General features: G+C 67.8%; 47 protein-coding genes. 21 read left to right on the top strand and 26 right to left on the bottom strand.

Annotated features, from left to right (window positions below; translation table 11 throughout):
• Positions 1-80: 80 nt before the first annotated feature.
• Entirely contained in the window at positions 81-269 is a 189-nt protein-coding gene (locus ACLBYD_RS15500; protein WP_006551681.1) for a hypothetical protein, read from the bottom strand.
• A gap of 59 nt (positions 270-328) precedes the next feature.
• Between ACLBYD_RS15500 and ACLBYD_RS15495 the strand changes: the two genes are divergently transcribed.
• A complete protein-coding gene (locus ACLBYD_RS15495; protein ID WP_447817134.1) occupies positions 329-2,608 on the top strand; it encodes a helicase-associated domain-containing protein in 2,280 nt (759 codons plus the stop codon).
• Here ACLBYD_RS15495 and ACLBYD_RS15490 read toward each other — a convergent pair.
• The 6 genes from ACLBYD_RS15490 to ACLBYD_RS15465 are packed head-to-tail and all read right to left on the bottom strand — an operon-like array spanning position 2,583 to position 8,500.
• Positions 2,583-2,870: a hypothetical protein gene (locus tag ACLBYD_RS15490; protein ID WP_447817133.1), complete on the bottom strand. Its 288-nt coding sequence runs from the start codon at positions 2,868-2,870 to the stop codon at positions 2,583-2,585. The genes ACLBYD_RS15495 and ACLBYD_RS15490 overlap by 26 nt on opposite strands.
• Positions 2,867-4,507 carry a GMC oxidoreductase gene (locus tag ACLBYD_RS15485; RefSeq protein WP_447817132.1) on the bottom strand — a complete coding sequence of 547 codons (1,641 nt, stop codon included), beginning with the start codon at positions 4,505-4,507 and terminating at the stop codon, positions 2,867-2,869. The genes ACLBYD_RS15490 and ACLBYD_RS15485 overlap by 4 nt, the downstream gene beginning before the upstream one ends.
• Positions 4,491-5,846 carry an LLM class flavin-dependent oxidoreductase gene (locus ACLBYD_RS15480; RefSeq protein ID WP_447817131.1) on the bottom strand — a complete coding sequence of 452 codons (1,356 nt, stop codon included), beginning with the start codon at positions 5,844-5,846 and terminating at the stop codon, positions 4,491-4,493. The genes ACLBYD_RS15485 and ACLBYD_RS15480 overlap by 17 nt, the downstream gene beginning before the upstream one ends.
• Before the next feature lie 28 nt (positions 5,847-5,874).
• Positions 5,875-6,600, bottom strand: coding sequence for an ABC transporter ATP-binding protein (locus ACLBYD_RS15475; protein WP_447817141.1), 726 nt, complete (start codon positions 6,598-6,600; stop codon positions 5,875-5,877).
• Positions 6,576-7,439, bottom strand: a complete 864-nt coding sequence (locus ACLBYD_RS15470; protein WP_447817130.1) for an ABC transporter permease — start codon at positions 7,437-7,439, stop codon at positions 6,576-6,578. Before ACLBYD_RS15470 ends, ACLBYD_RS15475 begins: the two co-directional genes overlap by 25 nt.
• The gene (locus ACLBYD_RS15465) at positions 7,436-8,500 is read right to left on the bottom strand and encodes an ABC transporter substrate-binding protein (protein ID WP_447817129.1); all 1,065 of its coding nucleotides are present in this window, start codon (positions 8,498-8,500) and stop codon (positions 7,436-7,438) included. Before ACLBYD_RS15465 ends, ACLBYD_RS15470 begins: the two co-directional genes overlap by 4 nt.
• A gap of 641 nt (positions 8,501-9,141) precedes the next feature.
• On the opposite strand from ACLBYD_RS15465, the gene ACLBYD_RS15460 reads away from it, so the two are divergent.
• From ACLBYD_RS15460 to ACLBYD_RS15450, 3 genes are all read left to right on the top strand, one after another.
• Entirely contained in the window at positions 9,142-9,309 is a 168-nt protein-coding gene (locus ACLBYD_RS15460) for a hypothetical protein (protein WP_019289942.1), read from the top strand.
• A gap of 22 nt (positions 9,310-9,331) precedes the next feature.
• Complete coding sequence (locus ACLBYD_RS15455) at positions 9,332-9,490, top strand: hypothetical protein (protein WP_016691299.1); 159 nt, start codon at positions 9,332-9,334, stop codon at positions 9,488-9,490.
• A gap of 132 nt (positions 9,491-9,622) precedes the next feature.
• Positions 9,623-11,281, top strand: coding sequence for a DNA repair helicase XPB (locus ACLBYD_RS15450; protein WP_019289944.1), 1,659 nt, complete (start codon positions 9,623-9,625; stop codon positions 11,279-11,281).
• A 40-nt stretch (positions 11,282-11,321) separates the two neighbouring features.
• Here ACLBYD_RS15450 and ACLBYD_RS15445 read toward each other — a convergent pair whose 3' ends face one another.
• From ACLBYD_RS15445 to ACLBYD_RS15435, 3 genes are read right to left on the bottom strand one after another with little or no spacing between them, the layout of a single operon-like run.
• On the bottom strand, positions 11,322-11,984 hold the full coding sequence (locus ACLBYD_RS15445) for a response regulator (protein WP_006551688.1): 663 nt from the start codon (positions 11,982-11,984) through the stop codon (positions 11,322-11,324).
• The gene (locus tag ACLBYD_RS15440) at positions 11,966-13,666 is read right to left on the bottom strand and encodes an ATP-binding protein (protein ID WP_447817128.1); all 1,701 of its coding nucleotides are present in this window, start codon (positions 13,664-13,666) and stop codon (positions 11,966-11,968) included. The genes ACLBYD_RS15445 and ACLBYD_RS15440 overlap by 19 nt, the downstream gene beginning before the upstream one ends.
• A 49-nt stretch (positions 13,667-13,715) precedes the next feature.
• The gene (locus ACLBYD_RS15435; protein WP_447817140.1) at positions 13,716-15,086 is read right to left on the bottom strand and encodes a CitMHS family transporter; all 1,371 of its coding nucleotides are present in this window, start codon (positions 15,084-15,086) and stop codon (positions 13,716-13,718) included.
• Positions 15,087-15,329: 243 nt separating this feature from the next.
• Between ACLBYD_RS15435 and ACLBYD_RS15430 the strand changes: the two genes are divergently transcribed.
• Both ACLBYD_RS15430 and ACLBYD_RS15425 read left to right on the top strand, forming a co-directional pair.
• On the top strand, positions 15,330-15,998 hold the full coding sequence (locus tag ACLBYD_RS15430) for a DUF3239 domain-containing protein (RefSeq protein WP_447817127.1): 669 nt from the start codon (positions 15,330-15,332) through the stop codon (positions 15,996-15,998).
• Between the two features lie 17 nt (positions 15,999-16,015).
• Positions 16,016-16,579 (top strand): GNAT family N-acetyltransferase, encoded by a 564-nt coding sequence (locus ACLBYD_RS15425; protein WP_447817126.1) that lies wholly within the window; start codon positions 16,016-16,018, stop codon positions 16,577-16,579.
• A 19-nt stretch (positions 16,580-16,598) separates the two neighbouring features.
• Here the strand turns inward: ACLBYD_RS15425 and ACLBYD_RS15420 are convergent, their stop codons facing one another.
• The 6 genes from ACLBYD_RS15420 to ACLBYD_RS15395 all read right to left on the bottom strand — a co-directional run bounded on the left by ACLBYD_RS15420 (position 16,599) and on the right by ACLBYD_RS15395 (position 23,648).
• Positions 16,599-17,585 carry an LLM class F420-dependent oxidoreductase gene (locus ACLBYD_RS15420; RefSeq protein ID WP_447817125.1) on the bottom strand — a complete coding sequence of 329 codons (987 nt, stop codon included), beginning with the start codon at positions 17,583-17,585 and terminating at the stop codon, positions 16,599-16,601.
• Positions 17,507-18,832 (bottom strand): MFS transporter, encoded by a 1,326-nt coding sequence (locus ACLBYD_RS15415; RefSeq protein ID WP_447817124.1) that lies wholly within the window; start codon positions 18,830-18,832, stop codon positions 17,507-17,509. The genes ACLBYD_RS15420 and ACLBYD_RS15415 overlap by 79 nt, the downstream gene beginning before the upstream one ends.
• Positions 18,833-18,869: 37 nt before the next feature.
• Positions 18,870-19,733 carry an ABC transporter permease gene (locus ACLBYD_RS15410; RefSeq protein WP_447817123.1) on the bottom strand — a complete coding sequence of 288 codons (864 nt, stop codon included), beginning with the start codon at positions 19,731-19,733 and terminating at the stop codon, positions 18,870-18,872.
• Positions 19,720-20,547, bottom strand: a complete 828-nt coding sequence (locus ACLBYD_RS15405) for an ABC transporter ATP-binding protein (protein WP_447817122.1) — start codon at positions 20,545-20,547, stop codon at positions 19,720-19,722. Before ACLBYD_RS15405 ends, ACLBYD_RS15410 begins: the two co-directional genes overlap by 14 nt.
• Positions 20,544-21,629 carry an ABC transporter substrate-binding protein gene (locus ACLBYD_RS15400; protein ID WP_447817139.1) on the bottom strand — a complete coding sequence of 362 codons (1,086 nt, stop codon included), beginning with the start codon at positions 21,627-21,629 and terminating at the stop codon, positions 20,544-20,546. Before ACLBYD_RS15400 ends, ACLBYD_RS15405 begins: the two co-directional genes overlap by 4 nt.
• A 639-nt stretch (positions 21,630-22,268) precedes the next feature.
• Positions 22,269-23,648, bottom strand: a complete 1,380-nt coding sequence (locus tag ACLBYD_RS15395) for an MBL fold metallo-hydrolase (RefSeq protein ID WP_447817121.1) — start codon at positions 23,646-23,648, stop codon at positions 22,269-22,271.
• A gap of 153 nt (positions 23,649-23,801) precedes the next feature.
• On the opposite strand from ACLBYD_RS15395, the gene ACLBYD_RS15390 reads away from it, so the two are divergent.
• From ACLBYD_RS15390 to ACLBYD_RS15375, 4 genes are read left to right on the top strand one after another with little or no spacing between them, the layout of a single operon-like run.
• Positions 23,802-24,434 (top strand): rhodanese-like domain-containing protein, encoded by a 633-nt coding sequence (locus tag ACLBYD_RS15390; RefSeq protein WP_447817120.1) that lies wholly within the window; start codon positions 23,802-23,804, stop codon positions 24,432-24,434.
• Positions 24,431-25,198 carry a sulfite exporter TauE/SafE family protein gene (locus ACLBYD_RS15385; protein ID WP_447817119.1) on the top strand — a complete coding sequence of 256 codons (768 nt, stop codon included), beginning with the start codon at positions 24,431-24,433 and terminating at the stop codon, positions 25,196-25,198. The genes ACLBYD_RS15390 and ACLBYD_RS15385 overlap by 4 nt, the downstream gene beginning before the upstream one ends.
• Before the next feature lie 58 nt (positions 25,199-25,256).
• Entirely contained in the window at positions 25,257-25,526 is a 270-nt protein-coding gene (locus ACLBYD_RS15380; RefSeq protein ID WP_024103066.1) for a metal-sensitive transcriptional regulator, read from the top strand.
• Between the two features lie 29 nt (positions 25,527-25,555).
• Positions 25,556-25,969, top strand: coding sequence for a DUF302 domain-containing protein (locus ACLBYD_RS15375; RefSeq protein ID WP_447817118.1), 414 nt, complete (start codon positions 25,556-25,558; stop codon positions 25,967-25,969).
• 60 nt (positions 25,970-26,029) lie between these two features.
• Here ACLBYD_RS15375 and ACLBYD_RS15370 read toward each other — a convergent pair whose 3' ends face one another.
• A complete protein-coding gene (locus ACLBYD_RS15370) occupies positions 26,030-27,256 on the bottom strand; it encodes an oxygenase MpaB family protein (protein ID WP_447817117.1) in 1,227 nt (408 codons plus the stop codon).
• Between the two features lie 289 nt (positions 27,257-27,545).
• On the opposite strand from ACLBYD_RS15370, the gene ACLBYD_RS15365 reads away from it, so the two are divergent.
• Positions 27,546-28,148: a TetR/AcrR family transcriptional regulator gene (locus ACLBYD_RS15365; protein WP_081314495.1), complete on the top strand. Its 603-nt coding sequence runs from the start codon at positions 27,546-27,548 to the stop codon at positions 28,146-28,148.
• Here the strand turns inward: ACLBYD_RS15365 and ACLBYD_RS15360 are convergent.
• Entirely contained in the window at positions 28,130-28,624 is a 495-nt protein-coding gene (locus ACLBYD_RS15360) for an NUDIX hydrolase (RefSeq protein WP_447817116.1), read from the bottom strand. The genes ACLBYD_RS15365 and ACLBYD_RS15360 overlap by 19 nt on opposite strands.
• The gene (locus ACLBYD_RS15355) at positions 28,624-29,265 is read right to left on the bottom strand and encodes a GyrI-like domain-containing protein (RefSeq protein WP_447817115.1); all 642 of its coding nucleotides are present in this window, start codon (positions 29,263-29,265) and stop codon (positions 28,624-28,626) included. Before ACLBYD_RS15355 ends, ACLBYD_RS15360 begins: the two co-directional genes overlap by 1 nt.
• A 102-nt stretch (positions 29,266-29,367) precedes the next feature.
• Here ACLBYD_RS15355 and ACLBYD_RS15350 point away from each other — a divergent pair, with 102 nt between their 5' ends.
• Entirely contained in the window at positions 29,368-30,294 is a 927-nt protein-coding gene (locus ACLBYD_RS15350) for a sigma-70 family RNA polymerase sigma factor (RefSeq protein ID WP_447817114.1), read from the top strand.
• 3 nt (positions 30,295-30,297) lie between these two features.
• Here the strand turns inward: ACLBYD_RS15350 and ACLBYD_RS15345 are convergent, their stop codons facing one another.
• Positions 30,298-30,882: a carboxymuconolactone decarboxylase family protein gene (locus tag ACLBYD_RS15345; RefSeq protein ID WP_447817113.1), complete on the bottom strand. Its 585-nt coding sequence runs from the start codon at positions 30,880-30,882 to the stop codon at positions 30,298-30,300.
• A 112-nt stretch (positions 30,883-30,994) separates the two neighbouring features.
• On the opposite strand from ACLBYD_RS15345, the gene ACLBYD_RS15340 reads away from it, so the two are divergent.
• The 3 genes from ACLBYD_RS15340 to thpD all read left to right on the top strand — a co-directional run bounded on the left by ACLBYD_RS15340 (position 30,995) and on the right by thpD (position 34,276).
• A complete protein-coding gene (locus tag ACLBYD_RS15340) occupies positions 30,995-32,188 on the top strand; it encodes a pyridoxal phosphate-dependent aminotransferase (RefSeq protein ID WP_447817112.1) in 1,194 nt (397 codons plus the stop codon).
• A complete protein-coding gene (locus tag ACLBYD_RS15335) occupies positions 32,189-33,193 on the top strand; it encodes an AraC family transcriptional regulator (RefSeq protein WP_447817111.1) in 1,005 nt (334 codons plus the stop codon).
• 192 nt (positions 33,194-33,385) lie between these two features.
• Complete coding sequence (gene thpD / locus ACLBYD_RS15330; protein WP_447817110.1) at positions 33,386-34,276, top strand: ectoine hydroxylase; 891 nt, start codon at positions 33,386-33,388, stop codon at positions 34,274-34,276.
• A 93-nt stretch (positions 34,277-34,369) separates the two neighbouring features.
• Here thpD and ACLBYD_RS15325 read toward each other — a convergent pair whose 3' ends face one another.
• The 3 genes from ACLBYD_RS15325 to ACLBYD_RS15315 all read right to left on the bottom strand — a co-directional run bounded on the left by ACLBYD_RS15325 (position 34,370) and on the right by ACLBYD_RS15315 (position 37,278).
• Positions 34,370-35,254, bottom strand: coding sequence for a glycosyltransferase (locus ACLBYD_RS15325; RefSeq protein ID WP_447817109.1), 885 nt, complete (start codon positions 35,252-35,254; stop codon positions 34,370-34,372).
• Between the two features lie 81 nt (positions 35,255-35,335).
• Complete coding sequence (locus ACLBYD_RS15320; RefSeq protein WP_447817108.1) at positions 35,336-36,433, bottom strand: 3-deoxy-7-phosphoheptulonate synthase; 1,098 nt, start codon at positions 36,431-36,433, stop codon at positions 35,336-35,338.
• A 233-nt stretch (positions 36,434-36,666) separates the two neighbouring features.
• Entirely contained in the window at positions 36,667-37,278 is a 612-nt protein-coding gene (locus ACLBYD_RS15315) for an acetate uptake transporter (protein ID WP_120281516.1), read from the bottom strand.
• A 161-nt stretch (positions 37,279-37,439) separates the two neighbouring features.
• Here ACLBYD_RS15315 and ACLBYD_RS15310 point away from each other — a divergent pair, with 161 nt between their 5' ends.
• Together ACLBYD_RS15310 and ACLBYD_RS15305 are read left to right on the top strand one after the other, a co-directional pair.
• Positions 37,440-37,844 carry an SRPBCC family protein gene (locus tag ACLBYD_RS15310; protein ID WP_447817107.1) on the top strand — a complete coding sequence of 135 codons (405 nt, stop codon included), beginning with the start codon at positions 37,440-37,442 and terminating at the stop codon, positions 37,842-37,844.
• A 23-nt stretch (positions 37,845-37,867) separates the two neighbouring features.
• Positions 37,868-38,329, top strand: coding sequence for a PPOX class F420-dependent oxidoreductase (locus ACLBYD_RS15305; RefSeq protein WP_447817106.1), 462 nt, complete (start codon positions 37,868-37,870; stop codon positions 38,327-38,329).
• Here the strand turns inward: ACLBYD_RS15305 and ACLBYD_RS15300 are convergent.
• Both ACLBYD_RS15300 and ACLBYD_RS15295 read right to left on the bottom strand, forming a co-directional pair.
• Positions 38,271-38,960, bottom strand: coding sequence for a GAF and ANTAR domain-containing protein (locus ACLBYD_RS15300; RefSeq protein ID WP_447817105.1), 690 nt, complete (start codon positions 38,958-38,960; stop codon positions 38,271-38,273). The two genes, ACLBYD_RS15305 and ACLBYD_RS15300, sit on opposite strands and share 59 nt — an antisense overlap.
• A 177-nt stretch (positions 38,961-39,137) precedes the next feature.
• The gene (locus ACLBYD_RS15295; protein ID WP_447817104.1) at positions 39,138-40,322 is read right to left on the bottom strand and encodes an acyl-CoA dehydrogenase family protein; all 1,185 of its coding nucleotides are present in this window, start codon (positions 40,320-40,322) and stop codon (positions 39,138-39,140) included.
• A gap of 125 nt (positions 40,323-40,447) precedes the next feature.
• Between ACLBYD_RS15295 and treS the strand changes: the two genes are divergently transcribed.
• Positions 40,448-42,271, top strand: a complete 1,824-nt coding sequence (gene treS, locus ACLBYD_RS15290; RefSeq protein ID WP_060651952.1) for a maltose alpha-D-glucosyltransferase — start codon at positions 40,448-40,450, stop codon at positions 42,269-42,271.
• A 56-nt stretch (positions 42,272-42,327) separates the two neighbouring features.
• Entirely contained in the window at positions 42,328-43,662 is a 1,335-nt protein-coding gene (locus ACLBYD_RS15285; RefSeq protein ID WP_447817138.1) for a maltokinase N-terminal cap-like domain-containing protein, read from the top strand.
• A gap of 64 nt (positions 43,663-43,726) precedes the next feature.
• Here ACLBYD_RS15285 and ACLBYD_RS15280 read toward each other — a convergent pair whose 3' ends face one another.
• Positions 43,727-46,156: an ATP-dependent Clp protease ATP-binding subunit gene (locus ACLBYD_RS15280; RefSeq protein ID WP_447817103.1), complete on the bottom strand. Its 2,430-nt coding sequence runs from the start codon at positions 46,154-46,156 to the stop codon at positions 43,727-43,729.
• A 150-nt stretch (positions 46,157-46,306) separates the two neighbouring features.
• Between ACLBYD_RS15280 and ACLBYD_RS15275 the strand changes: the two genes are divergently transcribed.
• Together ACLBYD_RS15275 and ACLBYD_RS15270 are read left to right on the top strand one after the other, a co-directional pair.
• Entirely contained in the window at positions 46,307-46,771 is a 465-nt protein-coding gene (locus tag ACLBYD_RS15275; RefSeq protein WP_006551726.1) for a MarR family winged helix-turn-helix transcriptional regulator, read from the top strand.
• Positions 46,768-47,173, top strand: a 406-nt coding sequence (locus ACLBYD_RS15270) for an organic hydroperoxide resistance protein (RefSeq protein WP_447817102.1), incomplete at its 3' end; no start/stop codon positions are given. The genes ACLBYD_RS15275 and ACLBYD_RS15270, both read left to right, overlap by 4 nt.

Genomic DNA, 47,173 nt, shown 5'->3' with positions numbered 1-47,173 from the left:
CCTCACACACGACGACGCCCGGCCCCCACGAAGGGACCGGGCGCCGTACGGAAGAGTCTGTTCGGTGATCCGCGATCGGATCAGCGGTTGATCACCGTCTTCGGATGCGTGTAGGGCAGGTCCTCGACCGGCAACGGGAACACGGTGTCCTCACCGTACGGGGAGAGCGGACCGGAACGCGTGGACGACAGTTCGGTGACAGCGTGCTCACCGTCGGCCAGCTCGGGCCATCCGTGGTCGACGTAATGCTTTTTCGAAGAGGTAGCCATGCGCTCATTTTGGCAGGTGAGTTCGGGGCCTGCTACCGCAGGTCTCTAATCTGGAGGGGATGTCCCCGACCACGCCCGCTCCCGACACTGCCTCGGACTCCCTCGCCCGCTGGCTGGCAGGTCGACGCGACACGGATCTGGCCGCCACGCTGCGCGCCCGTCCGGATCTCGTGGTGCCGCCACCGGCGAGCATGAACGTGCTCGCGAGCCGGGCTCAGCAACGCGCCTCGGTGTTCCGTGCGGCCGACGAACTCGACACCGCTGCCTTCGGGATCATCGAGGTGCTGGCCCGTCTCGGAGCGGTGGACACCCCCGTCTCCCGCGCCGCCGTGCTCGACGAGGTCTCCGGCCGCATCAGCGCGAGGAATCTCGACCGGATCCTGTCCATCCTGCGCTCGCTGCTGCTCGTGTGGGGGTCCACCGACGAACTGCGTCTCGTCGCTGCCGCCGTGGACGCCGTTCCGTGGCGCGTCGGACGCACCGGCGACGTCACCGGACCGTCCCGGCAGGAACTCGACGACCTCCTCGCGGCTCTTCCGCCCGAGCAGCGCAGCATCCTCGACACCCTGTCGCGTACGTCCCCGATCGGTCGGACCCGCGACGCCGCACCGGACACCCCCGCCGAGCGGCCCGTGCAGAAACTGCTCGCCGCCGGACTGCTCTTCCGCATCGACGACGAGACCGTCGAACTCCCCCACCGGGTGGGCCAGGCACTGCGCGACGACGCCCCCTTCGATCCGGCGGCGCTCGCTCCCCCGCGCGCACCGAAACCCACCCGATCGACCGCCGACGTCAATGCGACCGCCGCCGGCGCCGCCCTCGAACTGCTGCGGCACTGCGAGGACGTTCTCGACACCCTCGGTGCGCAACCCGCCCCCGTCCTCAAGGCCGGTGGGCTCGGTGTCCGCGAACTGCATCGCATCGGGAAGGCGGTCGGACTCGACGACGACGAGACGGCGCTCGTCGTCGAGGTCCTCGCGGGTGCCGGTCTGATCGCGCGGGGCCTCCCCGACCCGCCGACACCCGGGGACGACGATCACTGGGCCCCGACCACCGCCACCGATGCGTGGCTCGCGTCCTCCCCCGCCTACCGCTGGGCCGTGCTCGCCGGTGCCTGGCTCGATCTGCCGCGCCGGCCCTGGCTGATCGGCCGGCGCGACCAGAACGACAAGCCGGTCGCAGCGCTGTCCGACGAGGTGAAGTCCCCTACTGCCGCCCGCGACCGGCGGTTGCTGCTCGACGTCCTCTCCGACGTGCCGGCGGCGGGCACGGACGTCGCCGACCTGCGTGCCGCTGCGGCGTGGCGTCGTCCTCGCTGGGCGGGTCGCTTCGACACGACGAGCGTCGTGGAGACCGTGCGGGAGGCGACGACACTCGGTCTCGTCGCGCACGGCATGCTCGCGTCGCCGGGCAAGGCGCTGCTGCACGGCGGCGACGCCGAGGCCGAGATGGCAGCGGTGCTCCCCGAACCCGTCGACTACGTGCTCGTCCAGGCCGACCTCACGGTCGTCGCCCCCGGACCGCTCGTCCCCGAACTCGGCGAGCGGATCGCGCTCGTCGCCGACGTCGAATCGGCCGGTGCCGCGACCGTCTACCGGATCGGCGACAGCAGTATCCGGCGCGCGCTCGACGCCGGGCTCGGCGCGAGCGACCTGCACGGCCTGTTCGCGACGCATTCGCGCACCCCGGTGCCGCAGTCGCTCACCTACCTGATCGACGACGTCGCGCGTCGCCACGGACGCCTGCGGGCCGGTGTGGCGACGTCCTTCGTCCGCGCCGACGATCCGGCTCTGCTCACCGAGGTACTGTCCGCCCCGGTCGCCGCCACGCTCGCCCTGCGCGCGGTCGCCCCGACCGTCGCGATCTCGCAGGCGCCTCTCGCCGAGGTGCTCACCGAGCTGCGCGCCGCTGGTTTCGCTCCCGCCGGGGAGGACGCATCGGGAGCGATCGTGGATCTACGGCCCCGGGGTGCCCGCGTCGCGATGCCGCGTGCCCGGGCCCGCTATGCCGGGCCCACCGCGCCGAGCGACGAGCAGCTCGACACCCTCGTGCGCACGCTGCGCGCCGGCGACCGTGCGGAGTCCGCGACACCGACGGCCTCGGCACGGGGTGACGGCAGCCGATCCGGCGGCGCGGCGACGCTCGCGCTGCTGCAACTGGCCGTGCACGGCAAGCGCAGCGTCACCCTCGGCTACGTCGACGCCCAGGGTGTGGCGACGCGCCGCATCGTCGACCCGGTGTCGGTGGGCGGCGGGCAGGTGCAGGCCTTCGACCCGGCGACCGGCTCGGTGCGCAGCTTCGTGCTGCACCGTGTCACGTCGGTGGCCCTGGTCGACTGACGACGGGCACCTCGCGCAGGGTGCCGTCCGCGTCGGCGAGGAGGTTCACGGCATTTCCGTCGCCGGCGAACCGCTTGCCGTACCACCGGGGCATCCCAGCGAGCGCGATGGCGCGGGGCGCGTCGGCCCGCAGCGCGGTCGGGCCGACGAAGACGGTCCGATAGGCGCCGGCGACCGGAAGCGCGTCGGCATGCAGGGTCCGGAATCGTTGCTGCAGTCCGCGTATCGACCGCGGCAGCGCGCCGGTGTCCCGTGTCGTCATGAGTTCTCCTCGGCGGTGTGCGCGAATGTGGCTGTGCGGGAAGGGTGGTCGGAGGCACGACGCGCGGCGTAGCGTGCCACGAACCGTTCGGCCATCGCCGTGATGGTGAGCGACGGGTTGACTCCGACGTTGGCGGGGATCGCGGAACCGTCCACGACGTACAGACCCGGATGCCCGAACACCTGGTGATCGGTGTCGATCACGCCGTCCGCCGCGTCGGTGCCCATGGACGCACCGCCGAGGATGTGCGCGGTGATGGACTTGCCCCCGATGCTCTCGAGCAGCAGGTTGAGCGGTCGTCCGCCGATCGACTCGGCGAACGAGCGGGCGACGGCATTCGCCTGGGGCAGATAGCTCGGTGCCTGCAGCCCCTCTCCTGCCCGTGAACGCAGCACGCGCCGCCAGGGCCGCACCGGCGACCGGTCGAAGACCAGACGGATCTCGTTCTCCACGTCCTGCATCACCGTGAACACGCTGAGCCGCCGAATGAAGTTGCGCGCGAACACCGTCCGCAACTGCAGAACGGGGCGCGACGCCAGCGCCCGCAGCGCATCACGACGTCGCCGGCGGGGATCGGCACCGTCCACCAACGGCCCGAGCTGCAACCGCATGTGCCATCCCCCGACATAGCGGTTCTGCGTGACGTGGGTGCGCTCGTCCGGATAGAACTCGCTCGAGATCGTCGGTCCGCGAGTGAGGTCGACGTCGACGTCGTCGGCGAGCACGGCGGTGATCGCCTCGGAGTTGGTGCGCACGCCGACGCCGAGACGCTCCGAGACGTTCGGCAGTCCCCCGTTCTCCCGCGACCGGAACAACAGTTCCACGGTGCCGAGGACACCGGCGGCGAGGACGACCTCGCCGGCGCGCAGACGCTCCCCGTCGGCGAGTTCCACTTCGTACCCGCCGGCATCGAGAGCGGCGACGGACACCACGCGGCTGTCCGGGCGGATCTCGGCTCCGCGACGCTGCGCGAGCCACAGATAGTTGAGGTCGAGGGTGTTCTTGCTGCCGTACAGGCATCCGACGAGGCATCCGCCGCACATCACGCAGCCGGTACGCTCCGGCCCCTCGCCACCGAAGAAGGGATCGGGGACGGTGACACCCTCCTCGCCGAAATAGATCGCCATGGGTGTCGGACCGTAGGTCTCGCCCGCGCCGGCTCGTCGCGCGACGACCTCCAGGTGCTCGTCCATCGGCCCCTCGATCGGAGCGGTGGCGCGGCCGAGCACGCGGGCGGCCGTCCGGTAGTGCTCGGTCAGCTCCGCGCGCCATCCGCCCGGCACCGACGGCCAGGCGGGGTCGGTGAAGAAGGCGTCCTTCGGTTCGAGCAGTACACCTGCCCAGACGATGCTGCCGCCTCCCACACCGACTCCCCCGATGATCCCGACGTGGGAGAGGACGCGCTGGGAGAAGAAGCCGCGCAGCCCGATCTCGGGCATCCACAGGCAGCGACGGGGATCGCGGCGGGCAGCGGCGAAATCGTCCCGGGTGTGCCATCGGCCCTGTTCGAGCACGAGGACCTGCCGGCCCTGCTCGCTCAGGCGCAGAGCATAGAGGGCGACCCGTCCGGCGGCGCCGTCGACGTACAGACTGTAGGTTCGGTCCCCAGGGCGGTGAGGCTCAGGCCTGTGCCGCAAGCCCCACGAACGCCCTGCCGACGGTGAACTGGTTCTCCGGCCGTGGGAGCCCGTAGTGCCCACGCAGGGTGGATTCGGTGTACTCGGTGCGGAACAGACCGCGCTCCTGCAGGATCGGCACCACACCGTCGACGAACTTCTCGAGCCCCGACGGCAGCACGGCGGGCATGATGTTGAAGCCGTCGGCCGCGCCGGTGTGGAACCAGTGCTCGATCGTGTCGGCCACCTGCTCGGCCGTGCCCGCGAAGGTTCGATGGCCGCGACCGCCGCCGAGGCGTTCGATGAGCTGCCGCACCGTGAGGTTCTCCCGTCGCGCGAGCTGCACGATGAGCGTGTACCGGCTCTTGGCTCCCTCGATCTCGTCCTCGGACGGCAGGTTCTCCGGCAGCGGCTCGTCGAGCGGAAGCTGCTCCGGCCGCAACCCGAACCGTTCGGCGAGCTGGTGGCGCGCGTACTCGGGCGAGATCAGCCGGGCCAGTTCGGCGTCGAGTTCGCGTGCCTCCTTCTCCGTATCGCCGATGACGGGCACGATGCCCGGGAGGATCAGCACCTGCCGCAGGTCGCGGCCGACCTTGCCGACCCGATCCTTCACGTCGTCGTAGAACGCCTTGCCCTCCTCGAAGGTGGGCTGAGCGGTGAAGATCGCCTCGGCGTACAGCGCGGCGAAGTCCTTGCCGTTCTCCGACGAGCCCGCCTGCACGAGCAGCGGGTAGCCCTGCGGCGACCGCGGCACGTTGAGCGGCCCGGCCACCGAGAAGAACTCTCCCTCGTGTTCGAAGGTGTGGACCTTCGCGGAGTCGGCGTGGATCGCCGCCTCCTTGTCGGCGACGATCGCGTCGTCCTCCCAGCTGTCCCACAGCTTGGTCGACACCTCGACGAACTCGGCGGCCCGCGCGTAGCGGCTCTTGTGCGCCGGCACGCCGTCGAGACCGAAATTGCGAGCGGCGTCGTCACCGGCGGTAGTGACGATGTTCCAGCCGGCACGTCCCCCGCTGACGAAGTCCAGCGATGCGAATCGACGCGCGAGGTTGTAGGGCTCGTTGTAGGTCGTCGACGCGGTCCCGATGAGACCGATCCGCTCGGTGGCCGTCGCGATCGCGGTGAGGATGATCGTGGGTTCGAGCTTGCCGCTCGGACGCCGTTCGGGATTCGCGAACAGTACGGGGCTGTCGGCGAGGAACACCGAATCGAACCTGCCACGCTCGGCGGTGCGGGCGAGCGAGATGTAGTGCTGGATGTCGAGATTCGCGTTCGGGTCGCTCTCCGGCAGACGCCAGGCCGCTTCGTGATGGCCGACGGGCATGAGGAAGGCGTTGAGGTGCAATCGACGATCGGTCATGTCTTCTCCTGTCGTGAAAGGTCTTTCGTCACAGTTGCGTGATGACACCGAGGGCGGTGAGGAGGTCTTCACGGATGTCCCGGAAACCGGGATCCGTGATGGAACGGGGCTTGTCGAGATCCACGTGGCGGTCGACGGCGATGCGCCCTTCGTCCAGCACGACGATCCGGTCGGCGAGCACTATCGCCTCGTCGACGTCGTGAGTCACGAGCAGCACGGTGGGACGGTGCGCGCGGACGAGGTCGTCGAGCAGTCCGTGCATCCTGATGCGGGTCAGGGCGTCGAGCGCGCCGAACGGCTCGTCGGCGAGCAGCAACTGCGGCTCCCGCACCAGGGCTCGGGCCAGCGCGACACGCTGTTGCTCCCCACCCGAGAGTTCGAGCGGCCAGGCGTCCTCACGTCCGGCCAGGCCGACCTCGGCCAGCATCTCGGATCCCCGGCTCCTCCCCTGCCTGTCGAGTCCGAGCGTGACGTTGTCGAGCACGCGCTGCCAGGGCAGCAGGCGGGAGTCCTGGAAGGCGACGGAGACCTTCTCCGGTACCGCGAGTGCGCCACCGCGGATCTCCACGTCGTAGTCGAGACCGGCGAGCGCACGCAGCAGGGTGGACTTCCCGGACCCGCTCCTGCCGAGCAGGGCGACGAACTGCCCGTCGGGGATCTCGAGGTCGAGCCCGTCGAGCACGTTCCGGTCGCCGAAGCCGCGGATCAGGCCGCGGATGCGTACGGCGCTCATCCGCCCAGCGTCTTCCGCCAGGCGAGCACGCGACGCTCGAGCAACCGGAGGCCGGCGTCGGATGCCAGACCGAAGACGCCGTAGACGAGCAATCCGACGAGGATGACGTCCGGCTGACCGTAGTTCTGGGCGTTGAACATCATCTTGCCCAGGCCGCTCACGGCGTTGATGCTCTCGACCACGATCAGGGTGAGCCACGCACCGGTCACCGCCAGGCGCAGACCGAGGAAGAATCCGGGCAGCGCTCCTCGCAGCACCACCTTCCACACGAACTGTGCGCGAGTGAGAGCGAGGACCTCGGCGAGTTCGACGTAGCGCTGTTCGAGGGCCGTGAGAGCGTTGTGCGTCTGGATGTAGATGGTCACGACCGTCCCGAGTGCGATCACCGTGATCTTGAAGGTCTCGCCGATGCCGAGCCACAGGATCAGCAGCGGGATGAGACCCAGCGTCGGGATCGCACGCTTGAACTGCACGGGGCCGTCGATCAGGGCTTCACCGGTGCGGGTCAGACCGGATGCGAGCGCGAGCGCGGTGCCGATGACACATCCGATCACGAAGCCCAGCACGGCACGGCTCAACGATGCCAGGATGTGTTGTTGCAGAGTTCCTTCCGCGACGAGTTCGACCGCGCTGGTCACCACGGTCCAGGGAGCGGAGAGCTTGCGGTCGTCGATCCATCCGGCACCCGACCCGATCGCCCACACGGCGAGCAGCAGAACCACGCCGGTCATGCGCGAGAACGGGACGGCCTTGCGGAGACCGAGCCGCCGGAGCGGCCTGATCCCCTTCGTCGGTGCCTGATCGGTGGGGTCCGGTGGGCGGGCGCCGACCTCCACCGGCCGTGTCAGTGTGCTGGTCACGAATCCGACCCCTTCCGGTACTCCTGCGGAACCGACTCCGCGGCAATCGTTTCGAATCTGCGATCGAAGATCTGCTCGACGTCGAACTCGTCGAACCATCCGGCCTCGTCGAGCAATTCCGAGGTCTCCTGCGTCCATTCGATCGCGGAGTCCCAGTCGGTGGGATATGCCGGTTTCTGGCCGACGGTTTCGACGATCCGCCTGCCGTCCTCGTACGACACCCCCTCGCTCTCGACGTAGTACTTCCGGATCCACTCGTCCCGGTTCTCCCACGCCCAGACGTCGCCCTGTGCCCACAACGGGATGAACTCCTTGATCGCCGCGACCTTCGCGGGATCCTCGAGCACGGACACCGGAGCCCACAGAACACTCAGCGCGTCGACCTCGGGCGTGAACACCCCTCGCGCGCCCTCGGTTTCGTACTGGTTCAGGTACTTCGTGAGGGTCGGTTCCGCCAGCGGTGCGACGTCGACCTGTTTCGCCTGGAGCGCCGTGAGGAACTGCGTGCTCGGTAGTTCGACGAATTCCACCTCGTCGAGACCGATTCCGGCCGACTTCAGCGTCCGGAGCACGACGACACCCTGGGCCTGCCCCGGCGACAACGCGATCTTCCTGCCGCGCAGGTCGTCCAACGAATCGATGTCTGTACCGGGTGCCGTCGCGAGCGAGTACTGCGGCGAATCCTTCTCGCGTACGGCGACGATCCTGGCGTCGAGCCCGGTGGCACGGGCCTGGATGGGAGGAATCGCCGCATTGACCGCGAGGTCGACGGCGTCGCCGCGGAACGCCTGGATGACGTCGGGACCGGCCGAGACGTCGGGCCAGTCCGACACCGTGAACGGCAACTCGTCGATACGGCCGGTCGCTTCGAGCTGGATACGGGTGGGCTTGACGGCAATGCTCAACGACGTCCCCGGTGGAATCTCCTCGGGGAGTTCGGCGTCGGCGGACAATCCCCCGGTCGAACCGCCGGCGCACCCGGTGAGCACGACGCTCAGTGCGGCCGCGACGACGATCGGAGCGCGCGATCTTCGAGAGCGCACGAGTGAGGACACGATCATGAGAACTCCTTGCGAAGGTGAGGGGCGCGACGTCGCGCGAATACGCCGACGCGCGCCACCGGAAGACGAACGGGAACCCGAGCGCGGGCCCGACCTCGAGGACAGCAGTCCCGGGAACCGCAGTCCCGAGATCAGCGGTCGCGGTACGGAGAACAGTGACAGTGCGGACAGCCGCGGAACCGCGATCGGTGGACGACACGACACGCACGGTGTTCGCGACGCGAGGCACTGCGGCCTGCGATCACGGTCCGGCCCATCGCTCTCCCCCGTCCGCCCGGGCTGTGGACGTCCTCTGTCTGCACAGCATCGCCGGTGACGGTATCGGCCGCGCGGAACTTCCCGACAGGGATCGACGCACGGTGAAATCAACTCCGGACACCGGAATACGGAATATTTCAGCGCCGTGTTCGGATGGCGCACAGAATAATTCGAGCGACTGGCTTTTTTCGGGAAATGACGTATGGTGTGGTCCTGTCGAGTGGTTGTTCATCGAAGATGGAGTGACAATGGCCGACAAGGGCAAGAATCCGAAGAAGCCAGCGAAGTCCCTGAAGGAACGTCGCCAGGAGAAGCGGCAGAAGGCCGCCGAAGCCGGCGACTTCATTCGTAAGCGGAAGCGGAGCTGAATCCGGTTGCAGGCCATGGATCTCGAAATCGCAGCGCTCGAAGCGCTGTACGACAAGATAAGTGGATTGTCCGGTCGGGAAACGGGCACCGACGCACAGCGGCACGGATATCGCGCCGCATTGGCGCGTGCACGGGTGTTCGTTCTCGACGAGCGTGCCGGCGCGATGAAACAGCCGGCCTGAGAAAAGAGAAATCGGTACTGGAATGAAGCGGACGCTGCATGCCCTGGACAAGATCCAGGAACGACTCGAATCGGAACTGGATTCGAGACCTCCCGCCTCCGAGAAGGACGCCGGCTACCGGTCCGGTATCTCCGAGGCACTGGTGTGCGTGATGGAGGTGCGGCAGTCGCTCGCACGGTGAGTACGCCGTGAAACCGGTCGGCCGTGCGTTCCCGCCACGGGGGAACGCACGGCCGTACACCGTCGTGGTGGCGCGGTACGGCCCGAACCTGGAGAATGGGAAAGTTCTACTTTCCATCCACAGGAGGCACTCGTGGCCGACGGACCGCTCATCGTCCAGTCCGACAAGACCGTGCTCCTCGAGGTCGATCACGAACGGGCGAACGAGGCGCGGCAGGCGATCGCACCGTTCGCCGAGCTCGAACGCGCCCCCGAGCACATCCACACCTACCGGGTGACGCCGCTGGCATTGTGGAACGCCCGTGCCGCCGGTCACGACGCCGAGCAGGTCGTCGACGCGCTGGTCTCGCATTCCCGGTTCGCCGTCCCGCAGGCGCTGCTCGTCGACATCGTCGACACCATGAGCCGCTACGGGCGCCTCCAGCTGGTCAAGAACCCCGCCCACGGCCTGACCCTGGTCAGCCTCGACCGGGCGGTGCTCGCCGAGGTCCTGAGGAACAAGAAGATCGCCCCGATGCTCGGTGCGCGCATCGACGACGACACCGTGATCGTGCATCCGAGCGAGCGCGGACGCGTCAAGCAGATGCTGCTGAAGATCGGCTGGCCGGCCGAGGACCTCGCGGGGTACGTCGACGGCGAGGCCCATTCGATCTCGCTGGACTTCGAGACGAATCCCTGGCACCTGCGCGACTACCAGGAACTGGCCGCCGACTCGTTCTGGTCGGGCGGCTCGGGTGTCGTGGTGCTGCCGTGCGGTGCCGGTAAGACGATGGTCGGCGCGGCCGCGATGGCGAAGGCCGGCGCGACGACGCTCATCCTCGTGACGAACACGGTCGCCGGGCGCCAGTGGAAGCGCGAGCTGATCGCCCGCACCTCCCTCACCGAGGACGAGATCGGCGAGTACTCGGGTGAGAAGAAGGAGATCCGCCCGGTCACCATCGCCACCTACCAGGTGATCACCCGCAAGTCGAAGGGTGAATACCGCAATCTCGAGTTGTTCGACTCCCGCGACTGGGGGCTGATGATCTACGACGAGGTGCACCTGCTGCCGGCGCCGGTCTTCCGTATGACCGCCGACCTGCAGTCCCGCCGCCGCCTCGGTCTCACCGCGACCCTCGTGCGCGAGGACGGACGCGAAGGCGACGTCTTCTCGCTCATCGGCCCGAAGCGGTTCGACGCGCCGTGGAAGGACATCGAGGCCCAGGGCTGGATCGCGCCCGCCGACTGCGTGGAGGTCCGCGTGACCCTCACCGACGCCGAGCGCATGGCGTACGCGGTGGCCGAGCCCGAGGAACGGTACAAGCTGTGCTCGACCGCGCGCACCAAGATCCCGGTCGTGAAGTCGATCCTCGAGCAGCACCAGGACGCCCCGACACTGATCATCGGTGCCTACATCGATCAGCTCGACGAGCTCGGTGAAGCGCTCGACGCCCCGGTCATCAAGGGTTCGACGAAGACGAAGGAACGCGAGGCGCTGTTCGACCGGTTCCGGTCGGGCGAGTTGAAGGTGCTCGTGGTGTCGAAGGTCGCGAACTTCTCCATCGACCTGCCGGAGGCCTCGGTCGCGATCCAGGTGTCGGGCACCTTCGGTTCGCGTCAGGAGGAGGCCCAGCGTCTCGGGCGGTTGCTGCGTCCGAAGCACGACGGCGGGCAGGCCCACTTCTACTCCGTGGTCTCGCGCGACACCCTCGACGCCGAATACGCCGCGCATCGCCAGCGGTTCCTCGCCGAGCAGGGTTACGCGTACCGGATCACCGACGCCGACGACCTGCTCGGACCGCAGATCGGCTGACGCGGGGCGTCCCTGCGCGACGCGTCACAGGGACTCCGTGTCACTGCGGCCGGTATTCCTGTTCGGGGCGGCCGGTGGTGCCGTAGCGCAACTGCATCCGCAGGCGTTTCTTCGCGACGAGCGCCGCGAGATAGCGCTGTGCGGTCGCGCGCGACACCCCGATCGTCACGGCCACCTCCCCCGCCGACATCGGTTCCGGTGATTCCCGGAGCGCCTGCATCACGAGCTCTTCGGTCATCGAACGCGAGGGTGCCGGGCGGGCGGCCGGCAACACCGGCCGCAGTGCGGCCAGCGCCGTGTCGATCTCGGTCTGGGTGAGCTCCTCCCCCGCGACGACCCTGCGGTACTGCGCGTAGGCCGCCAGCCGGCGGGCCAGTTCGGTGCTCGCGAACGGCTTGACCAGATACACCAGTGCACCAGCGGTGAGTGCCGCGCGCACCGTCGTGCCCTCGCCGGCGGCACCGAGCACGAAACTGTCGCATTCGAGGCTCCGGATCAGGTCGATCCCGGAGCCGTCCGGTAGGTACACGTCCACGAGGGCGAGATCGACGGGACCGGCCCGAACGGCGTCCCGGGCCGCCGCGATGCTCCCGGCGACCGCGCAGACCTCGAATCCCGCCACACCCGAGACCACGGAGGCGTGGAGTTCGGCGACCCGGAAGTCGTCGTCGACGACGAGGACCTTCAGATCCGTTCCGCCCATCCCGTGTCCCTTTCGTCGAGCATCCCGGGCAGCGTCGCCAGGAAGACCGCACCCCCGGTCGGATTCTCCGGCGTGCGCTGCCCGCCACGGTCCGCCAGCACGACGTCGCCGCCGTGCAGCCGTGCGATGCGCCGTGCCAGCGCCAGCCCCATTCCGCGGCCACCGGGCACCGTCGGATCGCTGCGGGTCGTTGCGCCCTCGGCGAAGACGTCGGGCAGCGCGGGATCGACGCCGTCGCCGGTGTCCGCGACACTCACGTGCAGGTCGGCACCGTCCTCCATCAGTTCCACCTCGACCTCGGCCGGAGCGCGCCCGCTCGTGCGTGCCGCCTCGATCGCATTGTCGAGCAGGTTGCCGAGCACCGTGGTGACGTCGACGGGTGCCCGCACGGTGGCGTGCACCCACGTGTTCTCGCCGAGCACGAGCGTGACTCTCTGCTCGCGCGCATGCGCGGCCTTCGCGACGAGGAAGGCGTGCAGGTACGGGTCGGTGATCGCGTCGATGCCCTCGAGCTGCTCACCGAGCGGACCCGAACCGAGGATCTGTTCGATGTACTCGAGCGCCTGCTCCGCATGCCCCCGGCGGAGCAGTCCGTCGAGCAGGTGGAGCCGGTTCGCGAACTCGTGCCGCTGGGCCCGCAGTGCCGTACTCATCGCCTTGACCGCGTCGAGTTCGCGCGTGAGCGTCTCGATGTCGGTCCGGTCCCGCACCGACATCACCGTGCCGAGATCCCGGCCGTCACGCACCACACGCCGCGAGACGGCGACGACGACCCGGTCGCCGGTGGTCGCCGCGACCGGGATGCCGTCCGCGGAGCGCAGCACGTCGAGCAACCGCGGGGTCATTCCGAGGGTGTCGACACTGTGGCCGATTCCGTCGTCGAGGCCGACGTTGCGGCCGATCCGGTCGTCGAGATCGAGCAGGCGACGCGCCTCGGCGTTGACGACGGTGACGATGCCGCGGGCGTCGGTGCCGACGACCCCGTCGGAGATCCCGTGCAGCACGACCTCCTGTTCGCGGACCAGCTCGGTGAGCTGCTCGGGTTCGAGTCCCAGGGTGAGCCGCTTCCAGCGGTTGGCGAGCAGCAACGACCCGACAGCACCGCACACGAGTGCCGCGAGCGCGATCAGGACGGCATCGGCGAGGTCGCTGCGCAGGTCGGCGCGCACCCGGTCGGTGGCGATGCCGACGCTCACCTCCCCGACCACTCTGCCCGAGGCGGGATCGGTCACCGGCACCTTGGCCCGGACCGAATCGCCGAGCGTGCCCGACTCGCTGGTCACGACCTCCCGTCCGGCGAGTGCCTCGGTGGGGTCGGTGCTCACCCTCCGGCCGAGCTGCTCCGGATCGGGATGCGCGAGCCGGAGTCCCTGGTCGTCGGTGACCACGACGAACAACGCTCCGGTGGCGGTGCGGACGGCCTCGGCGGCCTGCTGCACCGCACCGGATGCGAGTTCCGGGTTGTCCGGGGAGACCACCCCGTCGTCGGCGGCCGAATAGCGTGCGACCTCGTCCCGCACGGTCGGGTCCGCGGACACCGACCGTGCGATCGCGAGCGCCCGCTGACCGTGCTCGTCGGTGACTCGGTCCTCGGTGGTGGTGGCGAACACCGTGAATCCGATGCCGAGTGCCACCGCCACCACCGCGGACTGGAGCAGAAGTACCTGGGTGCGAAGTTTCACGGCGTCGCTCCCGTTCGTCCCATCCGTCCAGTGTGGCCCGGGGCCGATCTCATCCGAACGGAATCTGCCCGAGTACCACCCCGACGACGAGCATCACGACCGACACCACTCCGGCGCGCCACAGCACCTTGCGGTGATGGTCGGCCAGTGGCACCCCGGCGAGGGTCACCAGCAGCAGGATCGCCGGGACCAGCGGGCTCTGCATGTGGACGGGCTGTCCGGTGATCGATGCGCGCGCCATCTCGACCGGTTCGATGCCGTACTGCGCTGCCGTCTCCGCCAGCACGGGGAGCACCCCGAAGTAGAAGGCGTCGTTGGTCATGAAGAAGGTCATCGGGATGCTGAGCAGGCCGGTGATGACGGCGAGGAACGGGCCGAGTGCGTCGGGGACGACGCCGGTGAGCCACAACGCCATCGATTCGACCATGCCGGTGCCTTGGAACACGCCGGTCAGGACGGCGGCGGCGAACACCATCGCGACGACCGACACGATGCTCGACGAATGGCGTGCGATCGCGGTGGACTGGTCGACGACGCGCGGGAAGTTCACGGCCAGCGCGATACCGGCGGCGATCATGAACAGCACGGGGATCGGCAGGATGTCGAGGCCGAGGACGACGAGCAGCGCCACCGTGAGGATCGCGTTGAAGGGCAGCAGACGCGGACGCAGGGTCGGACGGTCGGGGTCGAGTCCGGCAGCCAACCGACCGACCTCCCCGTCGGTCGTATCGGTGTCCTTTCCGACCGTCGTACCCACTCCGGACGGACCGGCGCCGAGCGGCATCAGGTCGGGCTTCCACGTGAGCTTTCCGAGGCGGCGACGTTCGACGAAGCCCAGGTGAGCAGCGAAGCCCAGCACGACCACGAGTCCGACGACGAGCGACGGGATCATCGGGACGAACACGTCGGACGGGGACAACCCGAGCGCGCTGGCTGCACGGACCGTCGGCCCGCCCCACGGGATGATGTTCATCGTGGCGTTCGCCAGGCCCGCGACGACGGTGAGGACGACGGGGCTGACCTTCAGTTTCAGGTAGAGCGGCAACAGTGCGGAGGTGGTGATGATGAACGTCGTGGACCCGTCCCCGTCGAGGGAGACGACCATCGCCAGCACAGCGGTTCCGATCACCAGTCGTGCCGGGTCGTCGCGCACGAGCCGCAGGATGAGCCGCACGAGGGGGTCGAACAGGCCGACGTCGATCATGATGCCGAAGAAGATGATCGCGAAGAACAGCAGCGCCGCTGTGGGGGCGAGACTTTCGACGCCGTCGACGATCATGTCGCCGATGTCGGTGCCGGCTCCGGCGATCAGGCCGAAGGCGACCGGGATCAGGATCAGGCCGACGACCGGGGTGGCCCGTTTCGACATGATCAGGTACATGAACGTGGCGACCATCAGGAAGCCGAGGACGACGAGCATGGCGGTGCCCACTTTCTGACGGGGTCGGGGCCGGTCCGGGCACACGTCGACCACGGGTCGCGGGCGCGACCGGAGGTTTGGTGTGGGGGTCCGGCTCGAAGCCGTGAGGGTTGTGTGATCTCTGCTACAGCAGAGTGTGTGGCCACGTCCCTCACCGAGTCACCGTTGCGCGCGAAAGCGCCGTTGTGCGCATTCTGCTCGAGCCCGTCGTGGTCGGCCGAAGGGCTCCAATAAGCTGGTGGCGTGCGCCGCTTCGACTTTCCTGTGGACCTGCCCCATGCCAAGGCCGTGAACCAGACCCTCGCGGATGTCCGTCGTCTGCGGTGGTCGGCAATATTCGTCGGCCTGGTGTGCGTCGCGGGTGCGGTGGGTCTGTTCCTGCTCGGCGAGGCCTGGGCGTACATCGTCGCCGCCGTGCTGGCGGTCGCGGCCGCGACGTCGGTGTGGGTGGCGCTGTGGGCGCCGCGCAAGGTGGGGAGCATCGAACAGCTCTACCGCGACAGCCCGCTCGTCCCGGCCGTCGTCGCCGCCAAGCGTGCCCGCGGGCTGACGCTACTCGCGCTGGTCGACATCGCCAAGCCCGAGACGTCCGGCCGGCACTTCGCTCTGGTCACCCGCAACGTGGAGGCGGTGCCGGGTCACCGGATCGCGATCGGTGAGCGGGTGCCGTGTGCCGCGGTCCTGTCCGACCGCACGACCCGCAACGACTCGGGGGTGTGGCAGATGGTCGGCCCCATGCCGATCGCCTGGGGTACCCGTGATCAGAAGGTCATCGCCGACGCGGTCGCGCAGATCCCCGAGGTGGAGTGGCGCTTGCTGAAGGACAAGCTGAAGATGGTGGACCAGGTCGACGCCACGGACGAGCGTCGCCTCGAACTGGCGAGCAAGGAACTGCCGCCCGAACTGCGGTGACACAGGACTGCGGTGACATGGAAGTACGCACGCTGACCGACGGCGCGGTGGTGCTCTCGCCACCGGGTCCGGCCGACGTCGACGCCATCGCCGAGGCGTGCCGGGATCCTCTGATCGCCCGGTGGACCACCGTGCCCTTCCCCTACACCCGGGCGGACGCGCTGCACTTCGTCGAGGAGGTCGTTCCGGCCGAGTGGGCGCAGGGATGGCCCGACTGGGCCGTGCGCACCGCCGCGGACGGAGTGCTGTGCGGCATGGTCGGATTCGTTCCGCGTGAGGGATCGGATCCGGAGATCGGGTACTGGATCGCACCGACGACGCGGCGCCACGGACTCGCGACCGCCGCGGTGCGACTGGCATGCGGTTTCGCTTTCGCCCCGGGCGGCATGAACGTCCCGCGGGTCGCGTGGCGTGCCTTCGTCGGTAATCGTGCCTCCGCGGCCGTCGCACGGCGGGTCGGGTTCCGGTACGAGGGCATCGCCCGCAACGGCCTGCTCCAGCGGGGCGTGCCGCGGGACGTGTGGGTCGCCGGACTGTCGGCCGACGACCCACCCGGACCCGTGACCGGCTGGCCCCTCTAGCTCTCAGGGGCCGTGTGCATCACGCGAGGTGCGGGAGCACTTCCTTCTCGAGCAGTTCCAGCCCCGAGGTGTCGTAGGCGGCCTCGGGAACGTAGAAGATCGCGTACTCGAGCCCCTGCTTCTTCAGCGCGGTGAGGTTCTCGACGATCTGCTCGGGGGTGCCGACGGCGGGCATCCCCCGGAAGGCGTCGAGCGCCCCGTCGGCCTTCTCCGCTCCGACGATCGGTTCGAGACGGGCCCGCAGTGCCTCGAGCCGGTCCTGCACCTCGGCTTCGGTGCGGCCGATCGCCACGTTGTAGTTGGCCGATCGCACGATGGCGTCGAAGTCGGTGCCGACCTCGGCGCAGTGCTCGCGCAGGATCTCCGACTTGCGCGCGAACCCTTCGGGTGTGCCGTCGAAGTTGGTGTACTGCGCGTACTTCGCGGCGATCTTCAAGGTCACCTTCTCGCCGCCGCCGGCGATCCACAGCGGAATACCGCCGTCCTGCAGCGGAAGCGGACGGACGATGGCTCCGTCGACGGTGTAATGCCTACCTGAGAACGTCGCGGAACCCGTGGTCCACGCCTGTCGGAAGATCTGCACGCCCTCGTCGAGCCGGCGCAGCCGCTCACCCGGCGACGGAAATCCGTAACCGTATGCGCGCCATTCGTGTTCGTACCATCCGCCGCCGATCCCCATCTCGATGCGCCCACCGGAGATGATGTCGGCGGTGGCCGCGACCTTCGCGAGATAGGCGGGGTTGCGGTAGGCCATGGCGGTACACATCTGGCCGATGCGCACACGCTCGGTGACGGCGGCGAAGGCCGACACGAGGCTCCATGCCTCGTGGGTGGCCTCGTCGGTGGGCGCAGGGACGGTGTGGAAGTGGTCGTACACCCAGATCGATTCCCACGGTCCGCGATCGGCGCGGAGCGCGAGATCGCGCATCACCTGCCACTGATCGGAGGGGTCGATGCCGACGAGGTCCAGTCGCCAACCTTGGGGGACGAACAATCCGAAACGCATACGTGTCCTAGGGTCGAAGTGACGTTGTGCAGTGCCGGTTCGGCCGGCGCCACCTGTTCCAGTGTGCGCCGCGGCCATGGCGAGTATCGCGGAACGAAGCGGAACATGCAGGCCGCTCCGAGCAGAGCCAGACCGCCCACGGTCAGGGCACCGGCGGCCAGGGACAGGGTGGCCACGGCGCCGACGGCGAGCGGACCGACGAACATGCCGGTGTCGTGGGTGAGCCGCCAGGCCGCCAGGAACTCCGCGCGGGTCGCAGGTGGTGCCGTGTCGGCGCCGAGCGTCATGATCACTCCGTTGCCCAGACCGTTACCGATGCCGAGCACCACCGCGACCGCCGCGAGCGACGCCAGGTCGTCGGCGACCGGCAGGATCAGGAACGCCACCCCGATCACGAGCAGCGACGGCACCGCGACGGCCCGTCGCCCGTACCGGTCCATCAGTTGCCCGGCCGGATACGAACAGAGCAGGTCGACGGCACCGCCGATCCCGAAGACGATCGAGACGGTGGCCGCGTCGAGTCCGATATGACTCGCCCACAGCGGCAGCACCGCTTCGCGCGACGCCCTGGCCGCACCCATCAGCAGCGACCCGACGCCGAGTGTGCCGAGCAGTCGACGGTGCCGTCGCAGGATCGTGCCGAGCGAGGTGTGCGTGCGCTCACCGGTTCCGGCGTCCGTTCGTCGCCCGGTGCCCGGAGCCCGCGCCATGAGGACGCCCGACAGCACCACCCCGACGGCCTGTACCGCGAGGCCGCCCCGAACTCCCACGAGGTGGATGACACCGGCGCCGAGGAACGGACCGAGGAAGAAACCGAGTCGCCACATCGTGGCGAAGGCCGCCATGGCCCGTGCTCGTCGCTCGATCGGCACGGCCTCGGCGAGATAGCTCTGTCGCGCCAGACCCCACACCGCGTTGGCGAACCCGGTGAGCACCGCGCCCGCGGCGAGAACCGCCGGTGTCCAGGCCGTGAGGGAGACCAGGACACCGACGGTTCCCAGGGCGGTACCTGCGATGATCGCGCGCCGCTCCCCCAGCCGCGCGACGATGCTTCCCGCCGGCAGGTCGCCGATCACGGCGCCGAGCGCGACGAGTGCGACGATCACCCCCGCCACGGGCACCGACGCGCCGAGTTCGCGCGCGACCAGTGCCACGACGGGGGCACCGGCACCCTGGCCGATCCCGAAGATCGCCGACGGCACGAAGACCGTGGTGATCAGCGGTTTCGGGTCGAATCCCTCCGTCATGCGGCCACGACTCGGGGCCCGGACGGTTCGGCAGAGATCACTGGTCGGCGCGCCACCGCGACAGGCGGCGTTCGATCGCGACGAGAACGCCGTTGAAGACGAGCCCGACGAGCGAGATCGCGATGATGCCCGCGTACATGTCGGGGATCCGGAAGTTCAACTGCGACGCGGTGATCAGGTAGCCGAGACCGGCCTTCGCGCCGACCATCTCGGCGGCGATGAGCACCAGGATCGACGACGCCGCCGCCATCCGGACACCGGTGAAGATCGTCGGCGCGGCCGCGGGCAGCACGACCTTCTGGAACAGGCGGTGCGCCGGAAGACCGAGCGACCGCGCGGACTTCACCAGCAGCGGATCCACCGTGCGCACACCGGAGATGGTGTTGAGGAGGATCGGGAAGGTGCACGCATAGATCACCAACGCGACCTTCGAGGTCTCACCGATACCCAGGATCAGGATGAACACCGGGAGCAGCGCGAGGGCGGCCGTGTTGCGGAAGACCTCCAGGATCGGGTTCAGCAGATCCGCGACCGGCTTGTACCAACCGATCGCCACCCCGAGCGGCACCGCGATCGCGACGGCGACGAAGAACCCGACGAGCGCGCGGGACAGGCTCGCCGCCAGATGGTCGGCGAGCTGACCGTTGCCGATCAGGTCGAGGAACGCTCCGACCACGGTGGTGAACGGTGGCAGGAACACCTCGTCGACGAGCCCGACCCGGGGAGCGATCTCCCACAGCGCCAGGAAGGCGACGATCGCGACGGCCGGCTTGACGAAACGCCACACCAGGGCACCGGTACGCCGCCCGGCGCTGCGCACCGGGGATCCGGTCGGCGTGGCTACGGGTACGACGTGATCGTCGAGCTCGGGTTTCGTCAGAACGGCACTAGTGCTGGACATGCTGAGCCTCTTCCGTTGCTGTGGCGAGTTCGAGGTCGTGCGCGCGGGCCACCTCCGAGTGCAGCAGCGACCAGATGTCGTGCCGCAGCGCCCGGAATGCCTCGCTCGAGCGGACGTCGTCGACGTTCCGGTCGATGTCGACGTCGACGACGGTCTTGATCCGGCCCGGTCGGGACGTGAGGATCGCGACGCGCTGCCCCAGATAGACGGCTTCGTCGATGCCGTGGGTGATGAACAGGATCGTCTTGCCGGTCTCGTGCCGGATGCGCAGCAGTTCGTCCTGCAGGGATTCGCGGGTCTGGGCGTCGAGTGCCGCGAACGGCTCGTCCATGAGCAGCACTTCGGGGTCGAAGGCGAGGCTGCGTGCGATGGCGACGCGCTGCTTCATGCCTCCCGACAACTCGTGCGGGTAGCGGTCGCCGAATCCGTGCAGGCCTACGAGATCGAGGTAGTGCCCGGCGAGATCACGACGCTCCCGCTTGGGCAGACCCTTCGCCTCCAGACCGAATTCGATGTTGCTGCGCGCCGTGCGCCACGGGAGCAGTGCGTACTGCTGGAAGACGATTCCACGGTCCAGTCCGGGACCGCTGATGGGTCGGCCGTCGAGCAGGATCTGCCCCGAGGTCGGTGTGCTGAGACCACCGAGAAGGTCGAGCAGGGTGGATTTTCCGCAGCCGCTCGGGCCGACCAGGACGAGGAACTCCCCGTCGGCGAGGTCGAGACTGATGTCGTCGAGCGCGGTGAAGGTGTCGTTCGTGCCGCGCACCGGGAACTGCTTGGTGACGTGGTCGATCCGGAGTTTGGGCTCGATCACTTCGCCTCCTCGAGGGGTTCACCGTTCGGGCCGCTGGTGGGCTCGTAGGTGCCGTTGGCGTAGGGGTTGAATTCGTTCGTGTAGACGTCGTCGAGTTCGATCTGCCCTTCGTCGAGTTCACCGTTGCGCGTGAGCCAGTCGATCCACGTCCGGATCTCCTGGTCGGTGATCACCCCACCGGGGCCGGCGACGCCGGGGCTGCGCCAGTACTCGACGAGGCTCGTCGACTCGTTGCGTCCGCGACCGTCGATGATCTCCTCGAACTTCGCAATCACCTCGTCGCGCGGGGTCACCTGGGTCCAGCGGATGGCACGGGCCGTGCCCTGCACCAGGTCGGCGACGGCATCGCGGTTCCGCTCGATGAAGTCGTTGCGGAACACGAGTGTCCCGTAGGAGAACGATCCGAAGAGGGACTCGTCGGTGAAAAGCGGCCGGATGCCGCCCCGTTCCACCGCGGTCTCGCGGAACACGCTGCCGAGCGTCCCGACGTCGATCTGTCCTTCGCGCAGAGCCTGTTCGGTGTTGACGGGCGGGACCACGATGAGCTCTACCTGCGCGATCTCCTCGGGAGTCAGGCCCTGCTGAGCGAGCCACTCCCGCACCAGGAATTCGTGGTGGGCACCGAGGGTGTTCATGCCGACCTTCTTGCCGATCAGATCGCGCGCGGTGCGGATCGGGCTGTCCTCGAGGACGAAGTAGCCGTTGAAGGTCTGCTCGTCGGACCCGTAGTAGGCGAGCACGGAGGTCAGCGGTGAGTTGCCGGCCTGCGCCTTGATCACGGCACCGTTGAACGCGCCGCCGAAGTCGATCTGGTTCGTCGCGGTGTTCTGGAGCGACTGGGGGCCGTTGCCGTTGTCGCCGATCCACTCGAGCTCGACGTTCTCGAAGTATCCGAGCGATTCGGCGAGTTCGGGGAATCCGACCTGTCCGGCCGAGCCTTCGTAGCGGAGAACGGTCTTGCCGTCCGCAGTGGTGGTGGCCTCGGAATCCGAACAGGCCGTGGCGACGGAGGCGAGGGTGAGGAAAGCTGCGGTGGCAGCGACGACGCGCAGCAGATTTCTGCGCAGGGCGGATGCGGGCATCAGGATTCGAATCCTCGTGTCGGCCCGTGGTGCGGGCACGGTGATGTGGTGCCCGAGCGTGCCGGGCACGGTGATGTGGTGCCCGAGCGTGCCGGGCACGGTGATGTGGTGCCCGAGCGTGCCGGGCACAGTGATGTGGTGCCCGGTCGATCCGGGCACAGCGAACTACGCACCGGCGGTGCGGTGATGAGCGCTACTGTTCGTCAGTGGCAAGAGATGTGATTGTCGCTCAGCGACAACACAACCGACACTCGGACACGGTCCGTCCCCCTTCGACGTTCTGCGACCGTGACAGCATCCCCGACCCGCGTGCAGGGTCGCAACGATTGTGCGCAGCGTGATCGGAAGTGGCGGATCCTTCCCCCACGCATGCCGAAGGCCGGCACATCGACTGTGCCGGCCTTCGTTGCAGTAGGGACGATGCAGCAGGGATCAGGAACGGAAGAGCGGGAACAGGCTCCGCCGGCGCCGTCCGCCGTCCGCGTTGTCGGAACTGCACGTGCAGCGATCGGTTGCGGGAACGGACGCCATCACGGCGTCGACATGCTGCCCACACCCTCCCCAGCCGGTCCTACCGCAGGTCGGGCACGTCACGGGATAACACATGAGAATCTCCTCGTATCGAATGTCGTATCGGGTTCAGACGGACAGGCGGGAATCGACCCAGGCGTTGTAACCGCCGAGCAGGTCGGTGACGTTCTCGAAACCCTGCGCGCGCAGCAGCGATGCCGCCACGCTCGAACGCCACCCACCTGCGCAGTGCACCACGATCGGTTTACCGACCGGCACCTGTTCCAGACGGGCGCGCAACTGTGCCAACGGAATCGGAACCGATCCGGGAATCGCACCGGATTCGCGTTCACCGGGGTTACGGATGTCGACGAGGGTGACCGCGTCGTCGGCGAGCAACCGGTCGAGTTCCTCGACCGTCGTCCGTCGGGCGGTCTCGATCAGGTCCGTCAGTTCGGCTGGGAAGACACCGTCGCGATCGACGTTCAGATAACCTGCCGCACCGTCGGATCCGATGCGGGCGAGACGCACCGCGGCGTCCTGTTCTTCACCGGGATAGGTGATCAGCACGATCCTCTCGCCGACCTCGGCGACCATGCCGCCCGTCTCCGCGAAACGGCCGTCGAACCCGACGTTCACCGAGCCGCGCAGGTGCCCGGCGGCGAAGTCGTCGACACCACGCGCATCGAGAAGACTTGTGCCGGATACGAGTTCGTCTTTCACCTGTTCCGGCGCCAACTCGGGAATCGCGCGGTCCTGCATCAGGAGCGGGTGCATCCGCTTGTTCATCGCCGCGTCGACCGAGAAGTACGACGGAGCCGCCGGCTGGCCTTCGGTGACCAGGGTGACGAAGTCGTCCTCGCTCATGGGCTGCACGGACGGGTTGGTGGCGCGCTGCTCGCCGATGGTCGAGGTCAGTTCGCTCGACAGGTTCTTTCCGCACGACGAACCGGCACCGTGAGCAGGCATGACGACGACCTCGTCGGGCAACGTCAGAAGCTTGTCGTGCACGGTGCGGTACATCGCCCGGGCCAGATCGCCGGTCGAGCCGTCGCCGAGGTTGACCAGGTCCGGGCGTCCGACGTCGCCGATGAACAGCGAGTCGCCGGTGAGAACTGCGGCCGGGACGGCGCCGGGGTGTTCGCGCACCAGCACCGATATCGATTCCCAGGTGTGGCCCGGGGTGGACAGGATCTCGAGTTCGACCTCACCGAGGGAGATCTTCTCGCCGTCGAGCAACCGCCGGATCGGGTAATCCGTCTCGGCCGATTCACCGAACCCGATCCACGCACCTGCGGCGTCGACCAGTTCGAGGTGACCCGAGACGAAGTCGGCGTGAAAGTGGGTGTTGATCACACCTTCGATGTCCAGTCCGTACTTCGCTGCGTCGGAAAGATATTCGTCGATGTCGCGGCGGGGGTCGACCACGACGGCCTTTCCCGTGTTCTCGTCGCCGATGAGGTAGGACGCGTGGGAGAGGCACTCGATGTAGTACTGCTCGAGAATCATGGATTCCTCCGAATGAGTCGATTCGACCTCGTTGTGGACAAGCCTGCCAGATACCCCCTAGGGTATGTCAAGTACCCCCGGGGGTATCCAGATGGAGGCACGGCCCTTCGCGCAGCGACCGTTCCCGTCTCCCCTCCTCACCGAAAGGCACCCATGACCGAGTCCTCGACGACCACCATCGACCCGAACACCCTGCACGAATCGATGAATGCCGCCGGCCACGTGCGCATCGTCGACGTCCGTACACCGGGCGAGTTCGAGTCGGTGCACATCCCCGGCTCCTACAACGTGCCGCTCGACCTGCTGCGGGAGCACCGCGACGAATTCTGCGCACATCTCGACGAGGGCATCGTGCTGGTATGCAGATCCGGACAGCGCGCAGGGCAGGCCGAGCAGACCTTGCGTGCAGCCGGCCTTTCCCACATCCGCATCCTCGACGGCGGCATTCTGGCGTGGGAATCAGCCGATCTCCCCGTCAACCGCGGTTTCGAACGGTGGGATCTCGAACGCCAGGTCCGGCTGGTCGCCGGTTCGCTCGTGCTGTCGTCGATTCTCGGCAGCGTCGCCGCCCCGAGACTGAAGTGGCTCGCGGCGGGAATCGGTGGCGGGCTGGCTTTCGCGGCACTGTCGAACACGTGCGCAATGGGCCTGCTGCTCGCCAAGCTTCCGTACAACCGCAGCGCCACGTGCGACCCGCAGACCGTCGTCGCGCAACTGATCGCATCGAAGCAACCGGCTCCATCCGACTACCGGGAGCGAGTGCGCCCGACGTGGAGACGACCATGACACTCGCACTCGGTTTCGGTGCCGCGATCGGCGTACTGCTGGGCCTGCTCGGCGGTGGCGGCTCGATTCTCGCGGTGCCGGCACTGGTCTTCGGCATGGGGTTGAGCATCGAGGAGGCCATCCCGATCTCGTTGATCGTCGTCGGCGCAGCTTCGGCGGTAGGTGCACTGCCGAAGGTGCGGGCCCGTCAGGTCCAGTGGCGGCTGGCGGGCATCTTCGCTCTCACCGGACTGCCCGCCACCTTCGTCGGCAGTGCGGTGGGACGGTTGCTCCCGGAGCGCGTACTGCTCGTCGGATTCGCGGTGGTGATGGTGGTGGCGGGAGCGCGGATGCTCGCCGAGCGTGGGAACACCGGGAGCGCGTGCTCGACGGGCGGTTCCGGGATCAACTGGCGTCGATGCGTTCCACGCTCGGCGTCGGCAGGCCTGGCAGTGGGTTTCCTCACCGGCCTGTTCGGTGTCGGCGGCGGATTCCTCATCATCCCGGCCCTGGTCCTGCTTCTCGGCGTGACGATGCCGGTCGCGGTGGGCACCTCGCTGGTGGTCATCGTCGCCAACTCGGCTTCCGGGCTCGTCTCGCACCTGAGCGGTACGAGCATCGACTGGTCGATCACGGCCGCCTTCGCAGGGACGGCGATCGTCGGCTCGCTGGCCTCGAGCCGGTTCGGTTCCCGCGTCGACACGGGTCGACTACAACGCTGGTTCGCGTTCCTGGTGTTCGCGGTGGCTACCTACGTGCTCATCGATGCCGTCTTCCTGCGATAATAGCCCGTAAAATACCCCCGGGGGTACACTGGCGGCAGGTCTACGAAAGGACATTTCCATGGTCGGCGACGAAGACAGCATCGCACTGGTACTCAACCGGTTGCGCAGAGCCCAGGGTCAGCTCGCCGGAGTGATCTCGATGATCGAACAGGGCCGCGACTGCAAGGACGTCGTCACGCAGCTCGCAGCCGTGTCGCGCGCGTTGGACCGCGCCGGATTCAAGATCGTGGCAACCGGCCTGAAGGAATGCATGAGCGGCAACGCCGAGGAGGGCAAGGAGCCGATGACCGAGGCCGAGCTCGAGAAGCTTTTCCTCGCCCTGGCCTGACCGGCGCTTCGAGAGGAAGGCAGAAATTCATGGCACTCGCACTGACGGCCACCCTGCGCACGTCGTTCGACGATGCGGTCGAACGCACCCGTAAGGCACTGTCCGAGCAAGGGTTCGGCGTTCTCACCGAAATCGACATGAAGGCCACCCTGAAAGCGAAACTCGGTGAGGACATGGAGGATTACGTGATCCTCGGTGCGTGCAATCCGCCGCTCGCCCACCGTGCGGTGACGGTCGATCGGCAGATCGGGCTCCTGCTTCCCTGCAACGTCGTTGTCCGCACCGACCCCGAGGACCCCGGCACCGTGGTGGTCGACGCGATGAACCCGCAGATGATGGTGCAGGTCGCGGACAGTCCGGGACTCGCGGATGTGGCCGATGACGCCACCACCGCCCTGCAGGCCGCCATCGATTCGTTGAAGGCGGCGGCGACAGAGGACTGACAGACGCGCTGCGGAGGTCGACACGTCGAGCGCGTGCCGGCCTCCGCAGATGTCAACGGGTCACGGGTAATTCGGGTTGTTAAATTCTGGGATCTCGATGCTGATCGGGCGCAGTTCCGCCATGTACAGCAGGACGAACTGGCGCAGCAGTTCGTCGAACGTCCAGTAGGCATCCGGCGCCAGCGGGAGCGGCAACAGCCCTTCGCGTACCGCGATGAACGGACCCCACGCGACGTCGAGCAGTGTGCCCCAGACGGGTTCGCATGGAATGTTGAGCCAGTCGGCGATCTCGTTGCCGAGCGCGAACCGGGTGAGCGCCCCGAGGATCGGGCGGGTCAGGAGCGTGAAGTCGAGACCCTTACCGAGATCGAGCAGCATGTCGGCGAGTTTCACACCCTCGGGTGTGGGCGCCAGGATCGGATCGAGCACCTCCTGCGCCTGGGATTCGGCGTCGTTCCAGGTGGCCGGGATGTACTGGTCCTCGATGCCGAGCATGTGCGCGCTGACCTGCCACGAGTGCAGGAAGGCCGTGGCCTCCGACTCCGGGATGGGAACCTTCCACTGCTCGAGGGTGCGCATCACGCTGGTGGGCAGGCTGTGCCAGGTGACCATCATGTCGTGCTGACTGATCGGCACGTCCTCGGGTGCCATGTTGGCCCAGTGCGCGGACTGCGGGAGCAGATGACGCACCGCGGCATGGACGAGCCTGGTCTTCACCGACGTGACGATCATTTCGCCGTCGTCGAGATATGCGTTGCGAGAACCGATGTCGTAACCCAGTTTCGCCGTCTTCGAGATGCGGCCCTTCATGTTGGCGCCGCCCTTGGAGTAGTAGACGGCCAGCGCTTCCTTCGGGATGACCGTACTCATCATCCCGCTCACGAATCCGTACAGGACACCGAGGTACAGCCCGCGCTTCTCGTTGAACCGAACGGCCGTCTCGAGTTTCGCCGGATCGGCCCAGGACGGAAGCTGCCGAGCGTGTTCCATGAAATCGCGCAGGTCGTTCGGAAGCCCTTCGGGCAACGGCTGGGAGTTCTTCTTCCAGGTGCGCAGCAGCTCGTTGACCCTCGGTACATCGCCGCGCTCGAGCAACGAGGCGACGAGCGGGTCGGCCTCGGTGTCCCACACCTGTCGTGGATCGGCACCGCTCCCCGTACCCGGTATCGATCCTGCCGGCGACCATCTCCAGGGCCGGGCCTGGGCCGGTGTCGCCAGCGCGAACGCCCCCAGTGCGCCGAGGAGGCCACCGGTTTTCAGAACGTCGCGTCTGCTCGGATTATCCATACTGTCGCTCCCCTACGACTCGTGGATGTAGCAATGAAACATTCGGGGTTTCTCTGTAACATGGAACCACACCGTGGCTCGGGTCACAATGAATCGTGAAATGTCACTGCTCGGGATGGTCGGCGACAGGACCGGAACGGTAAACTCTGCACTTCGAGGAGGACATGTGGATTCTGCGTCGCCGATTTCCCGAGCGGTCCCACCCGCCTCCCCACCGCCTCCTGCCGAATCGGCGTCGTTGCTGGAACGTGCTTTTCAGGGCGCGCTTCTCCTTCCGGACGAATCCGTCATGGGTACCGAGATCGACGAGACGCGCGTGCGCCTGCTCGATGCCGCCTACGAACAGTTCTGCCGCACCGGCATCCAACGCTCCTCGATGGAGGAGATCGCCCGCCGCGCGAAGCTGTCGCGAATAACCTTGTACCGCAAGTTCGAATCGAAGGACGCCCTCGTCGACGAGGTCATCCTGCGCGAGTTCCGCCGCTACTTCCTGCGTTTCCTCGAGGACATCGCCCAGGCCGACACCGTGGCGGACCGGGTGGTCCTCGGATTCGTCAGCGCGCTGCGTGTCATCCGCACGAACAGGCTGATCGGCAATCTGCTCGAGACCGAACCGGTACTGTTCGCCGGTGCGATCGGGGGCGACGACGGAACGATGCTCGCCGCCGTCCGCCGTTTCGTCGCGGGGCAGTTGCAGCGTGAACAACGCGCCGGAACGGTCGCCGCCGATCTGAACACCGACCTCGTGGCCGAGATGCTCGTCCGCATCTCGGCGTCGTTCCTCACCACACCGAGCCAGGTCGTCGACATCGACGACGACGAGGCGCTCGCCTCGATCGCCCGGCAGTTCCTCGTTCCGATGGTGCTGCCGGACTACGGCTCGACGCGGTAGTACCGGCCTTCTTCGTCCAATCGCGTACGCAGTGCTTTCAGCACCGGCCGCTGCCCCTTGTGCAGTTTCGTCTCGGCATCCGCCGCGACGATCCAGCGCGCATCGTCGACCTCCGGGATCGTGATCCGCTTACCGGACTTCGGCGGCCATTCGACCTCGCACGTGTTGCTCTCGACGAATTCCAGCTCGTCCGTCGTCTCCCCCGCGTAGATGCTGACGATCTTGCCGGACGACTGCCGGTAGCGACCGAGCAACGACAGCGGCACGTCCGGCGGTTCGATCCCGCACTCCTCGGTGAACTCGCGCAGGGCGACCTCCCGGGGGTCCTCCTCCGGGCCGTACTCCCCCTTCGGCACCGACCAGGCCGCTTCGTCCTTCCCCTTCCAGAACGGGCCGCCGGGGTGGACGAGCCACACGCTGAGCAGACCGGTGTCGTCGACGCGGTAGAACATCAGACCTGCGCTGGTGACGGCCATCATTGCTCCTGTATGCCTGCGACAGGTTGACGCAGAATGGTTTTCAGCTTCTCGGGGGCCGTGCGGCGAGGGTCGGACAGATAGATCTCGTGGTGGTCGCCGGCGAACGTCACCCCTCGTTCGGGCATCACCTGCGTGTGCAGGCGCTGCAGGACGGGGCCTTCGTCGTCGTACGGCCCGACGTGCAGGATCTGCAGCGCCCAGCCCTCCGTCAGCCGGAACGGCCGCACACGCGGCAGGGACGGGAGCGGCTTCTTCTTCGCCCGGGCCTTGTCGCCCGCCGTCTCGATCGCGTCGTTCATCATGTCGTCGGTGATCCAGGGCGGTTGCGCGATGAGCATGCGCCACGACCAGGAGTCCTTGTCCCGCGTGAGGAAGTTGGTCATGTCCTCGCTCCACCACAGACCTTCGAGAGGTCCGACGGCGAAATCCCGCCCGAGTTCCTTCTTGGAGGTGAACTTCAGGGTGTACGCCACCGAGTAGAGGGCCTCGACGGCATCGGCGTACTCCTCGGAACCGTTCGGATCACCCTTGCCGTCCACGGCGAGGTAGCCGAACTCGGGAGCGTGCACCTCGGCGAAATCCTCGGCCGAGCACGAGTACAGCTCGCGGTGCTCACGCTTGATGTCGTATTTGTCCACGGCGCCCCTTCCGTTCGAGGACGAGAATAGGCGCCCGACGGCATCCGTACGGGCGATCGACACCCCTTCGCCCCGCAGCCGATCGCGTCTAGCATCGTCCCCATGCTCGACGAGAGCACCCAGAAGACATTCGAGGAGAACCGCACCCACCTGCTGTCGGTGGCGTACCGCCTCACCGGCAGCATCGCCGACGCCGAGGACGCCGTGCAGGACGCATGGCTGCGGCTCGTGGGCGCGGATGTCTCCGAGGTGCGCGACCTGCGTGCCTGGCTGACGACGGTCGTAGGACGGTTGTGCCTCGACAGACTGCGCTCGGCCGCGGTGCGCCGCGAGACCTACGTGGGCCAGTGGCTGCCCGAACCCGTCGTGGCGCCCCTCGGCTCCCCCGCTCCCCCGGACCCGCTCGACGAGATCGTGCGCGACGAGGACAACCGCCTGGCCGCGCTCGTCGTCCTCGACAGCCTGACGCCGGCACAGCGCGTGGCGTTCGTGCTCCACGACGCGTTCGACATCCCGTTCGACGACATCGCCCGCATCCTCGGCGTCGCCACCCCGACCGCCCGCCAGCTGGCCTCCCGCGCCCGCCGTACGGTCTCGGCCGTTCCACCGCCGAGTTCACCGGCCGAACACGAGGAGGCCGTCGGGCGACTCGTCGCGGCGTTCGCGAGCGCCGACCTCGACGCCGTCGTCGCCGCGCTCCATCCCGACGCCCGCATGATCGGGGACGCCGGCGGCACGACGCGCACGGCGCTGAACATCGTGGTCGGCGCCGAGAAGGTCGCTCGGTTCATCCTCGGACTGCTGCGGCTCTACGGCGCCGAGGCATTGACGGCCTTCGAACCGGTCCTCGTCAACGGCGAGCTGGGTCTGTTGAACCGCGGTCGCCCGGCCGAGAACGGTCGGCCGGGCTTTCCTCCGCGCGTGACGGCGTGGACCGTGCGGGACGGACGGATCTGGGCGGCCTACGACATCGCGAACCCCGAGAAGCTCGGACGCGGAGTGCTCTTGCCCGACAGCATCTTCGACTAGGCGTCATGTGTTCTCGGCTTCGTCGGCCCACGGCACCCGGCAGGCGTCCGTGCTGAATCCCTGATCGTGGATGCCCAGCGCCGAGTTCATGCGCGCACGCATGTTCTCGAGCGCGATCTGATAGGTGAGTTCGACGACGCCCGCCGGCCCGAAACGACGCTCGAGGTCGGCGACCTGTTCATCGGTGACCTCCTTCGCCACGTCGCCGGTCATCGCATCGGCGTAGGCGATCGCAGCCTTCTCGTCGTCGCTGTAGAGATCGGAGGTCTCGTACTCGGCGATATGGGCGAGTCGTTCGGTGTCGAGTCCGTCCAGTCGCTGCAGCATCGTCCCGAAGTCGATGCACCACGAGCATCCGACTGTCCACGCCACGCGGTAGACCGCGATCTCCCGGACCGCGGCGGGCAGGACGGTGGAGGCGCGTTGGGCGAGCATCTCGTGGACTCCGCTCGTACGCATCAACCGCGGATGGTGCGCGGCCACCGCGAAGGGTTCGGGGACCGAACCGAACCTGCGGCGGGCGAGCGCATACATCGCACGGGTCATCGGACCGGTGCGGTCGGGAGCGACGGCTTCGAGTCGTGCCATGACGGTGTCCTTCCGGTGCGACCGACGGATACTCCGCCGGTTCGAGGTGGCCTACATCATGGAGACGAGGCAGGCCGCACGGATGTGACACCGCGGGCGCTACGCTGCAGGAATGGCTGATTCGACGACTTCGGGACGAGTTCGTACGGTCTCCCGGTTACGACCGTTCGCCTCGACGATCTTCGCCGAGATGACCGAACTCGCCGTCCGGCACGGCGCGATCAACCTCGGGCAGGGATTTCCCGACGTCGACGGCCCGCCCGCCATGCTCGAGATCGCCCGCCGCGCCATCGCCGAGGGGGTCAACCAGTACCCGCCCGGGTCCGGCATGCCGGTCCTGCGCGAGGCCGTCGCCGCCGACCGCGCCGCACGGTACGGCCTGCACCACGACCCCGAGTCCGAGGTGCTCGTCACCGTCGGTGCCACCGAAGCGATCAGCGCCGCCATCCTCGGGCTCGTCGAACCCGGAGAGGAGGTGCTCCTCACGGAGCCGTACTACGACTCGTACGCGGCCTCGGTGGCGCTCGCCGGCGCGACGCGACGGACCGTGCCGCTGACCCGTTCCGGGAACGGTTTCGTGCTCGACGTCGACGCCCTGCGCGCCGCCGTCACCGACCGGACACGGATGCTGGTCGTCAACAGCCCGCACAATCCCACCGGCACCGTCTACGACCGTGAAGCGCTGACCGCCCTGGCCGAGCTCGCCTGCGAACGCGACCTGCTGGTGCTGTCCGACGAGGTGTACGAGCATCTGGTCTTCGACGGCCGTACGCACATCCCGCTCGCATCGTTGCCCGGCATGGCCGAACGGACGATCACGGTCTCGAGCGCCGCCAAGACCTTCAACGTCACCGGATGGAAGATCGGGTGGGCGATGGGCCCGCGCGAGCTGATCGACGGGGTGCGCGCCGCGAAACAGTTCATGACGTTCGTCGGTGGGGCGCCCTTCCAACCGGCGGTCGCACATGCGTTGACGCACGAACAGGAATGGATCGCGTCGATGCGCGCCGACCTCGAACGCAAGCGAACGTTCCTGTCCCACGCACTCTCCGAGGCAGGATTGAAGGTGTCCGACTCCGCCGGAACGTATTTCGTGTGCGCCGATCTGACACCCCTCGGCCGGACCGACGCGGTGGCCTTCTGCCGGGAACTTCCGGGCCGCATCGGGGTGGCCGCGGTACCGGTGAGCGTCTTCGTGGACGACACCGCGTCGTGGAACCATCTGGTGCGCTTCGCGTTCTGCAAACGGAACGAGGTGCTCACCGAAGCGGTGGCACGTCTGAACGGATTGCAGGAGGCGCGCTAGATGTTGCGACCGACCATCCCGTCGGACTTCGTGTCGCGAGCGGTACAGGTGGGAGCCGAGGAGGGCATCGATCTGCAACCGGCCCTCGAGGCAGCACGCATCAGCCGCGCGGTGCTCACCCATCCCCATGCCCGGCTCACGCCCGCCCAGGTCAGTCGTTTCACGCAGGTGGTCTGGCAGATCACCGACGACGAACTCTTCGGCATCGCAGCGGCTCCCGTGCCCCGCGGCACCTTCCGGGTTATGTGCCTGACCCTCATCCACCGACCCGATCTCGATCACGCTCTGCAACGGATGATCGAGGTGAACCATGTCATCCGGTCCCTGCCGCAGTTGAGCCTGACCCCGGGTGCGTCCACCACCTTCCTGGACGTGGAACTGCCGGAGGTCGTGGACGACAAGACCCGCGTGGTGGTGGATTTCCTTCTCATGCTGCTGCACCGCTTCGCCGCGTGGCTGGTGGGTGGGCGTGTCCCCCTCGAATCGGTGTTCCTGCCGTACACCGAACCCGATCCCGTCCTGGCCCGCAGTTACGACGCGATCTTCGGCGTGCCGGTGACCTTCGGTGCGGGACGGGCCGCGCTCGAGATCGACAATGCTGCACTGAAGTCGCCACTCGTGCAGACCGAGGAATCACTCGAGGAGTACCTGCGGGATTCTCCGAATCTCATTCTCTCCGAACGTGAGTACGAGTCGACGGTGTCGTCCCAGGTGCGGCGGATCTTCGAATCGGGCATCGAAGGCCGGACGGCGACCGCCGAGGACATCGCCGGCAGGCTCGCGGTGAGCCCTCCCCATCTGCGACGCCTGCTCCGCCAGGAGGGCACGTCGCTGGGGCAGTTGCGCGAGGAGGTCCTCCGCGACCTCGCGATCGCGGGCCTGAGACGCGGTGAAGCGGTCGACGATCTGTCGTCCCGGCTCGGTTTCTCCGAGCCGAGCGCCTTCCGCCGTGCGTTCAAGAGGTGGACCGGAAACACCCCTCGCGCATACCGAGAACACCGCTGACGCTCCCGGCTGCCGACCGTCGCGACGCCGCCGGATACCCGGCCGGTTCCGGAACGAAACTCGATTCGACCAGGAGTTTTGGGCGAGGAGCCGGCACGCGGACATGCCGGGGCCGGGCTTGCATTCCTGCATTTTCAGTGGGAACGTCGGAAGCGAACCGTCATCGACTTTCGAGAGGGTGATCTACGAGCTATGCGCACGATCGTTCGCGACGACTATCCGACCCGCGGTCGCACCGCCTGCGAGTCCGTCGAGAGGAAGGATCCCGTCGTCTGGGGTTCGGCTGCCGGCGGGCCGCTCGACGCCGAGGCCGTGGTCGAATACGACCGCCGCGGGTTCCACACCGCCGAAGGGCTTCTCGCCGCACATGATGTGGGGAACCTTCTGGAGGAGACCGCACGACTCGGCCGGGAGCTCGGCGACGACGACCGTGTGGTCCGTGAACAGGGCAGCGGCGATGTCCGCTCGGTCTTCGACGTGCACCGGCTCAGCGATCTCGTGGACTCCATCATCCGCAGGCCCGAGATCGTCGGTATCGCACGGCAACTGCTGGGATCCGATGTGTACGTCCACCAGTCGCGGCTCAACGTCAAGCCCGGCTTCCGCGGGGGCCCGTTCTACTGGCATTCGGACTTCGAGACGTGGCACGCCGAGGACGGTATGCCCAAGCCGCGCGCCCTGAGCATCTCGATCGCTCTGACCGAGAACTACGGCTACAACGGCGGTTTGATGATCATGCCGGGTTCGCACAGGACGTACGTCTCGTGCGCGGGTGAGACGCCCGAGGACTACTACCGCGAGTCCCTGGTCACCCATGTTCCGCCGACGGGTTCGCCCGACGAGGACACCCTCACCCGGTTGGGGGCCGAGCACGGCATCGCGACGTTCACCGGTCCGGCAGGTTCGGCGACGGTCTTCGATTCGAACTGCATGCACGGTTCGAACGGGAACATCACGCCGTTCCCGCGTTCGAACCTGTTCGTGGTGTTCAACAGCGTCGAGAACACGCTCGTCGAACCGTTCGCCGCGTCGAAGCCGCGTCCGTCCTATCTGGGCAGCCGCGACTTCACGCCCCTGAAGTGACAGACATGAGGTGAGCACTCCCACGGTTGTGGCCGGGACGCCCTGCGGCGTCCCGGCCGCCGTTGTCGGAGCGCCGCGGACAGGGCGCGTATCTCACGGAGATGTCGTGCGCTCCTGCATGTCGATCGGCATGGCGCGTCCGCGCGAGCCGAAGATCGCCCGCCGGAGGGTGAACCTGCCCAGCTCGCGATCGTAGGGCCGGTATGCCGCATACGCGATCACGTGGAGACGCGACTGCAGGCGAACGAGTTTGCGGATCTGTGGCGTGAGTCTGCCGTGCAGTTCGAAAGTGTCGATGCCCGATCGGATGTAGGCCGCGTACTCGCTCGGCGGGGTGTAGGCGCGGCGCGGTGACACGTCGACGAACAGTTCGGTGAGCTGGGCGATCTCGATGTCCGCTTCGCGGAGACACAGTGCGAGGTCGATGTCCTCGTGGATCTTCGGGTCGGTACTGACGGCGTCGCGGACGCGTTCCCACGCGGACCGTCGCAGTGCCATGTTCGCGCCGTGCAGATTGTCGATCCGCCGTTCCCCGCCGAATGCTCCTTGCGCGACCCGTTTGTCGATGTACCACTGTTTGAGCCTGCGGTAGGGGGAATCGTAGGAGTTGCTGAGTCCGCTGATCGCTCCCACCTCGGCGGTGTCGTCGCGGGCGAAGAAACTGCGGACGGTGCGCGCCCAGCCGGGACGAACCCGCGTGTCCGCATCGATCCGTCCGATGAGATCTCCTGTGGCCGCATCGAATCCGGCATTACGCGCGAATGCGACACCCGGTCGTGGCTCGACGATCCGTCGCACGAGGGGCTCGCCGGCGGCGATGGCTTCGATGATCTGCGCCGTGCGATCGGTCGAATTGTTGTCCACGACCAGGATTTCGTGAATCTCCGACTTCTGGGCGAGCAGCGCCGCGAGGCATTGCGCGATGTAACGCTCCTCGTTGTGGGCCGGCACGACGATCGACAACCTGTTCGTAGCCATGGAAACGACGCTACCGGACCGACGAGGGCCGGCGGTTCGTCATCGCTGACGACTCCGCCGGCCCTTCGCGCCGCAGACGGTTCAGCCGCGACGGGTGCGCACGGCCTGTGCGAGGCGGTCGAGCTGCGCGGCGGTGGTGTCCCAGTCGATGCACGCGTCGGTGATCGACCTGCCGTAGTCGAGCTTGTCGGCCTCGCCGAGGGTCAGGTCCTGACGTCCCGCCTCGATGAAGCTCTCGAGCATCAGTCCGACGATGCCCTTCTCGCCGGCCTCGATGCGCTCGGCGACATCGGTGACGACGTCGACCTGCTTGTTGTGGTCCTTGCGGCTGTTGCCGTGGCTCGCGTCGATGACGACACGCTCGGGCAGACCGGCCTTGCGCAGGCGGGCCATCGTGTCGGCCACGGTCTCGGCGTCGTAGTTCGGTCCCGCGCTGCCACCGCGCAGGATGACGTGGCAGTCCGGGTTGCCGACGGTCTCGATGAGCGCGGCCTGACCGTCGAGGTCGGTGCCGGGGAAGACGTGGCTGGCCGCTGCGGCACGGGTGCCGTCGACCGCGACCTGCACGTCACCTTCGGTGGAGTTCTTGATGCCGACGGGCATGGACAGCGCGCTGCACAGCTGGCGGTGGACCTGACTCGCGGCGGTGCGGGCGCCGATGGCTCCGTAGGTGACCAGGTCGGCGTAGTACTGCGGAAGGATCGGATCGAGGAACTCGCAGCCGACGGGCAGGCCGAGACCGGAGACGTCGAGCAGCAGCTTGCGGCCGATGCGCAGGCCGGTGTTGATGTCGAAGGTGCCGTCGAGGTGCGGGTCGTTGAGCAGGCCCTTCCACCCGAGCGTGGTGCGCGGCTTCTCGAAGTACACACGCATCACGACGTGCAGGTCGTCGCGCAGTTCCTCGGCCTTGGCGGCCAGACGGCGCGCGTAGTCCATCGCGGCGGCGGGGTCGTGCACGGAGCAGGGGCCGACCACGACGACGAGGCGGTCGTCGGCTCCGTCGAGGATGTCGACGGTGCCGGCGCGACCCGAACGGACGGTCGCTGCGACGACGGCGTCGGGCGCGTACTCGGCACGGATCTCGGAGGGTGCGACGAGGGGGCTGACCTTGACGGTGCGCTGTTCGTCGAGATTCGACGTGGAGATTCCGGTGGTCGCGGTTCCGGTGCTGGGGCTCATCGATGGTTCCTGTTCTCGGTGGTTCGGATTCCGACCCGAGAGAACCTGAGATTCCGACGAGCCGGTCTGGATCCGGCTCGTAGGTGAAGAAGTCAGCGCGCGGTCACGCCGACCGACCCACCCCGGGCCGGCCTGCTAAACCAGAAATATGCACGCTGCATAGCTCCGGACTGTACCAGCACGGCCGATGCGCCTGTCAAACCGCCCCCGCGCGGGAACGAAGAGGTGCCTCGTCAGCGTGGGCCCGTGGGCAGGACGACACGCCCGAAGGTCGTGCTCAGCACCCCGGCAGCGGAGGTGTACCAGGCGCCGGCGGCAGCGGCGAGCCCGAAATAGCCACCGACCCTCGTCAGACCGGTCTGCTCCAGCAGCGCTCCGAGGGTGAGGAAGACGAAGGCGGCGAGGAGCACCGAGAAGGTGACGAAGAGAGCCGCGCTGATCCGGGTACTGGCGAACCACATGTAGACGGTGAAGATGGTCCAGGCCAGCAGGAAGATGCCCACCCCGACGTGCCGCTCGGCACCCATCTCCTCGGCGGTGTAGGTGACCAGGTACCAGAAGCTCAGCCAGAACGCCCCGTACGAGCTGAACGCCGTCGCCCCGAAGACGTTGCCCTTCAGGAACTCCCACATTCCGGCGGCGAGCTGTGTGAGACCGCCGTAGAACAACGCCACCCCGAAGACGGCGGCTTCCGCCTCCACCGAGATGAACCCGGCGTTGGCGCAGGACAGGATGAACGTCGTGAGGGCGAAGGCCGCCAGACCCAGAGGTCCGGGGTCGGCGATGTGGGCGCCTCTGTGAACGGGGACCGCGATTTCGTTGGGGTCGTCTTCGGTGTACGACATCCGCCGGCTCCTTCGGAGGAGAAGAACCCGGCGCAGGCTCCCGGGCTCCTTCGGATGATTCGAACACTTCCAGTGTGCGCCTCGGGAACCGGTGTGCGTGCAGCAAACGGGAAGCCGATTTCCGGCGGCGATCGACCTCCCGAACTTCTAATGTGGCGAGCATGAGCACGCACGTCGTCCGCAGCCGCCATGTCACTCGGGTCGTCCGATGCCCACCGCGCCGGGTCTACGAGTTCGCCGCGGATCCCGACAACCTGCCGAAGTGGGCGGCCGGTCTGGCGCAAAGCGAGGTGCGGCGAGTGGGCGACACCCTCGTCGCGGAGTCCCCGATGGGCGAGGTCACCGTGCGGTTCGTCGGCGCCAACGACTACGGGGTGCTCGACCACGAGGTGACACTGCCGTCGGGGACGACGGTGCACAACCCGATGCGGGTACTCCCCCATCCGGACGGTGCCGAAGTCGTCTTCACCGTCCGGCAGATCGAACTGACCGACGACGAGTTCGACCGCGACACGCGCATGGTGGAAGAGGACCTCGCGCGACTCGCGGCGCTCCTCGAGTCGTGACCCTTCGGAACAGGAGAACGTGAATGGCCCGCAAGATCGCCACCAACACCGCAGTCGGCCTGCAGGAACTGCTGGACTTCGTCCGGCCCCGGCACCGAATGATCCTCATGACGCAACGCGACGACGGCACACCGCAGGCCTCCCCCGTCACCGGCGGCGTCGACGACCGCGGACGCATCGTGATCACGACCTATCCCCGGCGCGCCAAGACCCGCAACGCCCGCAGCCGGCCCGAGGTCGGTGTCGTCGTGCTGTCCGACGACTGGAACGACGCGTGGGTGCAGGTCGACGGAACCGCGGAGGTGATCGATGCCCACGACGACGTCGAACCGTTCGTCGAGTACTTCCGCAACATCGCCGGGGAACATTCGGACTGGGACGAGTACCGGCAGGCCATGCGCGATCAGGGCAAGTCGCTGATCCGGATCACCCCGACCCGCTGGAGCCCGGTGGCCACGGGAGGCTTCCCACCCGAACTGGCGTAGATACCTCACCGCCCGCGTCGACCACGTGCCCCGCGATCCGTCGCAGGGGCACGTTGCGTTCCTGGGACAACTTCCGGAGCAGGACGAACGCATCGTCGGCACCCACCGCGAAGCGTTCCATGAGCATGCCCTTCGCCTGCCCGATGACATCGCGGGACGCGAGTGCGTCGCGCAACTGTTCCTCCTGACGGGAGGCGACCAGCGCGATCGCCGCGTGGGTCGCCAGGCTCGTGCCCACATCGATGCTGTGCTCGTCGAACGCTTCCGCACGAGAACTGTGTACGTGCAGCGCTCCGTGGACCTCGTCGGTGTACAGGCACAGCACCAGCGTCGATCCGACACCGGCAGTCGAGGATTCGGAAGAGACTGCGGGCCAACGACTCTCACGTCGCATATCGGTGACGAGAACCGTACTCCGCTCCCGCATCGACTCCACGCAGGGACCATCACCCGCTTCCCGCTGCAGTGCGTCGACCACGCTCGGCAGCGGCCCGGTCGCGGCGCGGGATTCGAAGCGCAGGCCGGACGTACGCACCGCGATGCCGGCCTGCTCGGCACCCGGGACCAGATCGACGGCCGCCGAGGTGATCAGGCGCAGGGTGTCGTCGAGACATGCGGATTCGGCGCGCATCCTGCGCGCCACCTCGTCGATCGAACAACGCCATCGCCCTTCGGGCCGTGCGCCGCTCGACCGCTCCCTGTTGCCGACCTCCCCCGATGCCACGCCACATACTTGCATCGGCCTCCCGCCGTGCCGAAAGACCCTAGTGCGAAGAGCCGGTCGTACCGGTCACGAGCGGCCGGCGGTCTACCGCCACGGCACGCGTTCCGCGTCGCGCAGCATCCGCCGTGCCGTGGACATCCGGTGCACTTCGTCGGGACCGTCGTAGATACGGGCGTAGCGCGCCCGCCGGTACATCCCCTCGAGCGGCGTGTCGGCGGTGAGACCGAGCGCCCCGTGCACCTGGATCGCACGGTCGACGACATCGTGCAGCATCTGCGCGCCGCGGAACTTGATGAGTCCGATCCGGACCCGGGCGTCCTCCCCCGCATCCATCACCCGCGCGGCGTCCAGCGTCATCAGACGGGCGGCCTGGATGTCGGCGGCGGATTCGGCGATGTAGCGCTGGATCTCGCCCTTCTCGGCGAGCAGCGATCCGTGGGCGAAGCGGGAGTTGGCGCGCGCACACATGAGTTCGAAGGCCCGTTGGGCCTGGCCGAGCCACCGCATGCAGTGGAAGATCCGTCCCGGCCCGAGCCGGTCCTGCGCGACGACGAAGCCGTTGCCGCGTTCACCGAGCACGTTCTCCTCGGGAACCCGCACACCGGCGTACCGCACCTCGTAGTGATCGCTCGGGTCGTGCCCCATCGTGGGGATCGCCCGCACGATCTCGAGTCCGGGGGTGTCGATGGGCACGATGATCGCGCTGATGCTGCGGTGCAGCGGCGTCGACTCGGGTTCGGTCCGGGCGAAGACCGTGCAGTAGCCGGCCTGCGCGGCGCCGGTGGTGAACCATTTGTGCCCGTCGATCACCCATTCGCCGTTCTCGAGCCGGGCGGTGGTCTGCACGAGCACGGGGTCGGATCCGGCCACTTCCGGCTCGGTCATGCCGACGGAGGGCAGGATGTCGCCGGAGACGAGCCCGGGGATCCAGCGCTCGCGTTGTTCGACGGTGCCGTGACGCTGGATCATCAGGGCGTCCTGCATGGACACCGATCCCACCGCGAGCTGACCGTACTCGGAGCGGCCGATGATCTCGTTGAGGTAGACGAAGTCGAGGAAGGGAACCCCGCCCCCGCCCATCTCCTCGGGATGCCCCAGAGCCCACAGCCCGAGTTCCTTCGCCCTGGCCTTCAGCCCGGCGAGCACCTCGGCGGCCTTGTCGTCGTGGCGGCTCAGGACGGGTTCGAGAGGAATCACCTCGTCGTCGATGAACGAACGCATGCGGGTGCACAGCTCGGCTACCCGCCCTTCGGGCCGGTTCGCAGTCATGCCCGCCAATCTATCGGCGCACACGTGCACTCACATAGCGTTCCGTCCGGTCCGGGTGTGGAAATCCGTCCGCCGGGGCATTCTGGGGCGAGTCCATCCTGCGACGCGACGAGCACGGAGGTGCCATGCCGGATCCGTCCGACCGAGTACCCGAATACGAACACACCGAAGACGGTCATCTCGTCGAGAGCCGGGCGGAGGACTTCGCCCATGCGCGCAGCCTGCCCGTCGACCCGGACTGGTTCAAGACCGCGGTGTTCTACGAGGTCCTCGCCCGCGCTTTCAACGACTCGAACAACGACGGCACCGGCGACCTGCGGGGGCTGACCGAGAAACTCGACTACATCGCGTGGCTCGGCGCCGACTGCATCTGGCTGCCGCCCTTCTACGATTCACCGCTCCGCGACGGCGGTTACGACATCCGCGACTTCCGGGCGGTGCTACCGGAATTCGGCACGGTCGAGGACTTCGTCATCTTCCTCGACGAGGCGCACAAACGCGGTATCCGCGTCATCACCGACCTCGTCATGAACCACACGTCCGACACGCACGCGTGGTTCCAGGAATCGCGGAGCGACCCCGACGGGCCGTACGGCGACTTCTACGTGTGGTCGGATGTCGACGACCGATACCAGGAAGCCCGCATCATCTTCGTCGACACCGAGACGTCCAACTGGACGTGGGATCCGGTGCGCAAGCAGTACTACTGGCACCGGTTCTTCTCGCACCAGCCCGACCTGAACTACGACAACCCCGAAGTACAGGACGCGATGCTCGACGTCCTGCGGTTCTGGCTCGATCTCGGCATCGACGGGTTCCGCCTCGACGCGGTCCCCTATCTGTTCGAGCGTGAGGGGACCAACTGCGAGAACCTCCCCGAGACGCACGCCTTCCTCAAGAAGTGCCGTGCGGTGATGGATGCCGAATATCCCGGCCGGGTGATGCTGGCGGAGGCGAACCAGTGGCCCACCGACGTCGTCGAGTACTTCGGCGAACCCGAGATCGGCGACGAGTGCCACATGGCCTTCCACTTCCCGCTGATGCCGCGCATCTTCATGGCGGTGCGGCGGCAGAACCGTTTCCCGATCTCGGAGATCCTCGCCCAGACCCCGCCGATCCCGAAGACCGCCCAGTGGGGCATCTTCCTCCGCAACCATGACGAGCTGACCCTCGAGATGGTGACGGACGAGGAACGCGATTACATGTACGCCGAGTACGTCACCGACCCGCGGATGCGCGCGAACATCGGCATCCGCCGTCGTCTGGCGCCGTTGCTGGAGAACGACCGCAACCAGCTCGAGCTCTTCACCGCTCTGTTGCTGAGCCTGCCCGGATCCCCCGTCCTGTACTACGGCGACGAGATCGGCATGGGCGACAACATCTGGCTCGGCGACCGCGACGCGGTGCGGACCCCGATGCAGTGGACCCCCGACCGCAACGCGGGCTTCTCCCGCGCCGACCCGGGCCGGCTGTACCTGCCGGTGATCATGGATCCCACCTACGGGTACCAGGCGGTGAACGTCGAATCGCAGATGAACTCGACGAACTCGCTGTTGCACTGGACGCGGCGGATGATCCAGGTCCGCAAGCAGCATCCGGCCTTCGGTAAGGCCTCGTTCACCGAACTCGGCAGCGCGAATCCCGCGATCCTGTCCTATCTGCGCGAGATGTCGCCCGGCCCGGAACGCAACTACAGCGACGTCATCCTGTGCGTGAACAACCTGTCGCGCTATCCGCAGGCGGTCGTCCTCGATCTGTCGCGCTTCGCCGGGTGGATCCCGGTGGAGCTGACCGGGTCCGTCCCGTTCCCGACGATCACGGAGGAGGGTTACATGATCACCCTGCCCGGTCACGGATTCTTCTGGTTCGCGCTGCAACCCGATCCGTCGAAGGAGGGACCGGGCGAACACCCGGTGAGCAGCGAAGCGGAAGCGGCGGTGCAGCCGTGACGACCAACAACGAGCTCTACCCGGACGAACGGCTCGTCGAGGATCTGCGCGAATGGATGCCGCACCAGCGATGGTTCGCGGCCAAGGGCCACACCATCACCGGGATCGGTGTCGTCCTGCGTCATCCGCTCGTGGAGGAGTCCGGTTTCGGGGCCGACCATCTGATCGTGAAGGTCTCGTTCGACTCGACCGCGGACCAGATCTATCAGGTGCCCCTCGGTTTCCGTTCCCATCTCCCCGAGGAACTGCAGTCGTGGAGCGTGGTCGGCCCCGACGACTCCCACGACCACGGCCTGCACGTCTACGACGGCCTCCGCGATCAGGAGATCCTCGACCGGTATTCGCGCAATCTGGCGAGCGGCGCCCCCGCCGGCCCGGTGGATCTCCACACCGTTCCGGGTGCGGTCATCGAACCGGGCCTGCGTGGGCGTGCGCTGAGCGCGGAGCAGTCCAACACCTCCGTGGTCCTCGGAGAGAAGTTGCTGCTCAAGATGTTCCGTCGGCTCACGCTCGGCATCAATCCGGACGTCGAGCTGCCGCTCGCGCTCGGCGAGGACGGATGTCGGTCGATCGCCCCGATCCGGGCGTGGATCGAAGCGGAGGTCGACGGGGTCCGCACCACGCTGGCGATGGTGCAGGACTTCGCGGCGAACTCGGCCGACGGCTGGTCGATGGCGCTCGGCAGTGTCCGGGACCTGCTCCTCGAAGGAGACCTGCGCGCCGACGAGGTGGGCACCGACTTCGCCGGGGAATCCCATCGCATCGGTGCGGCCGTGGCGGATGTGCACGCCCATCTCGGCTCCGCGCTCGGCACCGACGAGCGCGCCGCCGCCGAACTGGCCGAGGGCATGATCCGCCGGCTCGAGGGTGCGGCGGCCGAGGTCCCCGAGCTCGCCGAACTCACCGACGCGGTCCGGGCCCGGTTCGATGAGGTTGCGGCGCTGGGTCAGGTTCCGGTGCACCGCATCCACGGCGACCTGCATCTCGGGCAGGTGCTGCGTACCCCCGAGCGCTGGTTGCTCATCGACTTCGAGGGCGAACCCGCGAAGTCGCTCGAGGAGCGCCGCAAGCCCGACAGTCCGTTCCGGGACGTGGCGGGAATGCTGCGGTCGTTCGACTATGCCGCGCACCACTCGATCCGTGAATCCGAACAGGGCACGGCGGTGGAGTCGCAGCGGGAGTTCCGGGCCCGGGAGTGGGCCGAACGCAACTGTGCCGCCTTCTGCGACGGCTACGCAGCTGCCTCGGGCACGGATCCGCGGGACTCCGACGTCCTGCTGCGCGGTTACGAGCTCGACAAGGCGGTCTACGAGGTGGTCTACGAGGCACGGCACCGTCCCTCGTGGCTGCATCTGCCGCTCGAGGCGATCCGTCGTCTCACCGCCCGCTGACCACCGCCCGAACGCGGGAAGGGGAGAGATGCCGTGGCATCTCTCCCCTTCCTCGTCGTGCGGGTCAGCTCACCTGGAGCAGCAGTTCGTCCTCGACGACGTCCGCCGTGACCCGGTTGCCCTCGGCGAGCGCGTCGTCGAGCAGCATGTCGGCGATGCGGTCGTCGACCACCCGGGAGATCGAGCGGCGCAACGGACGGGCACCGAACTCGGGCTGGTGACCGTTGCGGGCGATCCACGCCACCGCGTCGGCGGTGAACTCGAGGTCGATCCCCTTGCTCTGCAGCCGCTTCCGGCTGTCGTCGAGCAGCAGCTCGGTGATCCGGTGCAGCTGGTCGTCGTCGAGCTTGCGGAACATCACGATCTCGTCGATGCGGTTGAGGAACTCCGGCCGCATCGATTCGCGCAGCCGTCCCATGACCCGGTCGCGCAGCGGCTTCTCGGCCGCCTCGGCGTCACCGGTGGTGAAGCCGAGCGCGCCTCCGCGGCTCGAGATGATGTCCGAACCGAGGTTGCTGGTCATGATGACGACGGTGTTGGTGAAGTCCACCGTGCGTCCCTCACCGTCGGTGAGGCGACCGTCGTCGAGGACCTGCAGCAGCGTGTTGAACACGTCCGGATGCGCCTTCTCGATCTCGTCGAGCAGCACCACCGAGTAGGGGTGGCGACGCACCTGTTCGGTGAGCTGCCCGGCCTCGCCGTAACCGACGTAACCGGGAGGGGCACCGACGAGACGGCTCACGGTGTGGCGTTCGCCGAACTCGCTCATGTCGATGCGCAGCATGGTGCGTTCGTCGCCGAAGAGGACCTCGGCGAGGGCCTTCGCGAGCTCGGTCTTGCCGACGCCGGTGGGACCGAGGAACAGGAAGCTGCCCACCGGACGACGCGGGTCGCTCATGCCGGAGCGGCTGCGCCGCACGGCGCGTGCCACGGCGTGGACGGCCTCGTCCTGCCCGACGACGCGCTTGTGCAGCTCGTCCTCGAGAGTGCGCAGCCTCTCCTTCTCGGCACGGGTCATCTGCGAGGCGGGGACCCCGGTGGCCCGCGAGACGATCTCGGCGATCAGCTCGGGGTCGACGGTGGGAGTTCCCTCGCCGTCGCCCTCACCATCGCCACCATCGATCCGCGCCTGGATACGAAGGATCTCGTCGCGGATGCGCGAGGCCTCCTCGTACTGTTCGGCCTCGACCGCGCGATCCTTCTCGGCTTCGAGTTCGTCCAGCCGCGAACGCAGTTCGGTCACGTCGGTGCGCGGCACCCGCAGGCGCAGTCGTGCACCGGCCTGGTCGACGAGGTCGATCGCCTTGTCCGGCAGGTGCCGGTCGGGCAGGTACCGCATCGACAGGTCGACGGCCGCTTCGAGCGCTTCGTCGGTGTACCGGACCTTGTGGAACTCGGCGTACCGATCGGCGAGACCCTTCAGGATCGCGACGGCGTCGTCGCGGGCGGGCTCGTCGACCGTGACCGGCTGGAAACGACGTTCGAGCGCAGGATCCTTCTCGATGTGCTTGCGGTACTCGTCGAGGGTGGTCGCACCGACGACGTGCAGTTCACCTCGGGCGAGCTTCGGCTTGAGGATGTTCGCCGCGTCCATCGCGCCCTCGTTGCCGGCGCCCGCGCCGACGACGGTGTGGATCTCGTCGATGAAGACGATGAGCTTGCCCTGCTGGGCGGTGATCTCGTCGAGCGCCGCGGTGAGGCGTTCCTCGAAGTCGCCCCGGTAGCGGGTTCCGGCGACCATCGCCGTCAGGTCGAGCTGGACGATCCGCTTGTCCTGCAGGATGTCCGGGATGTCGCCGTCGACGATGCGCTGGGCGAGCCCTTCGACGATGGCGGTCTTGCCGACGCCGGCCTCACCGACGAGCACCGGGTTGTTCTTGGTGCGTCGGGCGAGGATCTCGATCGTCTGCTCGATCTCGTCGGCACGGCCGATGACGGGGTCGATGCCGCCGCCGCGGGCCCGCTCGGTGAGGTCGACGCCGAACTTGTCGAGCGTCGGCGTCGGGGTCTCCTCCGCGACGGGAGCTGCGGGGGTGGGCTGCAGCGCGGTCTGCAACGACTGCGGGGTCACGCCCAGCGACGCCAGCAGGCGTCCGGGAGCGCGGGTCTGGTCGGCCGCGAGCGTGAAGAACAGGTGCTCGGGGTCGATGTAGGTGGAGCCGAGCGCACGCGAGAGCTGGTGCGCTTCGAGGAGTGCGGTCTTCACGGCACCGGTCAGTGCGGGTGCGGAGACGGCCTCACCGGGGCGGCTCTGCGGCAGCCGCTGGTCGACGGCGGCAGCGACGTCGGCGGGGTCGGCTCCGGCGCGTGTCATGACCGTGCGGGAGGGATCCTGCTCCGCCATCGCGCGGAGGAGGTGCAGCACGTCGAGTTCCGCGTCACCACGGTCGGTGGCGTAGCGCGCTGCGTGGGCGAGGAGGTCCTGGGTACCGCGGCTCATGAAACGTGTGATGTCGATTCGGCCGGGGCCACCAGGCCCGAAGAATGCCGGCATTCCGAAGCCTTTCTGTCGAACTTGAGCCATTCTCACTCAACTAACGTGCCCAAAGTGCTCTCAATTCCCACATGGAAGTGATCCGGAACACGTATCGAGTTGTGGCCATTAATGTTGTGCACAACAAAACGGGGGGCTACATTCATTCCCGTGCCGTCTCCACTCGAACTCGACCAGCAGGTGTGCTTCGCGCTCTACCGCGCCTCCCGCACCATCACGGCCGCATATCGGCCACATCTCGATCGGCTGGGCATCACCTACCCGCAGTACCTGGTGCTCCTGGCGCTGTGGGAACGCGATGCGCGAGGCGTGCAGGATCTGTGCGACTCGCTCGATCTCGACACAGGCACACTGTCCCCCCTGCTCAAACGGCTCGAGGCCGCCGGATACGTCGAACGACGCCGGCAGCAGACCGACGAACGTCGTGTCGTCGTCCACCTCACCGAAGCGGGAGATGCACTCCGGACAGAGGCCACGGACATCCCCGGCTGCGTGACGCGAGACAGCCGGTTCGACGTCGACGAACTGGTCGCGCTGCGCGAGACGCTCCACCGCCTGACCGCCGCGTTGCAGGAAGCACCCGGCGCACTCTCGAAGAAAGGCAGGACATCGTGAACATCATCTACACCGCCGAAGCACTCGCCACCGGAGCAGGCCGCGACGGCCACGCCCGCACCAGCGACGGCAAGCTCGACGTCGACCTGTCCATCCCCACCGAGATGGGCGGCAGCGGCAAGGGCACCAACCCCGAACAGCTCTTCGCCGCCGGATACGCCGCGTGCTTCCACTCGGCACTGCAGATGATCGCCCGACAGGAGAAGGCGGACGTCAGCGACTCCGCGGTCGGCGCCCGCGTCGGCATCGGCCCGACCGACGGCGGCGGATTCGGTCTCGCCGTCACCCTCGAGGTGACTCTGCCGAACCTCCCCCGCGAGCAGGCGCTCGAGCTCACCGAGAAGGCTCACCAGGTGTGCCCGTACTCCAACGCCACCCGCGGCAACATCGACGTCACCCTCG

The sequence above is a fragment of the Rhodococcus sp. C26F genome, from assembly GCF_053345925.1.
This window is presented reverse-complemented; position numbering and strand designations above follow the sequence as displayed.

What these genes read in the sequence shown, in the direction of transcription:
- ACLBYD_RS15460 (WP_019289942.1), top strand. Translation starts at nt 9,142, where the DNA reads ATGGATCTCGAAATCGCAGCGCTCGAAGCGCTGTACGACAAGATAAGT.
- treS (WP_060651952.1), top strand. Translation starts at nt 40,448, where the DNA reads ATGCCGGATCCGTCCGACCGAGTACCCGAATACGAACACACCGAAGAC.
- ACLBYD_RS15455 (WP_016691299.1), top strand. Translation starts at nt 9,332, where the DNA reads ATGAAGCGGACGCTGCATGCCCTGGACAAGATCCAGGAACGACTCGAA.
- ACLBYD_RS15410 (WP_447817123.1), bottom strand. Translation starts at nt 19,733, where the DNA reads ATGTCCAGCACTAGTGCCGTTCTGACGAAACCCGAGCTCGACGATCAC.
- ACLBYD_RS15495 (WP_447817134.1), top strand. Translation starts at nt 329, where the DNA reads ATGTCCCCGACCACGCCCGCTCCCGACACTGCCTCGGACTCCCTCGCC.
- ACLBYD_RS15385 (WP_447817119.1), top strand. Translation starts at nt 24,431, where the DNA reads ATGACACTCGCACTCGGTTTCGGTGCCGCGATCGGCGTACTGCTGGGC.
- ACLBYD_RS15365 (WP_081314495.1), top strand. Translation starts at nt 27,546, where the DNA reads ATGGGTACCGAGATCGACGAGACGCGCGTGCGCCTGCTCGATGCCGCC.
- ACLBYD_RS15325 (WP_447817109.1), bottom strand. Translation starts at nt 35,254, where the DNA reads ATGGCTACGAACAGGTTGTCGATCGTCGTGCCGGCCCACAACGAGGAG.
- ACLBYD_RS15375 (WP_447817118.1), top strand. Translation starts at nt 25,556, where the DNA reads ATGGCACTCGCACTGACGGCCACCCTGCGCACGTCGTTCGACGATGCG.
- ACLBYD_RS15425 (WP_447817126.1), top strand. Translation starts at nt 16,016, where the DNA reads ATGGAAGTACGCACGCTGACCGACGGCGCGGTGGTGCTCTCGCCACCG.
- ACLBYD_RS15395 (WP_447817121.1), bottom strand. Translation starts at nt 23,648, where the DNA reads ATGATTCTCGAGCAGTACTACATCGAGTGCCTCTCCCACGCGTCCTAC.
- ACLBYD_RS15360 (WP_447817116.1), bottom strand. Translation starts at nt 28,624, where the DNA reads ATGGCCGTCACCAGCGCAGGTCTGATGTTCTACCGCGTCGACGACACC.
- thpD (WP_447817110.1), top strand. Translation starts at nt 33,386, where the DNA reads ATGCGCACGATCGTTCGCGACGACTATCCGACCCGCGGTCGCACCGCC.
- ACLBYD_RS15490 (WP_447817133.1), bottom strand. Translation starts at nt 2,870, where the DNA reads ATGACGACACGGGACACCGGCGCGCTGCCGCGGTCGATACGCGGACTG.
- ACLBYD_RS15390 (WP_447817120.1), top strand. Translation starts at nt 23,802, where the DNA reads ATGACCGAGTCCTCGACGACCACCATCGACCCGAACACCCTGCACGAA.
- ACLBYD_RS15435 (WP_447817140.1), bottom strand. Translation starts at nt 15,086, where the DNA reads ATGCTCGTCGTCCTCGGCTTCCTGATGGTCGCCACGTTCATGTACCTG.
- ACLBYD_RS15500 (WP_006551681.1), bottom strand. Translation starts at nt 269, where the DNA reads ATGGCTACCTCTTCGAAAAAGCATTACGTCGACCACGGATGGCCCGAG.
- ACLBYD_RS15370 (WP_447817117.1), bottom strand. Translation starts at nt 27,256, where the DNA reads ATGGATAATCCGAGCAGACGCGACGTTCTGAAAACCGGTGGCCTCCTC.
- ACLBYD_RS15445 (WP_006551688.1), bottom strand. Translation starts at nt 11,984, where the DNA reads ATGGGCGGAACGGATCTGAAGGTCCTCGTCGTCGACGACGACTTCCGG.
- ACLBYD_RS15315 (WP_120281516.1), bottom strand. Translation starts at nt 37,278, where the DNA reads ATGTCGTACACCGAAGACGACCCCAACGAAATCGCGGTCCCCGTTCAC.
- ACLBYD_RS15285 (WP_447817138.1), top strand. Translation starts at nt 42,328, where the DNA reads ATGCCGCACCAGCGATGGTTCGCGGCCAAGGGCCACACCATCACCGGG.
- ACLBYD_RS15345 (WP_447817113.1), bottom strand. Translation starts at nt 30,882, where the DNA reads ATGGCACGACTCGAAGCCGTCGCTCCCGACCGCACCGGTCCGATGACC.
- ACLBYD_RS15480 (WP_447817131.1), bottom strand. Translation starts at nt 5,846, where the DNA reads ATGACCGATCGTCGATTGCACCTCAACGCCTTCCTCATGCCCGTCGGC.
- ACLBYD_RS15310 (WP_447817107.1), top strand. Translation starts at nt 37,440, where the DNA reads ATGAGCACGCACGTCGTCCGCAGCCGCCATGTCACTCGGGTCGTCCGA.
- ACLBYD_RS15300 (WP_447817105.1), bottom strand. Translation starts at nt 38,960, where the DNA reads ATGCGCGCCGAATCCGCATGTCTCGACGACACCCTGCGCCTGATCACC.
- ACLBYD_RS15320 (WP_447817108.1), bottom strand. Translation starts at nt 36,433, where the DNA reads ATGAGCCCCAGCACCGGAACCGCGACCACCGGAATCTCCACGTCGAAT.
- ACLBYD_RS15420 (WP_447817125.1), bottom strand. Translation starts at nt 17,585, where the DNA reads ATGCGTTTCGGATTGTTCGTCCCCCAAGGTTGGCGACTGGACCTCGTC.
- ACLBYD_RS15335 (WP_447817111.1), top strand. Translation starts at nt 32,189, where the DNA reads ATGTTGCGACCGACCATCCCGTCGGACTTCGTGTCGCGAGCGGTACAG.
- ACLBYD_RS15350 (WP_447817114.1), top strand. Translation starts at nt 29,368, where the DNA reads ATGCTCGACGAGAGCACCCAGAAGACATTCGAGGAGAACCGCACCCAC.
- ACLBYD_RS15280 (WP_447817103.1), bottom strand. Translation starts at nt 46,156, where the DNA reads ATGCCGGCATTCTTCGGGCCTGGTGGCCCCGGCCGAATCGACATCACA.
- ACLBYD_RS15400 (WP_447817139.1), bottom strand. Translation starts at nt 21,629, where the DNA reads ATGCCCGCATCCGCCCTGCGCAGAAATCTGCTGCGCGTCGTCGCTGCC.
- ACLBYD_RS15380 (WP_024103066.1), top strand. Translation starts at nt 25,257, where the DNA reads ATGGTCGGCGACGAAGACAGCATCGCACTGGTACTCAACCGGTTGCGC.
- ACLBYD_RS15415 (WP_447817124.1), bottom strand. Translation starts at nt 18,832, where the DNA reads ATGACGGAGGGATTCGACCCGAAACCGCTGATCACCACGGTCTTCGTG.
- ACLBYD_RS15465 (WP_447817129.1), bottom strand. Translation starts at nt 8,500, where the DNA reads ATGATCGTGTCCTCACTCGTGCGCTCTCGAAGATCGCGCGCTCCGATC.
- ACLBYD_RS15295 (WP_447817104.1), bottom strand. Translation starts at nt 40,322, where the DNA reads ATGACTGCGAACCGGCCCGAAGGGCGGGTAGCCGAGCTGTGCACCCGC.
- ACLBYD_RS15340 (WP_447817112.1), top strand. Translation starts at nt 30,995, where the DNA reads ATGGCTGATTCGACGACTTCGGGACGAGTTCGTACGGTCTCCCGGTTA.
- ACLBYD_RS15305 (WP_447817106.1), top strand. Translation starts at nt 37,868, where the DNA reads ATGGCCCGCAAGATCGCCACCAACACCGCAGTCGGCCTGCAGGAACTG.